This window comes from Exiguobacterium sp. Leaf196 (assembly GCF_001423965.1).
GTDB lineage: Bacteria > Bacillota > Bacilli > Exiguobacteriales > Exiguobacteriaceae > Exiguobacterium_A.
Genome location: NZ_LMPV01000011.1, coordinates 1 through 57,671, shown reverse-complemented (window position 1 = coordinate 57,671; position 57,671 = coordinate 1). Strand labels below are relative to the sequence as shown.

The window sequence follows — 57,671 nt, the reverse complement described above, 5'->3', positions numbered from 1 at the left end:
GTTGTTCCGTATAAGACCGGATGGACCGGCGTGTTTCAATCACTTGTTGGACATGCATCCGTTTCATCTCCTCACTGAGTACTTTTTCACTATAGATGATAACGATTATCATTGTCAATGTTATTTGTCAGAAAACAAAAAGACGATTCCTAAGAAGAAATCATCTTTCGTTGAATTTGTATTAAGAGGCTTTTCGTTCCTCTTCTTGAGCAACAGTCGTTAGTTTCTTTTTCATGAGACGAATCCGGTACAACGCAAATAAATAATGGGCGAAATAAATCGTGAATCCCAGGAAAAGCGTTAATGCTACATGAATCTGAACGCCAGGAACAGCATGAAGCTGAATGAAGAGCAAGACAGCCATTGCCATCGTATAGAGCACCATTTCCACCGATTGTGGCATGACGCGTTGACGTTTTAGGAAAAAGGAACGCATGAGTGGTAGGACGACGAGACTGACGAGACGATCGACCAGACCGATGACGAGCACACTGATCACCATCGCTAAACCATTTTCAAAAGTGATTAATCGTGGAAAAACAAGATATGTGACGAGTAATAGTGGTCCAACTAACAAAAAGATTGAAATCGAGGCACGTGCAAAGACGAAGAGCCCGTTGACACTTGTTAAAAAGGCGCGAAAAATCTTTTGCGACCAAGGCGATGGTCGACCGACTTGCCAAGCAAAACAACAAGCAAAGATAAACGCATAAAATTGCAGAAAGGCAACCATAAAGCATCTCCTTTAGATATGAAACTCATTGTCCCTAGTGTATCGATTTTAAGAGAGAAGTGCAAAGAAGAACTTTTCACGAAGTATAGCAAAAGACCAGCTGATATGACATCAACTGGTCCTTCATGAATCAATCCAGATTTGGTTCTTTTTTTCCGTGCAAGAAGAAGGACAGAATCAATGCGAGCGCAGATAAAACGGTCGCAATCCAGAACGCGTCAGTGATCCCTTGGATCGTTGCTTGTTTTGTCAGCATCGTAAACCAACTCGTTGAAGCAGCTTGTGAGCTACCCAGCTGTTGTCCAAGATCGTTTAAATGTTGCGAAAGCGTCGGGTCGAGCGTCGTGAACTGATTCGCATCGTCTGCCAAGTGAGCCGTCGTTTGACGGGTCATGACGGTGACGAGAATTGCCGTTCCGATGGAGCCGGCGACTTGACGAAGTGTGTTTTGGGTTGCGTTTCCGTGCGGGATCATCTTCATCGGTAAAGCGTTCATACCGGCAGTCATGATCGGCATCATGATGAATGCCATACCGAATGACCGAAGCATGTAGATGCCCATGATGGAATAATACGACGTATCCATGTTTAATTGCGTCAATTCCCATGTCCCGTACGTCATCAACGTCAAACCGAAGATAGCGAGCGGTCGAATACCGAAGCGGTCAAATAAACGACCGGCAATCGGTCCGGTGATTCCCATGATCAGTGATCCGGGCAAAAGGAGAAGACCTGAATCGACCGGTGAAAAACCGCGAATGCTTTGAAGGTAAATCGGTAAAAGCAACATCCCACCGAACAACGCCATCGTGACGATGACATTGATGAAGAGGGTGAACGAAAATTCCGGAACCTTTAACACACGAATATTCAACATCGGATCTTCCATCGACAGCTCACGCATTGCAAAAGCAGCGATTCCAATTAAGCCGATGACGATCGTGCTGATGACGATCGGGCTATCCCAGCCGTCATTCCCGGCTTCACTAAATCCATAAAGGAGACTCCCGAATCCGATCGTACTGAATAAGACGCCCAGTGCGTCGAAAGAAGGTTTCGAGAGTGGCTGCGTCAGGCGGAACCAGGCCGTACCGAGTAACAATGTCACTAATCCAAAGAACGACATCGCATAAAACATGACGTGCCAGTCATAGTTTTGGATGACATATCCTGTGATCGTAGGTCCGACAGCAGGAGCGAGAATCATCGCGATTCCGAGCATTCCCATGGCAGCACCGCGCTTATGCGGTGGGAATAATGTCATGAAGACGTTTGATCCGAGTGGCATCAAGATACCAGCCCCCGCTGCCTGAACGACACGACCAATCATCATGACCGGGAAGTTCATTGCCATCGAACAGATGACCGATCCGAAGAAAAACAGTGTCATTGAAGCGAGGAACAACTGGCGGAACGTATAACTGCGCATTAAAAAAGCACTGATCGGAATCAAGATCCCGTTGACGAGCATGAAACCTGTCGTCAACCACTGGGCAGTGGACGTCGACACGTTGAAGTCATTGATTAGAACCGGTAACGCGACATTAATCAACGTTTGGTTCAAAATAGCAATGAACATACCAATCAGTAAGACCGTCAGTACTTTCGGAATACTGACGTTTTCAGTCGATACTTGTTTTGAAGGTGCTGCGACTGGTGGTGTCACGGTCATCGTCGGTTCCGTCTCGAGGGACTCCTCAAGTGTCGGTCCGTCAGTGGCCAGTGCGATGTCGGATTGACGATTCCGGCGGGCGATCCAGTTGACGCCGATGATGATCAGAATCGTGAACGCACTATATCCGAACAAGAAGGTAGTAGACATGAACGTCCCTCCTTAATCCTTATGAATGCGGACGGTCACATTCATACCAGGTCGAATGTCGAGTGATTTTTCTTGCGAGAGTGATACTTTAACTGGAATGACTTGTGCGACTTTCGTGTAGTTCGCATTTCCGTTTGAAGAAGGCATCATCGAGAACGTCGAAGCTGTCGTCATTCCGATCTGTTCCACTTCACCAGAAAGTGTCGTGTCAGGATAGCTGTCGACATATACGTCAACGGTTTGTCCGACTTTGATTTCATCGATTTCTGTTTCTTCGATGTTCGCTGTGACCCAAAGGTCGTTTAAGTCAAAACCATAGGCAAGTGGTGTACCGGCTGCGACGAAGCCGTTCTTTGTCGCCATCGACTGAACGATCGTTGCCTTCGCAGGCATCGAAACAGAAAGATCTGTTGGTTTTTGTCCAGCTTGCGCAGTCATGATGTGACCAAGTGTTGCACCGCTGTCGAGCGATTCGCCTGTTTTAGCAGACCAGTCCGTTAATTTACCAGCGCTTGGGCTAGCAATCGTTATCATTTTGCCATCGATTTTCGCATTGTCTGTTTTGACATAGCTTGTTGCTTGATCGTAATAGTAGTATCCGACGACCCCACCACCGATCAAAACAATGAGTGTAACGATATTAATGATTAGTAATTTTTTCATACTCATGGGTGTGTTAGCATCCTTTCTTGTGTACAATCGATTCAAAAAAAGTACTCCTCTGGGGGGAGGAGTAATTAATATAGTTAATTATATGGATAGTTAGATAACAAACAACCAACAATTTCCGACAAAATGTTGGAAAAATAAATGATAACGGATTCATTTTTAAAAAGATGATGGAAAAGGAGTGAAATGCAAATGAATGAGAGCCGTGATCCACGACCAAAACGGTCACGTGACCGTATTACGATGGAATTGTTTCGTTTACTGAAGACAAATAGCTTTTCGAGCATCACCGTCAAGATGCTGACGGATGGGGCGGGTGTGAACCGCTCGACCTTTTATGCGCACTACACAGATAAATATGATTTGCTTGACCAAATCGTTGAGGAACAGATGATGGCACTCGAACAAGCGATTCGGATTACAGGTACAGGCACCGTATTTCCGACAGTCGAACAGGTCAGTCGTTATTTTGCTCGTTTGTTCATTCACATTGAAGAAAACGAATTGTTTTACCAAACGATGCTCGTTCAAGGTCCTATCAAAACGTTCATCTCACGTTTTCTTGATACGTTGAAAGAAAATTATCGCCTCGTCTTTCGATCCCAAGTCGCAGAGGATGCGACTTTCGTCGATCGGGATTTGTTACTGAACTATGTCATTGGTGGACAGTTAGGATTATTGATTTCCTGGTTACGAAACGGTCGGCCATATTCATCCGCATATATGGCGGAGCAATTGAGCCGGATGATCGTCTTTGGAACGGTTGAAAGCATCGGTTTTCCGAAAGAAACGGAATAAGGTCATAGAAAAAGACACTCCCGCTAGGAAGTGTCTCATATTCAAGCTTGTCGGAAGGCAAGTTCCTTCGTATAAATCGTACTTCGGTTTCGTCCGCTTTCTTTTGAGTAATACAACGCTTTATCTGCTTGTTGTAATGCTTCAAGAGACGTATGGGAACCACTAGAATGTGCAATCCCAAGCGAAATCGTGATTTGCAGATCAGGTACGTCTGCCGTCGGGAACAGGTTGCGTGCGACTGTCATCCGAGCCAACTCTGCGATTTTTTGAGCTTCTTTAGCTGTAGTGCTTGGTAAAATGATCAAAAACTCTTCACCACCGTACCGTCCGACGAGGTCATCCGGTCGTGTTAAGGAAGCGAGTGTCATGCCGAGTTGACGTAGGACATCATCCCCGGCGTCATGACCATATGTATCATTGACGTGCTTGAAGAAGTCGATATCAATCAAGACAAGTGAATACCCTTGATCCGTTGAACCGACAAGTGACAGTGAATCATCGAGACGGCGCCGATTGGCAAGTCCGGTCAAAGCATCCGTCATCGCTAGTTTTTGTTGATACTGAATGTTTTCGAAGTGACGGCGTAATTCCGTCAGCAGTCGAAAAGCAACAAAGCCAGCTAATAGATTAAAGAAGATATAAGCGATTGAAATTTTAAAGAATGTCGACCAGCTGTTTGTCAGGATATAGATGGCAGGTAACGAATAGAGAACACCAATTGACACCAATAATTGAAAATGGCGTGTCGAGACATGAACGAATCGACGTACGATTCCGATCGTCGTAATGATTAAGACGATAATCAGTGTGGACAGATAAAAACCTTCCATTTGATCGACGGGTGTCAAAAAGTAACGTGTCCCGATGATCATTATACCGGCGACGATGGCGCTCGGGAAACCACCGAATAGCATAGCGATCGCGACTGGGATGATTCGTAAATCCACACGGGCGACATCGATCTGAATGCCATTAAACATCAACAAAACTGCAATCAGACCACAGACAGTTCCCAATATGAGGCGTGTACTCCAGCTGGAATTCAGCGAAATACGTGGTCGATTCCGAAATGGTAAGAATAAGAGAGTAATCGTCGTGAACAGTAGACAAAAGTTAATGATGAATTGATTCATGATGGACAACAAATCCTCCCAACTCCCCCAGCTAACAGATTTCCATATATATACTCCAGTATACTCATCTAGGTAACGGTTAGACAGAGGTAAATGTTTAGATAAAACATAAAAAACGGTAGAAAATCTACCGTTTTTTATGAAGACGAAGTGAGCGTATCCTCATCCATCGTCAGTAAAATCTTATCGAAGACGCGAATCATCGTTTCCAGTTCTTCTGCTGTTAAAGTTCCGAAGCGATCTTGTAAATAGTTTCTTCGGACGACCTCGAGTTCCCGAAAAGCACGCTCTCCGTCATCCGTCAAAGCGAGGACAATCGAGCGACGATCTTCCGTCGAACGCGTCCGTGTGACATATCCTTGTTTATAGAGCTTATCCGTTAAAGCAGTGACTTGACTCGTCGCCAGCTCAAATTGTTCCGCAAGAAGTGTCGGACGCTGAGGACCGTTTTCTGAAAGACTCCGTAAGATGAAAAATTCGCTTCGGGTCGCTGTTCCTTCAAATAGTCGATTAAGTTCACGTCGCAGGGTACGAAGAATGACACGCATTTGTTCCTCGAGTCGGTAAGTCAGCAAATCACGTTCCTGTGGCATGCAAGCAGCATCCTTTCTCTCAGTGGACTTCTATCATTTAGTGTACTAAACATATCGGATTTTTACCATCTACTACCCCAGATTCAAAAAAGGCAATTGACAATTTCGTGGCGGTTTGTGTAATATGGCGTAGTAATAACTAATTTAATTCAGTTCTCACTCAACCAGTGGGATGGAGGTTGCAGTTCTTAAGAGTACGGTTACGGATGTCGTCAAGCGACAAATGAAGTGACCTGAAAGGAAGAATTGCCGAAATCAATCATCGCTTTGAAGATGATCGATTGGGATTAGATCGAATAGGTCTAATACTGTCACAAGTCGGGTATCACTTACTTGTGGAGAGCTATCTTTCACGACGGTAGAATGAGGCGCATTCATTTTATTATGTTGCGTTCTCATCTTCCATCTGGAAGATGAGGGCGCTTTTTGTTTTTTCATTCAAAAAGTGTCCTCTCAAAAAATCTAAACAGAGAGAAGCGAACGAAATGAACAAACTAGATGTGAAACAAACAACAGATTCGACAGCCGAAGGATTAAAACGTGGATTACAAGCCCGTCATATGTCGATGATCGCCATCGGTGGGGCAATCGGAACAGGACTTTTCATCGCGTCCGGTGCTTCCGTTGCAGCAGCAGGACCAGGTGGTGCACTCCTATCGTATGCAATCGTTGGTCTGATGGTCTACTTCCTAATGACGAGTCTTGGCGAAATGGCGGCGTATATGCCTGTCGCCGGATCCTTCTCGACATACGGGACAAAATTCGTCGATCCATCATTCGGCTTTGCACTCGGCTGGAACTACTGGTACAACTGGGCGGTCACGATCGCAGTTGAGCTCGTTGCAGCACAAATCGTTATGACGTATTGGTTCCCGGACGTTCCTGGATTTTACTTCAGTGCCTTATTCCTTTTACTCATGATCGGCTTGAACTACTTCTCCGTTAAAGGTTTTGGGGAAGCGGAATATTGGTTCGCCATGATTAAAGTCGTCACTGTCATCGTCTTCTTAGTCGTCGGTGTTGCGATGATTTTCGGTGTCTTTACATCGGAGCCACCGGTTGGCTTTAAAAACTTTGCTCTCGGGGATGCGCCGTTCGTCGGTGGTATTCCTGCCGTCATCGGGATCATCCTCGTTGCTGGATTCAGTTTCCAAGGAACGGAACTAGTCGGAATTGCCGCAGGTGAATCGGAAAATCCGAAAAAAAACGTTCCAAAAGCAGTCAAACAAGTCTTCTGGCGCATTTTACTCTTCTACATCCTTGCGATTTTCGTCATCGGTATGCTTATTCCGTATACGAGCCCGAACTTGGTTTCCAATGACATCACGGACGTTGCCGTTAGTCCGTTTACGCTCGTCTTTGAAAAAGCAGGTCTTGCGTTCTCGGCAGCACTCATGAACGCCGTCATCTTGACATCTGTTCTATCTGCTGGTAACTCAGGTATGTATGCTTCCACACGGATGCTGTATACACTTGCTCGTCAAGGAGATGCACCAAAGTTCTTTGCAAAAGTGTCGAAAAATGGGGTACCGCGTAACGCCTTGCTTGCAACAGGAGCAATCGGTGCGCTCTGTTTCTTAACATCGATGTTCGGTGGACAAGTCTATCTGTGGTTACTCAATGCTTCAGGTATGACAGGATTCATCGCATGGCTCGGAATTGCGATCAGTCACTATCGTTTCCGTAAAGGATTCCTTGCACAAGGTCATTCGTTGAAAGATTTACCTTACGTGGCACCAGCGTTCCCGTTCGGTCCGCTGTTTGCATTCGGTCTTTGTTTCCTTGTCATCGTTGGTCAAAACTATGCAGCATTCCTTGCTGATCGAATTGATTGGGTCGGGATTGCCGCGACGTATGTCGGAATTCCGTTGTTCCTTGCCTTCTGGTTAGGACACAAATTCAAAAACCGGACGTCGATTGTTCGTTACGAAGAGATGGACTTCCCAGAACATCCACGTCAATCGTAATCAACTAGCCGCCTTCTATTTATAGAAGGTGGTTTTTTGTCCCTAAAAAAGAAAACGTTTTCTAAAATATAGTTTTGAAAAAGTATAAAAAAGGAATCAATGAATACATATTTGAGAATAGGAATTTTGAAAAAGAGAGGGAGGGAGATACATGACTACATCTGAATTATTTTTTACATTAGGTTCTGCAGCATTTTTCATGTTGCTCGTTGCCTACATATCGTACCGGTTGACGCGCGGGAAAACACAAGGTGTTGATGAGTACTTCTTAGCAGGTCGAGGGCTAAGTGGCGTGTTCATTGCCGGCTCGTTACTGCTGACCAATTTATCAGCAGAGCAGTTGATTGGGCTCAATGGGCAATCCTTTATGGGGAACATGTCAAGTATGGCATGGGAAGTCACAGCGGGCTTTGCTGCGATCATCATGGCCATCTATCTACTTCCGAAGTTTCTTGGACTTGGTATCTCGACGTTACCGGAATACTTAAGTCACCGTTATGATGAGACGGTTCGTCGGATGACAGTTTTACTCTTTTTACTCGGATATATGTGTGTCACGATCCCTTCAATGCTGTACTCAGGTGGGATTGCTGTCTTGCAGTTGTTCGATGTCCCTGAGTTGTTCGGTCTCAGCTATACGCAGTCCCTCTGGTTAGTCGTTTGGGTCGTCGGGATCATCGGAGCGATTTATGCGATTTTTGGAGGACTACGTGCGGTGGCTGTCTCCGATACGTTGAATGGGATCGGGCTCGTCTTCGTTGGATTCTTAGTTCCGGTACTTGGCTTTATTGCGCTTGGTGACGGGAATCTCCTTCAAGGGATGAAGACGATTGCAACTGTGCAACCGGAGAAGCTGAACGCAATCGGAAGCTCAACCGATGCCGTTCCGTTCTTCTCGATATTTACGGGAATCTTATTCGCAAATTTATTCTATTGGTCACTAAATCAATATGTCATTCAGCGTGTGCTCGGCGCAAAGGATTTAAAAGAAGGTCAAAAAGGAGTCTTAATGACAGGATTTTTGAAGTTGTTAGTTCCAGTCTTCATGCTGATTCCTGGAATCATTGCTTATCACTTGTATGGAAATACACTGACGAGCGGTGATTTATCATATCCTCGACTGATTACAGAATTGCTGCCAGTCTCGATGATGGGATTTTTCTTAGCTGTCTTACTCGGAGCCGTCTTCAGTTCGTTTAACTCGCTTTTAAACAGTATTGCAACACTTTTCGTACTGGATGTCTATCAGCCAGTGTTTGCGAAAGAGGCAAGTGATGAACATCTGATTCGCGTTAGTAAATGGTTTGGAACGATCGTTGCCTTGATTTCTTTCATCATTGCGCCGTTCTTAATGTATGCACCGGACGGCTTATGGAGTTTAATCCGACAATTCACAGGATTTTTCAACATTCCGATTCTTGTTATCGTATTAATGGGGATTTTCATGAAACGAATCCCGGCGATTGCAGCGAAAATCGTCATCATCTTTCACGTGTTCGCATATTACTTATTCGTCTTCGGTTTCAAACAACTGTTCGGTTGGGATCATGGCATTAGCTATATTCATGGGTACGGTATTCTACTCGTGATTGAAGTATTGTTCATGGTATTCATGGGGTATCGTTACCCAGCAGTCCAGTCAAAAAAGGTCAATCGACGACAGTCTGTCGAGCTCACTCCATGGAAGTTCGCGATTCCGGTCTCAATCTTATTATGCACATCCATCATTTGGACGTACGTCTTGTTTTCAAAAATCGGACTGGCTTCGACAGCAGGCATCGTATCGATTTGGTTCTGGCCGATTACGTTAGGACTTGTCATGGCAACGATCGTATTATGGCGTGTGTCGCTAAACGCTTGGGAAGCGAAGTATCGGACCTATCTCGAAGAAGAGTACCGTCAAGCCGAATAATCCTCTCGCAGAAGGCATGACATATCGGGTAAGATGAAAGAAAAACAGGAGGCGATCTTCGTGAATTACTGGTACCACTTTAAGCGTGCCTTCTTACCGATCGCATTATTGCTTGTGACGCTTGCCTTGTACCAAATGATTTATCGTTTGAATAACATCTGGTACTCGCTTGGAGGACTTCTTCTTGTCTTCGCAGCAATTTACTTCGTCATGCGTCGCCTAAAAACGAACCCAGAGGATTGAATGAGCAGGAAAGTCGAGTCCATTCTCTGAACGCGGTAAAATAGAGACATACAGAGGAGGGGAAGATAGATGGCAAAAGCAATATTTGCAGGTGGTTGTTTCTGGTGCATGGTCAAGCCATTCCATAAATATGATGGGGTAGAGCAGGTCATTTCAGGATATACCGGTGGTCATACAGAGAACCCAACTTATAAAGAGGTCTGTTCGGAAACGACAGGTCACTTGGAGGCGGTTGAAGTCACGTACGATCCGTCCGTCATTACGTACGAAGAATTACTCGATATCTTCTGGCGTCAAATCGATCCGACAGACGGGGGCGGTCAATTCAATGACCGTGGTGAATCATATCAGCCGGCCATTTTTTATGTCGATGAAGCGCAGCGTGAAGCAGCTGAACGTTCGAAAGCAGAGCTTGACGCATCAGGACGTTTCTCGCGTCCGGTCGCGGTAGAAATTCGTCCGGAAAAGCCGTTTTGGCCAGCAGAAGAATATCACCAAGATTATTATAAAAAGAACCCATTCCGCTACCAGATGTATAGCGTCGGCTCCGGTCGTGCGAAATTCGTTAAGGAAGCGTGGAAGGATCATGGTAAGGAAAAAGAATTGAAAGAGCGTCTGACACCGATTCAGTATAAAGTCACACAAGAGAACGGGACAGAACCCGCTTTTCGTAACGAATACTGGGATGAAGAACGTCCAGGTCTTTATGTCGATATCGTCGATGGTACACCACTCTTCACATCAAAAGATAAATTCCAGTCAAACTGTGGTTGGCCGAGCTTCGCTAAACCGATCTCAGAAGACAAGATGGAAGTCGAACTCGACACGAGTCATGGGATGACGCGGACGGAAGTACGTTCTGCGAATGCAGATAGTCATCTTGGTCACATTTTCGATGATGGTCCGACAGAGCTTGGTGGTCTACGCTATTGTATCAACTCAGCAGCGTTACGATTTATTCCGGTAGAAGAGCTTGATTCGGCAGGATACGGGGAATATAAAAAACATTTCGAGTAACATGTAGGGAGCAGTCAAACGATTTCGTTTTGACTGCTCTTTTTTTCAAATGGAAAGGAGAGGATCAGATGTTTCAGTCCGTGTATGAAGAGATTCGACAGATGACGATTGCAAAGGTACTTGATTTCTATGATCATGAAATCCGTCAGCTCGATGAGAAAGCACGTCAGGAAAAGTACGACAAGATGAGTTTGAGTCCATTTCGTTTTTTTCGGGGGAGTTCGCATCTTTTTTATTACGATGTGACCCGGATTCCGCTTGGTTTTGACACACCTCGTGATAAGCCAACTTGGATCCAAGGTGATCTTCACTTTGAGAACTTCGGTGTCCATGGCAATGCAAAAGGAGAAATCATCTACGACGTCAACGACTTTGATGAAGGATACTTAGGATCGTATTTATACGATTTGATTCGCATGGCAGTCTCTGTGCGATTATTCGCTGAAGAGGCAGGATATGATTCAGTCCCTGCAATTCGTAATTATGTTCTTGAATACTTACATGATTTAAAAAAGTATGCACTTGGAAAAGATCCAAGTGATGTTTGTTTTACAAGAGATAATACAAAAGGGCCAATCAAGAAATTAATCAAGAAAGCAGAAAAAAAACGTGAAGAATTAATGGGGGAGCGAACGGAACTGGTAGATGGCGTGAGACGATTTTGTACACTCCCGGATATGGAAGTAGTAGATGATGCGACACGAGCAGCAATTGAGTCTGCCTGGCCTTCCTACATCGAGACAATCGACACCGAGAATCGCCGTGAGGAATCGTTCTATACGATCAAGGATATCGTTCGTAAGCTAGACAGCGGAACAGCATCCATTGGTCTCGAGCGCTATTACATCTTGATTGAGGGCGAAGGGGGAGAAGAAGATTTGATTCTTGAGATGAAACAAGCGCAAACGTCTGTCCCTTCGTTATTCCTGCCCGTTTATCGTCCAGAAGCAGAAACCGTTCATCAAGGGAGACGGGTCATCACGTCGCAAAAGGCGATGCAGGCACATGAAGATCCATATCTTGGTTATCTGACGATTGAAAAAAAGGAATATTATGTACGCGAGCGCTCACCGTACAAGAAAAAACTAAAGGCGAAGCATATAAAAAGTCAGGAAGACCTTGAGAACGTGTTATGTATTCAAGGTCAAATTACCGCGAAAATCCATGCGCGGGCAGATCAAGATGCGGGAATTCAAGAAAAAATATTAACCCATCATGCGGATGTTGAAATCATTCGAGCTATCGGTGTTTCCGATACCGCTTTTTTGGAGCAGATCGAGCGTTGGTCAGAAGCTTATGTCATGCGAACAAAGCTGGATTACCAAGTGTTTTTAGAATGGACGAAGACGTGGAAAACGACTTAAAACCTGGACTGAAAAAGGAGAAAAATATCGGTATGTAACAGATGTTACATGCCGATATTTTTGAAGTGATTTTTATTCTTTAACAGATGAAAGCGTCACGCAAAAAACAAATAGGTATAATGACCTATATCAATTTATCTGAAAACTTCGTAAATTTTTGATTAAGTTCTTACGAACGACTCGCTTCGTAAGACAAATCACAACGGATATAGGGGGAAGTACATCATGAGTTTGACGCGGAAAAAAGATGTTTCCGCTATGATTGCTGCAAGTAAACGCAACAGTGGACTTGCTCGAAATCTTGGCGCGATGGATTTAACGTTTTTAGGAATTGGCGCCATCATCGGTACCGGAATTTTCGTTTTGACGGGAACAGGAGCGTTGACTGCAGGACCAGGACTTATCGTATCATTCATTCTATCTGCCATCGCCTGTGGTCTAGCTGCTCTTGCTTACGCTGAATTTGCATCAACGATTCCGGTCAGTGGATCCGTCTATACGTATACGTATGCAACGATGGGAGAGATCTTCGCTTGGATCATCGGTTGGAACTTGATTCTCGAATATGGACTCGCCTCCAGTGCCGTAGCAGCCGGTTGGTCAGGTTACTTCCAGTCTTTACTCGCAGGATTTAATATCCATGTGCCAACAGCTCTCTCAGCAGCTCCAGGAGCAGTAGAAGGAGCCAAGACATACTTCAACCTTCCAGCCTTCCTGATCCTCTTTGCCATTACGGCATTGTTGTCGATGGGAATCAAGGAAACGAAACGTGTCAACAACATCATGGTCGTCATCAAATTAGCAGTCGTCGTTTTGTTCATCGTCGTCGGTGTTGGCTACGTTGAACCATCAAACTGGACACCATTCACTCCATTTGGTTGGGGAGGCGTCTTCTCGGGTGCTGCGATCGTCTTCTTCGCGTACATCGGTTTTGATGCTGTTACATCAGCAGCGGAAGAAGTCCGTGATCCACAAAAGAACTTACCACGTGGTATCATCGGTTCACTTGCTGTCTGTACAATTCTTTACGTCATCGTCGCAGCCATCATGACAGGGATCGTCCCTTACAAACAATTCGCTGGTATCGATCACCCGGTCTCACTTGCGATTCAAATGGCAGGTCAAAACTGGGTCGCTGGTTTCATCGATCTCGGTGCGATTCTCGGGATCACAACGGTTATTCTCGTCATGACATACGGAATGGTGCGTCTCGCGTTTGCGATCTCGCGTGACGGGATGTTCCCTAAAGTATTCTCCGAAGTGCATCCGAAATACCAAACACCATTCAAGGCGACTTGGATGATCGGACTTGGTAGTTCACTCGTCGCTGGATTCGTTCCACTCGATGTCATCGCGAACCTCGTCAACATGGGTACACTCGCAGCATTCGTCTTAATCTCTGTCGCTGTCTTGATTCTTCGTAAAACACAGCCGGATCTCCCACGTGCATTCAAATGTCCGGGTATGCCATATGTGCCAATCGCAGCAATCGCTGCATGTCTCTTCTTGATGTTCAACTTGAAACTCGAGACATGGATTGCTTTTGGAGTCTGGCTTGCAATCGGTTTAGTACTTTACTTTACGTTTGCGCGTAAGCGTTCGAATCTACACCCAGGAAATATGCCGGTAGCGGAACTTGCTGCTTCAAAAGAAGAAGAGTAACACATCAAAAGACCCGGTCGCCTTCAGGCGATCGGGTCTTCTTGTGTTAGGAAAGTGGAACAGGACCTTTGACGCGAACCGCGTCAAATTCGCGACGAATGCTTTCATTGGCTTTCGCTTCATCTTCTGCCGACCAGCCGAGTTCACTACGCATCAGGGCAAGAACACCGTCTGCGTATTGTTCAGCATGTGGGAAATCAAAGAAGACGGCTGAAGCACGACGGTTCAAGAAGTCACCGGGTTGCATGACGAGCTCTGCTTCTAGACCATACAGAAGGGCACCGAACCAGTGTAACGGTAATTGATAACGAGCGGCTTCGTCACCGCGTGTCCGAATCAATTCGAAGACACGTTCGACATTCGTACCGTAGCGCTGGATGAGCCATGTCGTCTCATTCGGTGACAACCCAAGTGCTTCGCCTTTTGGTTGTTGTTCCTTCATGTAACGCGCGAATCCTTTACTTCCTTGTGGATGACCACCACCAAGCAAGATATCGTGCGTACGGGAAGCAAGATAAATTCGATTTTCTTCTGTCTTGAATTGCTCCGCGACCATATCGATGATTCGTTCCGCCATTTTCCGGTACCCAGTCAACTTACCACCGGCGATTGACATCAGACCGGATTTCGAGACGAAGATTTCGTCTTTTCGGGACAGTTCACTTGGATCTTTTCCATCTTCATGAATGAGTGGACGTAGTCCAGACCACGTTGATTCGACATGCTCAGGTCGTAACTCGACGTTGAACATTTGATTCGTCGCCTCTAGGATGTAATCCTGATCCTCGACGGTGACACCAGGCTCAAGAATATCTCCTTTATAGTTCGTATCCGTTGTTCCGACATACGTTTTCCCTTCACGTGGAATCGCAAAGATCATCCGACCGTCTGGAACATCGAAGTAAACGGCTTGTTGCAACGGGAAATGTACTTGATCGATGACGAGATGAATCCCTTTTGTCAGGTGTAATGACTTTCCGGATTTCGAACCGTCTTTTTCACGCAGTTCATCGACCCACGGACCCGTCGCATTAATGATTTTCTTCGCCCGAATTGTATACGTTTTGCCACTTAAGACGTCACGGACTTCGACACCAACGACTTTTCCATTGTGGTAGACAAGCGATTCCGCTTTCGTATAATTGACGGCACGTCCACCGTAACCGATGGCTGCTTTTAACACTTCGACCGTCAGTCGAGCGTCATCCGTTTTATATTCGACATAACGCCCACCGCCGACTAAATGCTCTGAGCGTAACAGTGGTTCGTAACGTAATGTTTCTTCTTTGCTAAGCATCGTCCGACGTTCATGGCGTTTGACACCAGCGAGTTGGTCATAGACACGTAAGCCGATCGAGGTCGAGAAGCTACCGAATGTACCACCTTCGACAAGTGGAAGCATCATCCACTCCGGTGTCGTCACATGCGGTGCGTTCTCATACACGATGGCACGTTCTTTCCCGACTTCGGCGACGAGTTTGATCTCGAACTGCTTCAGATAACGCAATCCACCATGGACAAGTTTCGTCGATCGGCTCGATGTCCCTTCGGCGAAGTCCTGCATTTCGATCAAGCCTGTCCGCATGCCGCGACTTTGTGCGTCAAGCAGAATACCAGCTCCCGTGATACCGCCCCCGATGACGAGGACGTCTAAAAGTTCTTGTCCCATCTCTTCTAACCATGCTGTCCGTTCTGTACTTGAAAACATCTTGTCTTCCCCCTGTTCGTCTGAAATGGATAGTTAGTCTACTTCTATCCATGTACCCACTTTTGCACTCTTTTGAGCACGATCAATGATTTTCATGACGAGTTCAGCCTGTTTCGCAGAGACAGGTGGTGTGGTTCGCTTACGGATGGCTGGAGCGAGATCCGTATAATAATCCCCAAAATGACCGGAAACAAAAGGGAAGTCTTGCAGAGGTCCATTTGCTTCAGCCAATTGATAGGTCGTCCGTTTTGTATCGACTTCATCAACGAAGTAACTCGCCTGTGTTCCGTGCACCATCAGGGAGGGACCAACAGCTGGAACGATGGAACCGATATGCAAAATAGCGCGTCGCGTGCCAAAGGCTAAAATTAGATGTGTATAGTCATCAACGATCCCATCTTGTCGTTGAATCGTTTGATCACAAAAGACACGGTCTGGAATTTCATCGAAAGCGATGAGTGCTTGATCGATCAAGTGTGAACCAAGGTCGTACAATAGACCGGCACCAGGAATGTTCTGTTCGCGCCAACGATCCTGCACATCGGGACGGTAACGGTCATAATGCGCTTCGAACGTCTGGAGCGTACCGAGTCGTCCAGATTTTAATAAGGTCATCAGCGTCCGAAAGTCCTTCGTGTACCGCCGATTATGATAAACTGTCAGTAACCGACCGTGTGTCCGTGCTAGTTCTGTCAACGTTTTGGCTTCTTCGAGCGTGACGGTGAACGGTTTCTCGACAAGTACATCACAGCCCGAGAGCAAGGCGAGACGCGCGAGTGGATAATGCAGATCGTTTGCCGTCGCGATGACGACTAAATCGATTTGTTCCGCTTCAAGTAATGCTTCAAGTGTCGGATAGACAGGGAGCGTCGCGTCATACGCAGCGACCGCTTCCGGGCGACTCGACTGAACAGCGACTAACTGATAATCAGGTGCGTGTAAATAAGGCGCATGCAAATGTTCACCGGCAAGACCAAAACCAACTAATGCGGTACGAATCATAGAAAACACATCCTTTTCAAGTTCATACCCTCAATCTACCATAAGGAGGAATACAAGATGATTACCGAGCAACACATCATCGAAAAGATGCGCCAAGCGATGCAACGTATTGACCAAACAACAGGAGTTGCGCAAAAAGAACAGATTGCAGCGATGAAGGTTTACTGTGAACTACTGCTCGAATCCGAGGCGACGCCAAGTTCGACAATATCGCTACCTACGTCAACGCCTCAGGCAACCCCAGCAGTCGATCCGATGTTAGCGCGTTTCATGGGTGTTTCGCAGGAAAAAGAAGAAAAAGGCACTTCATTGCTCGATTTTTGAATGAAATGACGCAATTCAGGGAATAACCATCACAGTTAAAATGAGAAAGGGAGATACGTCATGAAAACAGTCATCGTCATTGGAGCAGGACCAGGAAACGGATATGAAATCAGTAAACGATTCGGGCAAGAAGGGTTTCAAGTCGTTTGTGCGGCGCGGACACAAGAAACGCTTGCAGCCGTCATCACGGAACTAAAAGAAGAAGGTGTAGAGGCGGTGGGGGTAGAATGTGATGCTTCTCGAAAAGCCGATATCGCATCACTCATCGAATGGACAGAGGAACAGTATGGACAAATCGATGTCTTAGTCTATAATGCTTCGATTTTACATCAAGCATCTGTCCTTGAAGTCTCGGCAGAACAGATTACGAAAGAGTTCGAGATCGATGTTCTCGGTGCACTGCATGCCGCACAACTCGTTGCTCCTTCGATGCAGGAACGAAAAGACGGCGCCATCCTGATTACAGGAGGTGGCGCTGCGATGCAAGCAATCAAATCGTTACCAGGGCTTTCGATTGGCAAGGCAGGCGTTCGTCAAGTGACGCACATGCTCCATGATACGTTGAAGGAAGACGGTGTCTACGTCGGAACCGTCACGATTGCCGGAGAAGTGAAGCGCGGAACGGCACTTGATCCGAAAAACGTAGCGGAAGCGTTCTATACACTCTATACAAACCGTAACGAAGTAGAGACGGTTCTATCAGCAGACTAACTTATGAACAAGGTGACGTATGCGGGTTCGGACATTGACCGAATCCGTATTTTCATGGAAAGGAGAGAAATAGAAATGAGACGATCTGTATTCATAAGTCTACTTTTTTTATTCGTCCTCATCGGCTGTGCACCAGAAGAAACCGATCTGCTTGGCATCAAGCAACCAGACGATGAAAAGATTACGAAAGCGACGGTGCAACGCGTCATCGATGGGGATACATTAAAAGTGAGGCTAGCAGACGGGAAAACGGAGGATGTTCGTTTGTTGCTCGTCGATACACCGGAAACTGTTAAACCGGATACGCCGGTTCAACCTTATGGAACGGAAGCTTCAGCGTTTACAAAAGAGACATTACCGAGCGGGACAGCTATTCGGTTGGAGCGTGATCATTCCCGGGCTGACCGATACGGACGACTGCTCGCATATGTCTGGTACGGCGATAAAATGTTGAATCAAGAGTTACTCCGAAAAGGTCTTGCGCGTGTGGCGTTCGTCTATGAACCAGACACACGTTATGTCGATATGTTTGAAAAAATCGAACAGGAAGCCAAGCAGGCAAAGAAGAAAATCTGGAAGCACGATGGCTACGTCACGAATCGCGGATTCAATGTTCAAGCGATTACAGAAACGAAATCCTGCGATATCAAAGGTAATATCAATCGGTCAGGTAAAAAAATTTACCATGTCCCGGGTGGTCAGTCTTACAATGAAGTGAAGCCGGAGCAACGATTCTGTACGGAGAAAGAAGCACAAGAAGCCGGATTCGTCCGGGCAACACGCTGATAAACGCAAAAAAAGCCATCGCTAGCGATGGCTTTTATCTATCATACAGGTGGTGGCGGTGGTTGATACTGCTGTACGTTATCATCTTCATCAAAGGAGATCGTGACATCGGTGATCCCTTTGAGGATGCGAATTTGCAATTCGAGTCGATCTTTAATGTCGTCCGCTTGCGCAATTGTCAAGTTGGGATCAACTTCAATCTCCGTTTCGACATGGAAGTGATCTCCTTCCTTGATGACTTCAAGTTTTTCGATGTCCCGAACTGCTTCATCACGTAACAAGATCTCACCGATTTTGGCTGTCAGTACTTCATCAACCTCACCGAGCGCACCGGCAGCATTTTGAATAAAAACATTATAGACGACATAAAACATCATGAGTCCAATCAAGATGGATGCAATGCCTTCTGCTTGATAAAACGACGTATAATGCGAAATCAGGACAGCGATAATGGCGATGACGCCACCAAGAGTTGCGACAAGATCTTCCATGAAGACAAGACGTGTCGCCGGTTTGGCTTGTCCAAGATGGGCGAAGCTTTGACCAACAAGTGCCAGTCCGCTCGATTTGAGTCCCGTCTCATGCGCGATTTCTTTCATCGCTTTATAGAACACTCCGACTTCCAGTACGACACCAATGCCAAGTGCCGTCAGGATGATCCACAAACCACTCGTCTTTTCGCCAGGACCGTGTGTGATATGCAAGATGCCTTCCCGAATCGTCTCGTAAGCAAGCAATGCAACGACGATGATCGCAGCAAGTAAGACGAGATTCACAAGGCGACCAAAACCATTCGGAAACCGTTTCGTTGGTGCTTTTTTACTGAGAGCAGAACCGATGTAGACGAAGAACTGGTTCGCTGCGTCACCGATCGTATGCATCATTTCAGCGAACATCGCTACATTCCCAGTTAAGATATAGGCGACGAACTTGATCGCGGCAATGATCGTATTGACGATGGCGGCAGCAAGGGCTGACTTATTTCCGCGACGGATCAATGAGAAAAAAGTGGTCATGAGCGGTTCTCTCCTTGTCTACTCAAAATAGGTTAACCGCGTCCTGCTTGGAAAGACGGATAAAGTGTCATGCCACCGTCGGCAAAGAGTGTGATCCCTGTGACATAACTTGCTTCGTCAGATGCAAGCCATGCGGCAACGGCAGAAATCTCTTCTGATTTCCCGATGTTGCCCATTGGAATCATGCTCTCGACTTCTTTGCGTTGTTCTGGATCTTCGAATTTTTCAGCGTTAATCGGCGTATTGATCGCACCAGGTCCAATCGCGTTAACCCGGATTCCTTTTGGTGCATACTCCATCGCAAGGGTTTGTGTCATCAATTTGACGCCACCTTTACTCGCGGCGTAGTGGACGAATGTCGGCCACGGAATGATTTCATGCACACTCGACATATTGATGATACTACCTTTGACATCATGTTCGACGAAGTACTTCAGTGCTTCTCGTGCCCCGAGGAAAGCTCCTGTTAAGTTGACGTCGATGACTTTTTGCCAATCTTCGAGCGACATCTCGTGGGATGCTGACGGCATCTCGATTCCCGCGTTATTGACGAAAACATCCAACTGACCAAAGTGAGCCACCGTCTCTTTCACAAGGTTGATCATATCATCTTCCTTTGAGACATCCCCTTGGACGATAAAGGCTTCCCCACCTTTTTCTTGAATCGATTCAGCGATTTTTTTCGCTTCTTCCGGGTGGCTGCGATAGTTGATGACGACACGCATGCCTTCTTCTGCATAACGACGAACGATAGCTTCACCGATTCCCATTGATCCACCTGTTACGACGGCAACTTTTCCTTTTAAACTTTCATACATGATGCTTCACTCCTTCATTTATTGTTTCGTAAATCCAATCATGATTCCACCAGCAACGACTAAAATACAACCGATAATGACGAAGGTCATCTCTTTCTTCGTTTTCGTTTCTTTCAGCAAGAGGACGCCACCAATGGTTGAGATGACGACACCTGTTTGAGAAAGGGAGAAGCTTGTTGCGACTCCAACTTTTGCCGTAGCAAACAGTAAAGCGACGTTCCCGACAGCCCACATGAGTCCGCCGATGGTATTGCCAGCAGTTTTCTTCGTGAAGAGGTCTCCTTCTCGTAAAGAAAGAAGAATTGCGCTGACGACCATCCCGATCGCTTGCGGTAATACGGCTTCCCAGCCATTAATATCAAACCAGCGGGCGATGACGACGTAACCGACATACCCGACAGTCGAGATGAGAAGGAGCGTCAATCCTTTGCCGATATTCTCATCTTCTTTACTCTTATCTTCCTTATAAGACGTGAAAGCTGCTCCGGCAATGATCAATACAAGCGCACTGATTCCGAGAATCAAGGCAGTTGTCGTTGACCACTCTCCAAAAGCAAGAACACCGAACAACGATGTTCCGACGAGTTGCATCCCTGTTGAAATTGGCATCGTTTTTGAGACACCCATTTGACGAAATGCGGCAAATTGATTTTTTTGACCAAGTGCCCAAAAGGCACCAGAAAAGAATCCGGCAACCCAAGCGGTCGTCGACATCTCTGGGCTGACAAAAAAGAAGGTGACGATCGCGAAAAGTAACGCACCCAGAGTCGTACCGATGATTTGTTGCGCCGTTGAACCTCCGATTTTCGAAACGACAAGCGGCAACGATCCCCACATCAATGCGGGAACGATGGCAATTAGAATATCAATCAAGTGTTTCACCTCTCCTTACTATTATCTCTCTACTTGAAGCTGTACCCCGCAAGGCGATAGGAAAAACCTTATGGTGCGAAGATGAATTATTCTGAAATAAAAAACGTCCACCGAGGTGGACGTCTGCTCATGTGTTATTTAACGGAATGGTTCATCGGCGATCCGGACGATTTGTCGTCCGATCCGGCGACCGTTCCATAAAGCGATGATTGCGATCGTCAAGGAAATGCCCATGACGTCGTACTGCGTAAAATAATAGCCGAGATAACTAAAAGGCAGGCTGATGATCCCGACGAGCGAACTCGTCCACTGTCGGATTTTGAGTGACTCGATGTTCGCAACACGAGAGAACTTTTGTTGCTCCATGATCCGCCAACGTGTCGGTTCGCTTAAGGCATCGTTAACAAGACGCGGGAAGGCGAGCAATCGCGCGCCGTAAGAACCAGCAATCTGTAGGTAACGGTTTTGATTTTTCCCTTCGTCATCGAGCCAGCGTCGAACCATTGGTTTAGCGAGTTCCAGCAGGTTGATTTGCGGTGAAAGAATCTGAAGGATTCCAAGAATCGTTGATGCGGCACGTCCAAAGAAAGCAAACTCAGCAGGAAGCTGGATCGGTTCATTTCGGACGAGCAATTCGATATCGGATAAGACCTTCTCGATCAGTTTTGTATCCACGTTTTCCATATCACTTTCGAGATAGAACGTGACTGCTTTTTCAATTGCTTGTCGGATATTTTGCTTATTCGCATTTGGCAATAAGAATCGTAGATCTTCTAAACCATCGACGATTGCATCGTAATCCAATGTGACGAAGGACTGAAGAATCCGCTGGATCGCTCGCATATCATCGGGCGTCGTCGCTCCGATCATCCCAAAATCAAGCAAGACGATTTTGCCATCGGACTGGACGAGGACATTGCCTGGGTGCGGATCGGCGTGGAATTTCCCGCCGAACAATAATTGTTCTCCAGCGTTCAAAAATAAATTACGTGCTAGTTCTTCACGGTCAATCTGATGTTCGGCTAGATAATCAAGATCTGTGATGCGTGTTCCTTCAATCCATTCCATAACAAGCACCCGATTTGTACAATGTTCTTCATAATAGCTCGGGATATAAATGACAGGGTTTGTTTCATACATCTTTTTAAAGTAGAGACCGTTTTTTAATTCGGTACGGTAATTCAATTCATCACCGATTACGAAGACCATTTGGCGATATAAGCTTTGCAAATCAGTCGATTTGTTTAACGACGTCCGGCGCAACATGGCAATGACGATACGCATGGCACGGAAATCGGTTTTGATGATTTGTTCGATATTCGGTCGCTGTACTTTGATCGCGACTTTTTTACCGTTTGATTTTAAGGTTCCGCTGTACACCTCACCAATCGAGGCAGAAGCGACAGGACGGGAACTGATATCCGAGATGATTTCTTCGATTGGCATACCCCAATCCTCTTCGATGATCTTTCGTGACTCTCCAAGTTTACTTGAAGGAACTTTATCAACCAGTTCGGTCAGTTCCATCAAGACGGACGGAGGAAACAGATCGGCTCGAATCGATAAGAATTGACCGAGCTTGATCAATAATCCTTCTAACCGTAATGCTTTTTTCTTATAGTCACGCGCAATCCGGATCATGATGCGCTCAAACTCTTCATTGTTCGTACCTGGCCGGTTTTTCCGGGTGAATCGATAGATCGTAAAGATGTAACGTGCGAACATCGTCACGATGACGACGATGCGATAAAGCGCCCAACGTTTCATACGGTCACCTAGCTTCCTGTACAGTTTGTTTCAGTATAGGTTACTTTACCTAAAAACGTCACTCGCAAACGGTCGAAACGGTGACAGAAAATTAATGCTTTACGGAAACTAAAAAGAGAGTATAGTAAGTATTGGAATTTCTTTGTAGAAAGGTGAAATGTGCGCATGTCCTGGGACTTATTGAATATCATCGGCACGGTCGCTTTTGCGATGAGTGGTGCGATCGTCGCGATGGAAGAAAAATATGATTTATTCGGCGTTTGGTTACTTGCTTTGATCACAGCATTTGGTGGTGGTGCCATTCGTAATCTATTGATTGGTGTACCAGTATCTGCTCTCTGGTCGCAAGGTGGTCTCTTTTTAGTCGCGATTCTCGTTGCGTTGTTGATTTTCATGTTACCTCAGTTATTCTTGCCGCACTGGACACGTTGGGGGGTCCTCGCGGATGCGCTCGGATTGTCTGCGTTTGCGATTCAGGGTGCCCTGATGGCGACAGCAAAAGGACTGCCATTGTCAGCAACAATTTCAGCGGCTGTACTGACCGGTGTTGGTGGTGGTGTGATTCGCGATTTACTCGCTGGTCGGAAACCACTCGTCTTGCATAAAGAGATCTATGCGATGTGGGCTGTCATGGCAGCACTCGTGATTGATCGCTTCCAATTGACGAATCCTCTACATTTGTTCACATTGCTCGGACTCATCACTGTTTTACGTATGCTATCGTATTATTATGAATGGAATTTACCAGCACGACGGTTAGGGGGAGAATAAGCATGAAAGTATTCATTATGATTGGCGCGATCTCGATGATGCTATCGGTCGCACTTGGTGCATTCGGTGCCCACGCCTTAAAAGATATGTTGACGGAACGGATGCTTGCGAACTGGCAGACAGGTGTCTTGTATCAGATGATGCACTCGCTCGGTATCCTAGCACTTGGAGGACTCTTATTAAAAGCATCGATTCCACAATGGTCGTTGGCTGCTTGGCTGATGCTCGCTGGAATCGTCTTCTTCTCCGGTAGTCTGTACGTCATGGCGTTGACGAATGTGACGAAACTGGGAGCTATCACACCGATCGGTGGCGTCTTATTCATCGCGGCCTGGATCTTTGTCGCGATTGGTGCCTACAAAGGATTATGAGGATTGACCGTTTTTCTTCCGTCATGGAGAAGAACGGTCTTTTTTATACGAAAAACGCACACTCGATATCGAGTGGGCGCAGGTATCAAAACGAATTCATCGTTTTGTCGTTTGTGTTTTGTTTAGCTTCGATAATGCTTGCTCATAGCGATCCAGTACACGATCTGCAACCGGTTTCAGCTCTTTTGAAAGCACAGCGAATTGCAATTCACGCGATCGTGTCGATCGGTTCATAGCATTCCCCATGGTAATTCCTCCTTACGTCATTCAACTTACTGTTTTATAGCCGCAAGGAGTATATTCCCATGAGATATTTCAATCAAACGTCATTCAACACATTAAAGTGCAAAATGAGTATCTAATCGTTCACTTTCGAGACGGTTGCCGATAAAGAATTCACCAAACTCACCGTACTTCGCGCTGACTTCATCAAAACGCATTTCATAAACGATTTTCTTGAACTGGAGAATGTCGTCTGAGAAGAGTGTGACGCCCCATTCCCAATCGTCGAATCCAGTTGATCCACCGATGATTTGCTGAATTTTCCCAGCATAACTCCGACCGATCATACCATGACGATACATGAGTTCTTTTCGTTTCTCCATCGAGAGCGTGTACCAGTTGTCGCCATCGCGACGTGACTTGCTCATTGGATAGAAGCAGATGTGCTTCGCTTGTGGCAGGATCGGATAGAGGCGGTCACGCACATATGGATTCTCGTATGGGTTTCCTTCGCCTGAACCACGGTACGTACCAAGTTCGACGACAGAGACATAAGAATATGTTGGAACCAAATAATCATAGAGATCGAGTTTCTGCATCTTGACTTCGACGTCTTGAATTTGTTCCATCGTAGGACGAAGAACCATCAAGACGAGATCTGCTTTTTGACCAATGATCGTATAAAGTGCGTGGCTTCCGTCTTTAGCTTCTTCCACCCCAGAAAGCTCTGCGAGGAAGGCTTGGAACTCTTCAATCATGCGCGCGCGCTCTGTCGCGTCGACTTGTTTTAAGCGTGACCAATCGATCCGGCGAAAATCATGTAATGTATACCAGCCGTCGAGTGTTTCAGCGGCTTGTTGCGTAGCAGTCGGTTCAGATGTTTGGTGTTGCATGGGATGACCTCCTGAGTCTGAAATAAATTGTCTTTTTCCATATCCTATCTTATCACATTCTATATAAAAGGCTTTGTCTTAAAAATTTTTGTCCACGAGATCGTAACACATGAAAAGAGCAGGGAGTGGGTAAAAGGAGAAAGGGACAATATTTTACTTAAAAAAGTCTCTGTACTATTCTTTAAAAGGACTGTAATAGTCAGGGAATATGGCTTCAGTGCTTTTGTTAGATAACTTTTTTGCAAATTGTTTTAACAACGATTGAGAACTGTGTATAATAAACGGTGGAAAAGAAAATGGATCAAATCGACGTCGTCGTGTTTACCTAAAAAAGGAGAGAAACTCATGCAATTATTCGATATGTTAGAACAAAAGATTAAAGCGCACCAACCGAAAATCGTCTTCCCAGAAGGAATTGACGCGCGTGTTCTCGGCGCAGCTGTCCGTTTGAAGAAAGACGGTCTTGTCACACCGGTCGTCATCGGACCGCGTGCACAAATTGAAGAAACAGCAACAGCGAACGGCATCGATGTAACTGGACTTGATACAATCGATCCTGCTTCTTACGCTGGCATTGATGAGCTCGTCGCATCTTTCGTTGAGCGTCGTAAAGGGAAAGCAACAGAAGAACAAGCACGTGCTGTCATCTTAAAAGACGTGAACACGTTTGGTACAATGCTCGTTCACACTGGACAAGCAGAAGGTCTTGTATCGGGTGCGATGCACGCGACAGGTGATACAGTTCGCCCGGCACTTCAAATCATCAAAATGCAAGAAGGCTATAAAAAAACATCTGGCGTCTTCATCATGGTTCGTGACGATGAGCAATACGTCTTCGCAGACTGCGCGATCAACATCGCACCGGATGCGAACGACCTAGCAGAGAACGCGATCGCATCTGCGAAAACAGCGAAAACATTCGGAATCGATCCGAAAGTCGCATTGCTCAGCTTCTCAACAAAAGGTTCAGCAAAATCACCAGAGACAGAGCGTGTCGTTGAAGCAACGCGTATCGCAAAAGAACGCGCACCAGAACTTGCGATCGATGGCGAACTTCAATTTGATGCTGCTTTCGTTCCAAGTGTCGCAAAATCAAAAGCACCAGAATCAGATGTCGCGGGTCAAGCGAACGTCTTCATCTTCCCAAGTCTTGAAGCTGGAAACATTGGCTACAAAATCGCACAACGTCTTGGTGGCTTCGAAGCAATCGGTCCGATCCTTCAAGGTTTGAACAAACCGGTCAACGATCTTTCACGCGGTTGCAACGAAGAAGATGTCTACAAACTCGCGATCATCACGGCGGCACAAGCGGTCGAAGAACGCCAAGCCTAAGCACAGTGTGAAAAAGTCTTTACTTTTTCGCTAAACCCCGTACAATGGTAAACATCACGAAAATCACGAAACGTAAACGTATAGCAACGCTCGTATAATAGTGGGAATTGGCCCACGAGTCTCTACCGGATCGCCGTAACGATCCGACTACGGGTGGTGAGTTACTGCTCTCTTTTTTGGCGTACAGTGGCTGCCCCCGGGTAGCGGCTGTACGTTTTTTCGTTTTTTAAAGAGGAGAATGCATGTATGAAACGTCTACACGACATGATTAATCAAGAGGGAATCGTCTTATCGGATCAAGTATTGAAAGTGGATGCTTTTTTAAATCATCAGGTTGATCCGACGTTGATGTGGGAAATCGCCTATGAGTTCATGGAACGCTTTCAAGATGCTGGTATCACGCGGATTTTGACAATCGAAGCGGGAGGTATTGCCCCGGCAATGATGACAGCACTTCGTCTTGGCGTGCCAATGGTCTATGCTCGTAAGACGAAATCGGTCACATTGAACGAAGGAACGATTTCAGCTGAAGTTTTCTCATTTACGAAACAACAGACGAATACAATCACGGTCGCAGAGAAATACCTGCAACCGGGTGAACGTGTTCTGATCATTGATGACTTCCTCGCAAACGGAGAAGCAGCATTTGGTCTCGCTCGTCTCGTTGAACAGTCAGGGGCAGAAGTCGCTGGATTTGGAATCGTCATTGAAAAGTCGTTCCAACCGGGACGTCAAAAACTGATCGAAGCTGGATTCCGTGTCGAGTCACTCGCGCGTGTTGAGTCATTGAAGGACGGAAAAGCGACATTCGTCGACTCGGTGACCGTATGAGACTATCAAACTTCAAAGCAGCCAGTCTCGGACTTCAGCATGTGCTTGCGATGTACACGGGAGCAGCTGTTGTTCCACTGATCGTCGGGAGTGCGATCGGATTGTCAGGAGAAGAACTTGCTTATTTAGTGGCGATTGATCTTTTCATGTGTGGCGTTGCGACCTTATTACAAGTACTCGTCACGAAATACACAGGTGTTGGTCTTCCAGTCGTACTTGGTTGTACCTTTACAGCAGTCGGTCCAATGATTGCGATTGGAAGTCTTCAAGGCATTACAGCGATTTACGGTGCTTTGATTGCCAGTGGGCTGATCATTCTCGTCATTTCAGGTTGGTTTAGTAAGATCGCGGTCCTGTTCCCACCGGTTGTCCTTGGTTCCGTCGTGACGATCATCGGGATTTCCTTGATTCCGGCTGCGATCAACGATATCGGAGGCGGACAGGGAGCGAAAGACTTTGGTGACTTACGTTACCTCGGACTCGCCGGATTAACGATCGTCTTGATTTTAATCTTGAATCGCTACGGTACGGTCTTCTCAAAAGCGGCAGCTGTCTTAATTGCTGTGATGATCAGTACACTCGTTGCATTTGGCATGGGAATGATCGACTTCAGTCCGGTGGCAGAAGCATCATGGTTCCAAATGGTGACACCATTTTACTTCGGTGTACCGACATTCAATGCAACTGCCATCTTGACAATGACGCTCGTTGGTCTCGTCTCGATGGTTGAATCGACAGGTGTGTTCTTGACACTTGGTGAAATCACGGACCGTCGTTTGACGGATAAGGATCTAGCGCGTGGTTACCGAGCAGAGGGTGTCGCGACGATCGTTGGTGGTATCTTCAATAGTTTCCCTTACACGACCTATAGCCAAAACGTCGGTCTAGTTCAGTTGACTGGCGTAAAGACACGCAAAGTCATTTTATTTGCGGGTGGATTTTTGATCTTGCTCGGTTTCTTACCAAAAGTAGCGACGTTTACGACATTGATTCCAAAACCTGTTCTTGGTGGAGCGATGTTGATCATGTTCGGAACGGTCGCGGCAAGCGGGATCCGTATCCTATCACGGGTCGATTTTTCGAAGAACGAGCACGTCATCACGGTGGCACTCGCGCTCGGAATTGGTCTAGGAATTAGCATGAATCCTGAAATCGTAGCAGGTCTCCCATCACAAATTCGCGTTTTGACGGATAGCCCGATCGTCGCTGGTTCACTAACAGCATTGCTATTGAACGGGATCTTCCGATTGACCGGGAAGTCCGAAACAGCAGATGTGCCACTTGCTAAAGTTGAATAACGATTGTAACTTTCCGAAAGGAGCTATCCTGTATACTACATAGTAACAGGTAGTTCCTTTTTTATACTGCTAACGTAATCAGAATATTCCGAGTATGTGGATTTAGTGAAAAATATACATTGAAAACGTTTACAAAATCGACACATCTTCTTTATACTGACAACGTAGCGGTACGGGGAACTGCTAAGAAACAAACAGAGACTGGAAGGACGTCGTAAAAATGAAACAACAGACAGAGTTGAATCGGGGACTGGAAGAACGTCACATTACACTCATGTCGCTGGGGGCGGCAATCGGTGTTGGACTCTTCCTCGGATCAGCGAAAGCGATCCAATTGGCAGGTCCAGGGATCTTACTTGGTTATCTTATCGGTGGTGTCATCATTTTCATTATCATGCGAGCACTTGGGGAGCTTGCAGTGCGGGAGCCGATCGCTGGTAGTTTTGCGGAGTATGCCCGAAAGTATGTCAGTCCATTAGCTGGTTTTTTAACGGGTTGGAATTATTGGTTACTCTGGATTTTTACGTGTATGGCGGAAATCACAGCAGTCGGTATTTACATGAAAGTATGGTTCCCAGATTCCCAGGGGTGGGTATGGGCACTAGCAGCACTTGTCTTGATGACAAGCATCAACTTCATTGCTGTTAAATTTTATGGTGAATTCGAATTTTGGTTTGCGTTGATTAAAATCGTCGCGATCGTCGCCATGATCATCTTAGGAACTTTGACGATCGTCATTGGTCTTGGAAACGGCGGCACACCGGTTGGGATTTCGAACCTTTGGTCACATGGTGGATTCCTGCCGAACGGATTCGGTGGAGTACTCCTTGCCATGCAGATGGTCATGTTTGCCTTCTTAGGAATTGAAGTGATTGGGGTCACAGCAGGGGAAGCGAAGAACCCGAAAAAAACGATTCGAAAAGCTGTTAACAACGTCTTCCTTCGAATCTTAGTATTCTACATCGGGGCGCTCTTCGTCATTTTATCGATTTATCCATGGGATCAAGTCGGTGCGAACAACAGCAGTCCGTTCGTATTATTATTTGATTCACTTGGTATTCCGGCAGCAGCCGGCATCATTAACTTCGTTGTCTTAACGGCAGCACTCTCGTCATGTAACTCGGGTATCTTCTCTACAGCCCGGATGATGATGAACTTATCCGAGAACAGTGAAGCACCACGTCGTTTCTCGAAAATCTCAAAAAACGGTGTTCCAGCACTTGCAACGATCTTGTCAGGTGTTGCCTTACTCGTTGGTGTCGCTTTGAACTATTTCTTACCGGAAGACGTCTTTGCGATCGTTACGAGTATTGCGACGTTTGGCGCCGTCTGGACGTGGGCAATGATTCTAATCGCTCAGATGCGAGCACGGAAAGTACACGGTTCAGCAGAATTTGGTGTTCCGTTCTTCCCGATTGCGAACTATATCGCCCTCGCGGCGCTTGCCGGTGTCATCGTCTTGATGGCATTTGACGCAAGTACACGGATCGCTCTGGTCGTTGGACCACTGTGGTATGCGATTCTGATTGCTGTCTATTATGCACGGGGAATGCATAAGGAGACACGTCAGTCGACGCGTCAGGCATCAGGAGAATAAGGAAACGAGCGGATCCGGAAACGGATCCGCTTTTTTGACGCTTCGTATCAAACCGTTTCGTTTTGTTTTAATGATAGATTTGCTACACTTACGACAGAACCATACAGGAGGTCATACGAAATGAAAACGATTCATGTAGATGAGTTACAAGAACGATTAGAGGCAGGTGAGGCGTTGCATGTCGTCGACGTCCGTGAGCAGGATGAATACGATGCAGGACATATTCCGAACGTCCGCCTCCTTCCGATGTCTGAGATCGGCGAACGCTATACGGAATTGCAAGAAGGCGAAACCTACTACTTGATCTGTAAAGCGGGTGCGCGGAGCGAAAACGTCGGTCGTTTCCTCGAGCAATATGGATACGACATCGTCAACGTCGAAGGCGGTATGATGAACTGGAAGGGCGATCAAGAAGCATAAGGGTAAGCGTTACTAAGGAAGACGACTCGAACTGAGTCGTCTTTTTTCATGTGAACTAGTACACGTTTATCGATTTTTCTATGAACATTTTTCGTTATTCTTCCGATAGAGAAGGTAGAATAGCGAGTCCTTGCACTCGAGAATGGAGTGACACATGGAACAAAAGATCAAACGAACAATGAGCATCAAACAAAAATTAATCGTGACATCGATTCTACTTTTGATGATTCCTGCATTAGTAATCGGCTTTGTCGCATATGACCTCGCGAAACAAAAGATGACGGAACAGATTCTTCAATCTGCTCATAGTGGAGTCGACCGGATGAATGATGAGATTCAAAACATCATTGATCCGATGCGGCGCGATGTCGCCTTTTTTGCGGACCGAATTGACGGAACGCTCTATCAAAAAGGAAAACAAAATGCTGCGTTAAAGGAAAAAATGACTGAATATCTCGATATGCATCCGCAGGCGGCGAACATCTATTTCGCGACGACGGACGGGGATATGAATATTTTCCCGGAACAGGTCATGCCAGATGATTATGATCCACGGGAACGCTCGTGGTATCAATCGGCAGAAGCAGCAGGTGGTAAGGTCGTCATCACGGATCCGTACGTCGATGCTGCCTCGAACAAGATGATGGTCACGCTCTCGCAGACGACTGGTAACGGAAAAGGTGTCGTGGCGATTGATGTCGATGTCGACCGGATCGCGGAAATCGCGAAAAAGATCAAAATCGGAAAAGAAGGATACGTAATGATTCTTGATTCTACGAAAAAAATCGTTACGCATCCGACATTAAAACCAGGTGAGAAAGCGACAGGCAAATGGGTGTCATCACTTTACGCTAACCCAGCAGGGCAGTTTGGCTATGAGTTTGAAAACAAAGGCAAACAGATGGACTTCATGACGAACGACCTGACGAAGTGGAAGGTTGCCGGAACACTGTACGATCATGAAATCACGGATGCGACATCGAGTATTCTTTGGACGACGCTTGTTGTCATCGGCGGGATGTTGCTCGTCGCAGCCATCTTCATCTACTTCATTCTTCGCTCGATTCTTCGCCCACTCGGTCATTTAACACGTGGAGCAGAACGGATTCAATCTGGTGATTTGACGGAGCCCGTCATCGTTGAATCAAATGATGAGGTCGGTCAAGTCGCCCAAAGCTTTAACGTCATGGTTGACTCACTTCGTTCGATCATCATTAATCTCGATCAGTCGATTACACAAGTAGCTGGCTCTTCTCAGGAATTGATGGCGAACTCTGCCCAAACGACTTCCGCTTCTGAGCAAATCGCGGGATCGATTCAACAGGTCGCAGCAGGGGCGGATCAATCGAAACGTCAACTCGATGCGAATGCTGTTTCGCTCCAATCGATTACAGCAGGCATCATGCGAATCGCTGAGAGCTCAACCGATGTCTCGGAATTGTCACGTTCAACGGCAACAGAAGCCGAGAATGGAACAGTTGCTGTGCTGAAGAACGTTGAGCAGATGAAAGAAATCGATGCCTCCGTTCAAAACTTCGGTGGTGTCATCAGCTCACTCGCCCATCGTTCGAATGAAATCGGAAAAATCGTCGATGTCATCAACGGTATCGCTGAGCAAACCAATTTGTTAGCACTGAACGCAGCAATCGAAGCAGCACGCGCAGGCGAAAATGGAAAAGGATTCGCTGTCGTTGCGAGTGAAGTGCGTAAACTAGCAGAGCAATCACAGGATTCAACGAAACAGATTGCACAGCTGATTCAAAACATTAAACAGGAGACGGATCAGTCGGTCACGATGATGAAGGAAGTCTCAGGACAGACGAAAGCCGGTTTGTCGACGACAGAAGCATCAGCAGAGCGTTTCCAAAAGATTCTCGAACGAACGCAGGAAATGACGCCACGGATCGAAGACGTGACGGCGACGGTCGAAGAAATTGCAGCGAACGTCCAAGAAGTATCTGCGTCAGCGACGGAAATCGCACATATCGCGCAAGAGAATTCGTCCGCTTCGAAACAAGTCGCAGCGACGACGGAAGAACAGTTGAGTGCGATGGAAGAGATTTCGCAATCCGCCAAAGTATTATCCGATATGGCGGAAGAACTACAGGTACTCGTTGCCCGTTTCCGTGTTTAAATGATCAAATCAAAAAAAGGCAAGGAAGCCCGTCTTCCTTGACTTTTTTTGTCTGTCAACATTCGGTGACAAACGGAACAAATAGCTTATAATCCCTGTGAATCTGGGCTTGAGACAGTGTTAAATCGGGAATTTAATTAGTATCTAACACTTCGAAGGAGGTGGGTACGGTGAAGCAGTTTCGTAAAATAAGAGAGTGGCAAGATGCAGGTCTTTTGGATGAAGCAACTGTTGAACGAATTCTGAACTATGAAAATCAACGTTCAACAAAACAACGTCTGCCTTTGTTATTAATCATTGGAGGTACCTTCGTCGTATTGGCTGTATTCAGCTTTTTGGCTGCTAATTGGCAAGCGATGCCAGTCGGCTGGAAAATCGGACTCGTCGTAGTACTCATGTGGAGCTGTTACATCGTGGCAGATCTTTCGGAACGTCGTCATATTCTTCATCCGATTGTCTTTCGAATCGGTGGAATCCTAGCATTTGGTGCCTCAATTCTCGTCGTGGTTCAAAGTTTTCATTTGCCGATGGAAGGATCATTACTCGGTTGGTGTGTGTTTGTCGCCGCGTTAGTACATTATGTACTTTGGCGTCATGAGGCATACGGTGTCGTCGCCTTTCTTTCCGGATGGACGATCTTCACGAGTCTTGGGGGATTTGGTCAGGAGCAGGCGAGTTATCTTGACTGGACGTCCTTTAGTCTTATGATTATACTTTCGTTCAGCTGGTTTTACTTCAGTCAACAGCTGCCGTCGCTTTTATTTAGCTGGCTGTTTCTTTTTTTCAGCGGTCTATCCTTGTTTCTCCTCGTATCATATGACGGATTCCTGTGGCCGATTTGGACGCTATTTTTGCTTGTTCCAGTTCTCTGGCTTGTTCGTGAGGAATCCAATCGCCGTATCGTCGAGATGGTCTATCTGGTCGTCGCTGCTATCAGTTCGATCATCTATTTATCCGTTCGTGCGGAATCAAACGTCGTATTACCCTCCGTGACAGAAGCGGTACTGTTAGCTATCGTCTCCACCGGTCTAGGAATCTTTCTCTATCAAAAATGTCGTGGATTGTTGTTCATCGTACCGCTTGGATTCGTCGGAGTACTCTGGATTGATGAACAGGCAATTCTACTTGCCATTCTCTTTGAATTATCCGCGCTACTGTATCTGTTATATCAAGAACGCCGTCATGCAGTCGTCTGGCCAGCCTTTCTCTATTTCATTCTCGTTCAAATTGCGATATATGTCATATATGCATGGGATCGTTTAAACATGTCCTTATTTTTCCTCATTGGTGCGCTACTCATCTTCTTATTGTCCGGTGTCTTATGGTGGTTACGCCGTAAAGGAGGTGTGACGTCATGAAGCGTTATCTGATACCAATATTGCAGACATGCGCCGTCGGTCTGTTGATCGTCAGCTTTTTTGCGACCTCCTGGTTCGGGACATCGTACCGTTTTCGGGCAGAACCGTTTGATCCGTTTGATCCCGTTTACGGCGAATACGTGATGCTTCAGTACCCAGATTTAAAACCTGGTCCGAGGATTCAAAACGGACGTGTCTATGTCAGCTTCAAAACAAATGCTTCCGGTTATGCTCAAATCGATCGGATTTCGAATGAACGATTCTTCGGAAGTGTCGCCGGCGATTATTACGATCAATATGTATCGATTCCGCAGTTGACGCAGTATTATGTCGAACAGGGAAGCGGAAAACAATACGAAAAAGCAAAAGCACTGGAAGTCCGAGCGGATGTGTCACCATGGGGAACGATCCGGACGACGAATTTAAAGATTTCTGAGTAAAAAACCTTGCGCCAGGAATAAAACGGTTGTACTATTAATTTAAATTTTCAGACAACTGAATCTGCATGTGTAGATGGGAAGAGTAAAGTGATTGGAAATCGATAGAGAGTCTCTGTTGCTGGAAATGAGACGATTTCGATACTTGAAGATGGTCCCGGAGCAGTCGGAAGAACGTGAACCGTGTTCATCAGTAGAACCGACCGGTAGGAAGGATACCGTTAGCATTCCATGGAGTCTCGTACTCCTAGAGGTGGCTGAGCGTGAGTTGAGTCATGAACGAAGGTGGTACCACGTGATCAGACATCACGTCCTGAGAAATAAGGGCGTGGTGTCTTTTTTTGTGGAGACGTTCCCGCAGGAGGAGGATGACGAGATGGCAGAAGCATTGGTATTGCAATCAGACTTTGGTGTGAGTGACGGGGCGGTCAGTGCGATGTATGGGGTTGCCCATAGCATCAATCCGGAGATTCGGATTTTTGATTTAACGCATGACATTCCGCCATTCCACATTTGGGAAGCGTCCTATCGGTTACTACAGACGGTGCCGTACTGGACGGAGCAAACGGTGTTCGTTTCTGTCGTCGATCCGGGTGTCGGGTCGAGGCGAAAGAGTGTCGTCGCGCGAACACGGACCAATCAATACATCATTACACCGGATAATGGGACGTTGACGCATCTTTGGCAAGCCGGATACATTGCGGAAGTGAGACAACTCGATGATCGACGGCATCGTCTGCCTCGGATGGGTGAATCGTATACGTTTCACGGACGAGATATCTTTGCCTTCACGGGTGCGCGATTATCGAGTCACGTCATCACGTTCGAAGAGGTGGGACCGCTTTTACCTACTGAAGAACTCGTCTTACTCGACCGGACATTTGCTTCATCGTCGGACAACGGTGTTACCGGTATCGTCGAGATTCTCGATGTTCGCTTCGGAAACGTCTGGACGAACATCCCGGTCACGCTCGTCCGCCAGGTGGGTCTTGATATCGGCAACCACGTCAAGGTAAGGGTTTCGTACCGAGACCGGATCGTCTACGAACAAACACTGCTCTTCGGTCATTCGTTCGCCGATGTGCCGGTCGGTTCAGGAGTCGTCTACATCAATTCGCTGGATCAGATTGCTCTTGCCTTGAATCAAGGTTCGTTTGCACATGCATTTGAAGTTGGAATCGGAAATGATTGGAGTGTTAGCGTACAACACATTAAAGGAGGAGATCGAACATGAAAGGATTTACGACAAAACAAATCGTCGCAACTGGGATCGGAGCAGCTGTATTCATCATTTTAAGTCGATTCGCTGCGATTCCGACAGGCGTACCGAACACGTCAATCGAGACAGCCTATGCATTTCTCGCATTCATGGCGGTCTTGTTCGGACCGGTTACAGCCGGCTTGATCGGTCTGATCGGTCATGGCTTAAAAGATGCGATTTTATACGGTTCCCCGTGGTGGAGTTGGGTCATCGTCTCCGGGTTCGTCGGGTTTGGTATCGGATTGATTGCTAACCGAATTCGTTTAGAAGAAGGCGGATTGACGACTCGTAAAATCGTTTTATTCAACGCCACACAAGCCATCGTGCAAGCGATTGGTTGGATCATCATCGCACCTGTACTCGATATTTTAATTTACACGGAGCCGGCGAATAAAGTCTTCGTTCAAGGTGCGGTCGCTGCGACATCAAACATCTTGACAGTCGGTGTCATCGGAACGTTATTACTCGTCACGTATGCCAAAACAAGAAGTAAAGCAGGCAGCTTGAAACGCGAAGTTTGACCGAATGAGCTATGATCCTGTGCGAAGAAACGGCAGGGACATAGCTCATTTAGCTTGGGGGGAGAAAGACATGACAAACGTGATTGAATTTCAGGATTTTTCATTTACATATCGGAGTCAGTCGGAACCGACACTCCGGCAGATTCAGTTAACGATTCAAGCAGGCGAACGCATCTTAATTGTTGGACCTTCGGGTTCAGGAAAAAGTACGCTTGCTCAGTGCATCAATGGGTTGATTCCATTCTCGTACCCGGGAACGTGGAAAGGACAGGTTCTGATCAAAGGGCAGGATGCCCGGACGTTATCGTTATTTGATCGTTCGCTGCATATTGGCACGGTGTTACAGGATCCAGATGCGCAGTTCGTTGGTTTATCGGTTGGCGAAGACATTGCCTTTGCGCTCGAGAACAAACAGACAGGGCGACCGGAAATGCACGAGATCGTCGAACGCGTCGCACGGATGACGGACGTCGAGACGCTTTTGCAAGCGCGATTAAATGATTTATCAGGAGGTCAGCGACAACGGGCGGCATTGGCTGGAGTTCTCGTCGAAGATGCGGATATCTTATTGTTTGATGAACCACTCGCAAATCTCGATCCGGTAGCGGGTCAAGAAGCGATGATGTTAATGGATCGACTGCAACGCGATACGAACCGAACACTGATCGTCGTTGAACACCGAATCGAGGATGTACTGGTCATTCCATTTGATCGCATCATCGTCATGGTCGACGGAGAAATTATCGCCGATCATCATCCTGACGTCATCTTAAGTAACGGAAAACTGCAACAAGCAATATTGCGTGAACCCCTCTATGTCAGTGCCGCACGCTGGGCTGGCATGACCGTGGAGTCTGTAGATCAGCCGAGCCGCATCGATCCTTTTTTAGAGCAGTTCAACCAGAAAGACGTGTTAGAACGTTTAGAAGAAGCTCCTCAAAAAGAGGCTGCAATCTCTGATTCATTGCTTGAACTTGAGCAGTTGGCGTTTCATTATCATCAAGGAACGCCAGTGCTTGAAGATGTGACGGCGACTTTTCAAAAAGGAACACTGACAACGATCGTCGGTCAGAATGGTGCAGGGAAATCAACGCTTGCGAAAGTGTTGAGTGGTTATCAACGGTCAACGAGTGGCCGAATCCTACTTAACGGGACCGACATTACGCACCAACCGATCGCCGAGCGGGCAGGGTCAATCGGATTCGTCCTGCAAAATCCGAATCATATGATTTCGAAGCACCTCGTGCAGGAGGAAATTCGCTACGGGATGCAGACACTCGGATTGAGTGAAGCGGAAGAAAACGAGCGTCTCGAGCAGACGTTACGTCGCTGCGGATTATATCCGTTTCGCAATTGGCCGATCCAAGCACTAAGTTTTGGTCAGAAGAAACGGGTGACGATTGCTTCGATTCTCGTTCGACGACCGGATATCTTGATTCTCGATGAACCGACAGCTGGTCAAGATTACCGGCATTATTCGGATATGATGGGCTTTTTAGAAGGATTGAAACAAGAGGGGATGACGTTACTCATCATCACGCATGATATGCATCTCGTCTTAGAGTACAGCGATCAAGTCTGCCTGGTGCAAGCTGGACGCATCCGTTACGCCGGAACGTCATTTGGACTGCTAAATCAAGAACAGTTGCTGCATCATGCCCATTTAAAGCAAACATCGCTCTTTACGATAGCGAAACATCTCGACATCGATGCGGAACGATTCATCGAGTCCGTGATTACGGCGGAGCGAAAGGAGCGGGAACAATGGCTGTAGAAATGCTTGGCTATATTGAAAAAGCGTCACCGATTCATCGATTGACGGGAACGACGAAACTGATCGGATTCTTGTTATTTACGACAGCAACGATGTTTACCTATGATACACGTGTCTTACTTGTTCTTGGTTTAGTCAGCATCGTGTTATTCCGATTGTCACGTATTCAGTTTCGGGAAGTCCGATTCGTTTTGATCTTTACAGCAATATTTGTTCTGATTAATGCACTCGCCGTTTATCTATTCGAACCAGAGCAGGGCGTTGAAATCTACGGTTCGCGTCACGTTTTATTTGAAGGCGTTGGTCGCTTTACGATAACATCAGAACAATTATTTTATTTGTTTAATCTCATCTTAAAATACAGTGTGATCGTTCCGATTGCTGTGTTGTTTCTCGTCACGACCCATCCGACAGAATTCGCGTCCTCGTTGAACCGGATTGGTGTACCGTATAAAATCGCCTTCGCTGTCTCATTAGCGCTCCGTTATATTCCAGACGTACAAGCGGACTTTCGGACGATTGCGAACGCTCAGGAAGCGCGGGGAATTGCCGTCTCGCATGGTTCGCTTTGGCAACGGGCGCGTAATAGCATCCAGATTTTACTTCCGTTGCTGTTTACGAGTCTCGAACGAATTGAAACCGTCAGCAATGCGATGGATCTCCGTGGATTTGGTGCGGGACGAAAGCGGACGTGGTACAACCAACAGACGATGACACGAATTGATTATGTCGCCATCAGTTGTGTAGTACTTTTGACGATCTTCTCGTTTGTCGTCACTTTCCATGATGGCAATCGATTTTATAATCCGTTCTAAGCATGAGATACGAAAAAGGCAGTGGATGCGTCCACTGCCTTTTATCATATAACTAATCCGCTTACGCAGAACGTTTTTGATTTTCCCAACGTGGTGAATTCAATAGTTCAATCCATTTCTTGACGGCTGAGATCGTAATGACGATCGCGAGCAGTCCCATCGTTACGGATAAGACGGTATTCAAGACGCTAAATCCTGGAGAATCTGGATTTGCATAAACGTTTGCGACCATCCAGATATCAGCAAATGTTACTGTGATCAGGAGGTAGACGAGCGGGATGAACGTCGTCAGGGCATAGACTTTTTTATCGGCGATTTTCAAGATGATCGTCGTTCCGATGATCAAGCCGATTGAAGCCATCAGCTGATTTGATACCCCGAATAATGCCCAAATCGAACCGATGTCACCTGAGAACAGGAGATAGCCCCAGAAGAACGTACCGAGTGCTGAAGCAAAGATTGCACCTGGAATCCAGTCGACGCGTTTGAGTGGTTTATAGAATTCACCGAAGAAATCTTGAATCAAGTAACGGGCGACACGTGTTCCTGCGTCGATTGCAGTTAAAATGAAGACCGCTTCGAACAGAATGACGAATTGGAAGAAGAAACCGGCAATTTCTTTGAACCATGGGATGGCGCGGAAGATGAACGTCATACCGACGGCGAGTGAAACGGCACCACCCGTTCGACCTGCAAGGTCGAGTCCGATTTCACGAGATAAATCATCCAAGTAGACCGTGCTCATACCTAGAGTTGCGAATACTTCTGGTGTTGAGTTGATGGCAAAGTAATCACCGACTTCAAGAGATGTCGCAGCAATCAATGCCATGACGGCAACAAGACATTCAACAAGCATGGCACCAAAAGCAACCGGTTTGATGTCACTCCACCGATTAATCATCTTCGGTGTCGTACCAGAACCAACGAAAGCGTGGAAACCAGAGATTGCACCACAGGCAATCGTGATCGAGATGAATGGCCAGACTGGACCAGCGATGATTGGACCACCGCCATCAACGAACTTCGTGAATGCTGGGAATCGAATGTCCGGGTTGATGATGAAGACACCAACGATTAAGGCAAGGAAAACACCGATCTTCATGAAACTTGATAGATAGTCGCGTGGTGCGAGCAAGAGCCATACAGGCAGTGCCGCAGCGAAGAATGCATAAATCGGTAGAGCGATTGCGAGCTGACGAGAGGACAGGTCGAACCAGTCACCGATGAATGTTTCCGTCAACTGAGGACCAAAACCAATCGCAGCTAAGATGAGTAGAAAACCGACTGTTGAAGCAAGGGCTAGGTTACCACCTTTACGTAAGTAAATCCCAACGAGCATCGCGATCGGAATCGTCGAGAAGACAGCGAATGTGCCCCATGGATTATGTTCAAGTGCGTGCAGGACGACCATCGATAGTCCCGCCATCGTAATCGTGATGATGAAGAGCATCGCAAGACCGGCACAAAAACCAGCGACGGGACCTAATTCTTTTTTAGCGACTTCGGACAACGATTGACCATCTTGACGCATCGAGGCAAACAGGACGACCATATCATGGACCGCTCCCCCGATGACGGCACCGATCAAGAGCCACAGTAAGCCGGGTAGGTAGCCGAACTGAGCAGCAAGGACAGGTCCGACGAGTGGACCAGCAGCAGCGATTGCCGCAAAATGGTGTCCGAATGAGACCCATTTGTTCGTTGGAACGTAATCTTTTCCGTCCGCTAGTTTATGAGCAGGCGTTTCGCGATCATCTTTGATTTTTAAGACTTTCGCAGCCATGAATGTACCGTAGAGACGATACGCGATTAATAAGATACAGATGACAGCAATGACGATGGGAGTAGCGCTCATCTAAAATTCCTCCTCTTGAATGAACTATGATGGATTTAGTATACAAGTTGTGGAAGCGCTTTCTTTAATTTTTAGATGAGTTGTCGATTTTGTACGACGAAAGGTTGAAAAAGGACCTTGAATCACAAAAAAGAAGCACTCAAATACCGAGCGCTTCTTTCAATAGTTTGACATACGTCCGACTGACCGGCACATCGATTTGGTGAATCTTTAAGTTGTAAGCCCCGTTAAACCAAGGTTCGATCGCGTCAATCGCTGATAAGTTCACGAGATACGAGCGATGAACCCGTAAAAACCGATGATCTTGAAGCTTTCGTTCAAGTTCGAGTAAGGTCTCGTTTGAAGGATACGCTTCATGTTCCGTTACGATTTTCGTTTTCCCGTTTTCAGCGACGATGTAATCAATATCTTGCGGAGATAAGAGTTTGAGTCGATCTCCCGTTTCGACAGCTAAACGTTCAAGTCGAGGTGCTTTTTTCGGAAGCGGTCGTGCGACTTTTTCGATGGCGCGCACGATCCGTGCCGGATCATACGGTTTCAAGATGTAGTCATAGGCATTGAGTTCAAAGGCTTCAAGTGCATGAGCATCATATGCCGTTACAAACAAAAGAGCCGGAGGACGTGGCATCGACTTCAATCGTTTGGCGACTTCAAGACCGCTTCCGTCCGTCAGCTCGATATCAAGAAAGACTAAGTCGGGTTGAAGGGAGCGGACGAGTCGTTCCGCTTCTTCGACACTACCGGTTTCTCCGACGACTTCAAGACCGGCTGCGGTCACGTGATAACGGAGCTCGTCACGTGCGAGCGGTTCATCTTCAATCAACAAGGTGCGCATGCTGGTTCTCCTTTCTGACTTCAATGGGAAGGCGAATTGTAATCGTCGTTCCGTTTTGACCGTCACTCGTGATCGTAAACTGTCCTTTTTCACCGTACAGGCTTCGAATCCGTTCTGCCGTATTGAATAACGCGGTACCGGTACCAGAAGATGGAACGACTTCTCGACCGAGACGAGCAAGGCGAGAGGCTTCAATCCCGCGTCCGTTATCGACGACTTCGAGGTAAAGTTGATCTGCCTCACACCATGCCGTCACCCCGACATATCCCGTCTGCTCATTTAAAAAAGCATGAAGGAACGCATTCTCGATCAACGGTTGTAAGATAAACGGTGGAACGAGTAAAGACGTCGTCTCTTCCGCTAAATCGATATCGAGGAACGGTCGATTTGGAAAACGAGCAGCTTCAAGAGACGTATACGCTTCGATATGCTCGAGTTCCTTTTGGAGCGGAATTTTCGTCGAGCGTGCTCCTTGGAGGTTACTACGGAAAAACGTTGATAATTCGAGCAACAATGTCCGTGCCTGTTCGACATCCGTTCGGCACAGTGCATAAATCGTATTGATGGCATTGAACAGGAAGTGTGGATGAATTTGTGCTTCGAGTGCCCGGATCTCGGCATCCTTCAGTAAATCAGCTTGGCGCTGTGCGTTCCCGAGTGCCAGTTGTGTAGAAAACAGTTTTGCTAATCCTTCAATGAGTTCGACTTCCACGGCGTCGAGCAGTTCGGCATGCGGATAGTAGACTTTTAACGTTCCAATCGTCGTTTCCTCGACGATGAGTGGAGCGATGATGCCCGCTTGAAGTGGGCAATCCGTTACGGGACAGCCGATATCGAGTCGTTCCGTCACAAGACGAACTTGTCCATCCTGTAAAACATGTTCGGTTGGTTTTGTCGTCCAGTGACTACCTGCTTGATGGTGATCACTTCCGATACCGAGGTGAGCAAGGATAACGGATTGATCCGTCAAGGAGACGGCTTCGGCTCGTGTTTGCTGCAACAGAATTTCCGCGACAGCTTCTGCCGTATGGATATGTAGACCACGCGTCAGGTGCGGAAGCGTCAAATCGGCGATATGCAACGACCGTTCTGCTTCTCGTGCACGGACAGTTTCTTCTTCTCGCGCAGCAAGACGGATGATCGATAAAAATAACCAGACGCCAAGGACGTTGATGAGTGTCATCGGCAAGAAGATAAACTGGACGAGTTCAACAGCCGCGTCAAAGGGGCGGGCGAACAGTAAAATCAATGACATTTCAAATAGCATCAAAAAAGCGGTCAGACAAACAGGTAACAACGCTTGGCTGCCGAGTCGGTCACGCCAGTAAGGGCGAAGTAATCCACTGACACCACCGGCAATGACGGTCGAAAGCGTACAAGCAAATGCTGTGAACCCGCCGAGGGAATACCGATGAATCCCGACGATCAGTCCAGTCATCAATCCACCAAGCGGACCAGCGAGTAACCCACTGATGACAACGATCATCGTTCGTGTATTCGCGATTGCCGATGTTCCGTCGACCTCTTCGAGCCAAGCATGGGGCAAGAATTCTGCTAAGTCGACTTTGACCCCTGTATAGTTACTTAAGATCCCATACGTCGCAAAAAACAGGACGAGGACACGGAATTGCCAACCTGCTTCCGGTTGACGCAACAAGCGTCGCGTTGGTCCCCACTGGGCGAGGATGAACGCTAAGATGATCATGATACCAAGTCGCTCGAGTAAAAAAGGAATCAGTTCCAACATATGTATTCCTCCATTCGAGTTAAGTGTAAACGCTCGCAAAACGAAGGGCAATGCCGATAAACAAAAAAGCCGTACTCCCTCTAGTGGAGAGGAAATACGGCGAGCTTGCTTATTGTGCGTCTTTATCGAACGTGATGCGTGCGATTGCATCATGTTGGTGAATCGTTTCTTCGTTGCGACATTCGACGTAGAACGAAGCAATTGGATCCATTTCGTATAGGTCAGCAGCAATCAAGCGCACCATGTCTTCTACGAAACGTGGATTTTCGTATGCCATCTCTGTCACGCGTTTTTCATCCGGACGTTTGAGTACCGGGTGAAGTGGGGCAGAAGCATTTGATTCAGCCGCATCAAGCAATGATTGTTTCCAGTCAAAGTCTTCTGCTTCATCACGTAACGAAGCTTCCATCGTGACGTAGCCACGTTGGTTGTGGGCACTGTACTCGCTGATTTCTTTCGAACATGGGCAAAGTGTCGTGACGTTGATCGTCAAGCCGACAGATAATGTCGCTTCATTCGTTTCCGTGTTGACGCTGACCGTTTGCCATACTTCGGCATTCATCAACCCACTAAGTCCCGTTGCAGGTGCTTTACGTGTAAAGAACCATGGGTAACGGATCGTCAATTGACCTTCTGTTTGTTCCATACGGTCCGCTAAATCACGCGCGAATTGAATAAGTGATTCATTCGTGACTGTCCAACCTTCGTTGTGATATTGATCAAGTTGTTCCGTTAAGCGACTCATGTTGATCCCTTTACGGTCTTGTACGAGTGACGTCGACAACTCGAACGTTGCGACTGTCGCTTGTGTTTTGTCCCCGTCTTGGATGACGACAGGATGTTTAACGTTTGAGATTCCAACAGCGTCAAGTGCGAACAGGAAGTTCTTCGGTGTATTTTGCAAGTCGACCATTTTATCTTTTTCAGTCGGTTTTGTTCCTTTGATTGGTGGTACCGAACCGAACAGCTTATGGCGCTCTTCTTTCGTTGGTAACGTAATCGGGTAGGTAGACATATTTATGGGCCCCTTTGTCCTTTTGTAGTGTTTCAATAGTAATAACATGACAGGAATGCTAGAGACGAGCAAGTCTGATGATTCCGCAAATGTGTTTCATCGTTTCATTACTAGAAGTGTTGTCTTGAATTTTATCACGAACGTTCGATAAACGAAACTCGCACGACTTAAAATCGACACATTCCATAGCCGGAGGAATAACATGCTTGCAATCGGGTATATTATCCTATAGTATATGTTCAGGTGAACGTGTAATTATTGTTTTTGTCATAGTCATACAATGTATTTTTGATTTTACAGATAGTCAGAGAAAGGGATGACAGAGATGGATTGGCAGTTATTACTTCAATATGCTTGGGTCGTACTCGTCTTGATCGCGCTTGAAGGATTACTTTCGGCAGATAATGCACTCGTACTCGCGGTCATGGTTAAGCACTTACCAGGAGAACAACAAAAGAAAGCACTTTTTTATGGATTAGCTGGAGCATTCGTTTTACGGTTCGCGGCACTGTTCGCGATTTCATTCCTCGTCGATATTTGGCAAATCCAAGCACTTGGAGCAGCGTACTTGCTCATCATGGGATTACGGCATATTTATAAGACCGCTAAGGCAAGGAAACTTGGTGAGAATCATGGCGCCGAAAATGAACTCGATGCAGAGCCGAAGTCGGAAGAGCCAGTTTCTAAAGGTGAATTCTGGCGGACAGTCGCGAAGATTGAATTCGCTGACTTAGCATTTGCTGTCGATTCGATTCTTGCTGCAGTTGCTTTAGCAGTCGCACTTCCGAACTGGGGATCGGGCGAAATCGGTGGTTTGAACACCGGTCACTTCATCGTCATCTTAACGGGTGGTTTAATGGGTGTCGTTCTCATGCGTTTCGCGGCCCGTGTCTTCGTGAAATTACTTGCAGAACGTCCAGGTCTTGAAACAGCAGCCTTTGCAATCGTTGCCTGGGTCGGTGTGAAGCTAGCTGTTCTTGCGCTCGAACATCCGAAATACCATGCATCAATCGAAGGAACAGTCTTCGAAGCCTTAAAACTTCCGGAAGGATTTGCTCACAGTACACCGTGGCAGGCATTCTTCTGGACGGTCATGGTCGGTCTTGCCCTTTGGGGTTGGTTCTCTTCACCAAAAACGAAAGCAAATCCAGATGCGGAAAAGAAAGTTGATCAAAACTTATAAGAAGTGGAACGATCCGTCGATGACGGGTCGTTTTTTGGTGTTAGGTTTTCTTAAACAATGGGAATAAAACACAAGGTTAAGTACTTCAGTCGAGCTTTCATCTTTTTCTTTCCGATCGACCGGCATATAATGAATAGACTGAACAAAAAAGGGGATTCGTTAGTATGGATATTGGATTAATTACACAGTATGCGACCGTCGGGCTCGTACTGATTATTTTGCAAGGGTTATTATCTGCCGACAATGCGATGGTCATGGCTGTCCTAGTCCGACCGTTACCAGACGATCAGCGCAAAAAAGCACTTTTCTATGGTCTCGTCGGGGCACTCGTCTTACGTTTCGTCGCAATCTTCTTTGCCTCGTACCTAGCGACGATTTGGGAGCTTCAGGCACTCGGAGCGATATACCTCTTTTACGTGGCGTTTAAAGGAATCGTTGAGGCACGATCGAATAAACACCAAGTACCGGACTCGATTGCTTCACAAAAAGCCTCACCGAATTTTTGGTGGACGGTTGTTAAAGTCGAATTCTCTGATTTAGCGTTCGCTGTCGACTCGACACTTGCCGCTGTCGCCATGGCAACGACACTACCGATGATCGGAGGAACGATTGGTGGTCTGAATACAGGTCAATTCTGGGTCGTCTTCTTCAGTGGGATCATTGGTCTCGTCATTATGCGTTACTTTGCGAGTTGGTTCGTTGTCTTGCTCCAAAAGCGACCAGGTATCGAAGAAGCAGCGTTTTGGCTTGTCGCTTGGGTTGGCGTAAAACTCGTCGTCATGACACTTGCGCATCCGTCAATCGACGTCTTGCCGCATGAGTTTCCAGAGAGTACACTATGGCAAACGATCTTCTGGGTCGTACTTGCCCTGATTTTAATCATTGGTTGGTTCCGTAGCGGAAGTAGTTCAACCAAATCAGCAAAATAATACAATGGCGGGCAGGGTACTCTCTGTCCGTCTTTCGTTAGGAGAGATTTTATGCAAAACGGTAATTTCATTCGGATGCTGACGCGGATGCAAAACGTTCCACGGTGGGATGAATATGCACCACGTTTTCCGGATAACGCAGCCAGTCATAGCTTTCGTGTTGCCTTATTCAGTTTGATGGCAAGCTATTTAGAAGAAGCAGAAGGACAAACACCAGTCGACCGCCTGAGATTGCTCGGAAAAGCCCTATTCCATGACATGAACGAGGTCATCACCGGACCAATCAAACACCGGACGAAAAAAGAGCCGACGTTACATGCACACATTCAGGCAATGGAACAACAGGCGAGTGAACAGCTCGTCGCCTTACTCTCGAAGTCGCTTCAACCAGCCTTTACGACGTATCTTGTTCATGCAGAGGATGATTCACCGGAAGGACGAATCGTTGAAGCCATCGATACGTTTGATGCGATGTTATATGCACGCAGGGAAGCACGGATGACAGAGTCCGTCTTTTTCGAACAAAAAGCAGCGGAATTACAGGCTGTTCTGGAACGACACCCACTCGCTTCAATCCGTCGCTTGACACAGTCGGTCATGGAAGAGGACGAGATGTCTCATTTTATCGAAAACGTCTTGATGATGGATACGATTCGGCGCTGGAAAGGACGTTTTAATACGATTGATGATAACGACGCGACACATGCGTTTCGTGCAGCTTCGCTTGGTATCTTCAATGGATTGATTGAATCAGAAAAATACGGCGTCACGATCGACATTGAAGAAGTCGTCTCTCGTCTCTTGTGCCATGATCTCGTTGAAGGAACGACAGGAGATGTTCTTGGACCTGTCAAACATGCGACGCCGGTCACGGCAGCAGCCTTCGAAGCTTATGAACGGGCAGAAGGAGAGACGTTGATCAACAATTTACCAGAAGACATCCGAGCACCGTTCCGTCGGTTCGTCGTTGAAGCAAAAGACGAGACGTACGAAGGGCAAATGGTCGATGTGATCGATAAACTCGATGCGTTGATCAAAATGAACATGGAACGAAAGTTAAATGGTGTCGAGTATGAGACCGGTTATCGGGCCCAACTTAAAAAGGTACAGATGACATATGAAAATCCATCGGTCGTCTTTTTCCTCGCTTATGTCTTGCATGATTTGGATTACGTGACGTCATGACAAAGACGACGATGACACCAGGCCGCTTGACGTTGATCTTGATCCTCGGTTCACTCGCTGCACTCGGACCGCTCTCGATCGACATGTATCTACCTGCTTTTCCGGATATGTCACGCTCGTTTGATGCGAGTGCGTCACTGATCCAATTGAGTTTGACGGCTTGTATGCTCGGAATGGCGCTCGGACAATTGATCGTTGGTCCGCTCAGTGATGTTCGTGGACGTAAGCGTCCGTTAATGATTGCTTTACTTGCGTATCTGCTCGCTTCTCTTGCGTGTGCGATGGCACCAACGATTGAAGTGTTGATTGCGCTGCGCTTCATCCAAGGGGCAGCCGGAGCGTCAGGAATTGTCATTTCCCGGGCAATCGTTCGTGATCTATTCGAAGGACCGGAATTAACGCGGTTCTTTGCTGCCTTGTCCCTCGTCAACGGAACGGCACCGATTCTCGCACCCGTCATCGGGGGACAGTTGCTTCGGTTCGGTGACTGGCATTTTGTCTTTTACTTGCTGGCGATTTTAAGTACGTTGATGTTGCTCGCTGTTGCACTGCGTTTGCCGGAAACACTTCCACTCGAAAGACGCGTTGAAGGGAATTTGACGACGACGTTAAAGACATTCGGACGTTTGTTGACGGACCGTGTCTTCATCGGCTATGCGTTCGCGCAAGCATTCGTCATGGGCGCGATGTTTGCCTACATCTCCGGTTCACCGTTCGTCTTACAGAATATTTATGGCGCTTCGCCGCAACAGTTCAGTTTTTTGTTCGGCTTAAACGGAATCGGAATCATTTTAGCGGCTCAAATCGCTGGACGTCTTGCTGGTCGAGTTGATTCAGAACGTCTGATGCGAATCAGCTTGACGGTTGTTGCGAGTGCAAGTATCTTATTGTTCTTCGCTTTAACGTTAACGGACCAATTGATTTTCGTCATGATTCCACTTTTCTTCGTCGTCTCAAGCGTTGGTTTGATCTCAACGCTCGGTTTTACCTTAGCGATGCAAAACTACGGAGCAACGGCTGGAAGTGCCTCGGCACTTCTTGGTTTACTCCCGATGCTCGTCGGTTCGCTCGTGTCACCACTCGTCGGCATCATGGGGGAGCAATCGGCCGTTCCGATGGGGCTGATTATCATGACGCTTGATTGTTTGGCACTCGTCCTTTATTACGGACTAATCGTCCGACGTCCCGACCGCTCATAAATACTTGTTAGTCAAAAACGTTTGTCCTATTTATGGGACGAACGTTTTTTTATTTAATGAAAGGAAAAGAAATGGAATTCATTTTGAAACATTTTCTAGATGGTTTGCGTAGAAGAGGGAGAAAGCCAGTACTTCAGAAAGGAGTGGAGCGATGAAACAGGAGTTGCCGCGTGAACGAGAACCGTCGATTGAGGCAAGATTAGCACGTCATTTTGCCGCGCAAAAAAAATACTTACGTCGTCAAGAAGAGGCGATTGATCAGCGAGACAAAGAGTTGGCTCGTTTATTGTATGAAGAAAACCGGACTGCGTATCAGCGGGCTTATCACGAACTGTATGGTTCACATCCTTACATCGAGGTGAACGAAAATGGACGTTAGTACACTTTATTTATATGCGTTAGCGGCCGCTGCTTGTGGTGTGTTTGTGTCCATCCTATTCTCAGACGTCATTCCGGGTGTCGATCAAATTTTCCATCCTACGTTGATCTTATCTTTCGTCATCATCACGTCAGCGATCGGCTTCGGACTCGAACAACTGAGTCCGCTTGGTTCAATTTTGATTTTGATCATCAGCAGTGTCATCGCGTTGTTGGTGACGACGCTGATGCATATTTTTTTGTTCGTTCCGATGGCACAAGCCGAACAGTCGCTTGGATTTTCGGAACAGATGCTAGAAGGGCGTAGCGCAACCGTCATCGTGCCGATTCCGACTGAAGGATATGGTGAAATTTTACTTGATGACGTCTCAGGACGTGTATCGAAGTCAGCCGTCCTGTTTGAAGGTCCTGCCTTACCACAAGGAACAAAGGTACTTGTTATCGAGATTAAACAAGGCGTCGCGTCTGTCGTGACGTACCCCCAACAATGGAAAAAGGAGATGTTTACATGAATCCAGTATTAATCGTATCGATCGTTGCAGTCGCATTGATCGTTGCATTGATTGTCCTATTCATCACGAAGTACCGAACGGTTGGTCCGGAAGAAGCATTAATCGTATCCGGTAGTTATCTTGGAGGACGCAACGTTAATACCGATGAGTCCGGCAACCGGGTGAAGATTATTCGCGGCGGCGGAACATTCGTGTTACCTGTCTTCCAACAAGCAACACCACTTAGCTTGTTATCGAGTAAACTCGAAGTCACAACACCAGAAGTGTACACGGAGCAGGGTGTACCGGTCATGGCTGATGGAACGGCGATCATCAAGATCGGCAGTTCGATTTCTGAGATTGCAACAGCAGCAGAGCAGTTCCTCGGAAAATCAAAAGAAGAGCGTGAAGGGGAAGCGCGTGAAGTTCTTGAAGGGCATTTGCGTTCGATCCTCGGTTCGATGACAGTCGAAGAAATTTATAAGAACCGCGATAAGTTCTCGCAAGAAGTCCAGCGGGTCGCATCACAAGATCTGGCGAAGATGGGGCTCGTCATCGTTTCGTTTACGATCAAAGACGTCCGAGATAAAAATGGATACTTAGAATCACTCGGGAAACCACGGATTGCACAGGTGCGCCGGGATGCGGACATCGCAACGGCAGACGCGGAAAAAGAGACACGCATCAAACGAGCGGAAGCTTCAAAGGATGCGAAAAAAGCAGAACTCGAACGTGCAACGGAAATCGCTGAAGCGGAAAAAGAAAATCAGTTGAAGATGGCAGACTACCGCCGCGAACAAGATATCGCGAAGGCGAAAGCCGACCAAGCGTATGATCTTGAGAATGCACGTGCACAACAAGAAGTCACCGAGCAACAGATGCAAATCAAAATCATTGAGCGTCAAAAACAAATCGAGCTCGAAGAACGAGAAATCCTCCGTCGTGAGAAACAATACGATGCGGAAGTCAAAAAACGTGCCGATGCCGATCGTTACTCGATTGAGCAAGCTGCCCAAGCGGACCGTGCGAAGCAATATGCGGAAGCAGATGCAACGAAATACCGGATTGAAGCATCGGCAAAAGCGGATGCAGAACGAATTCGTCTGGATGGTCTTGCGAAAGCGGACGCTGAGCGAGCACAAGGGGAAACAGAAGCAGACATCATTCGTTTGAAAGGTCTTGCCGAAGCGGAAGCGAAAGAAAAAATCGCGCAGGCGTTCGAACAATTCGGACAAGCAGCAATCCTTGACATGGTCATTCGGATGATGCCAGAATACGCGAAAGAGATTGCAGCACCACTCGGTAACATCGATAAGATCACGGTCGTCGATACAGGTAGTGGTGAAGGTGGCGGTGCGAACCGTGTCACAGGGTACGCAACGGATTTGATGGCGTCACTGCAAGAGACGTTAAAAGCGTCGTCAGGATTAGATGTCAAAGAGTTGATCGAGAACTTCTCTGGTAAAGGAACAGCAAAGCCGTTAACGGTCAACTTGAATTCTCATGATGCGGTGGCAGCGTCGAAAACAGAAGACTGATATCATTACTATGTACTAGTAGAAGTAGTTTCTGAAAGGATATCTCATCATGGATGGTTTAGCGTTACTGCAAGAGCGTTGGATGTTGTTGCTCCCGTTCGTTGTCGTCTTCTTGATCAACGTCGGGTTATTGACAGCCCTTCTAAAGAAGCGACGTGATTTACCGAAGATGCTGGTCTTCGGAATGGGTGGGATGGCGATCGTGTTCATCGTCTCCTCGCTCGGCTTAAGCGTAGCACTGCTATTCTTCGGCTATAATTCCTAAAAAAAACGGGACAGACTCGATTAAGAGTCTGTCCCGTTTTAAATGAAGTAAGAATGAATGCTGTTAACGTGGAAGGTCGTAACCAATGACGACGAGTCCCGGTCCAGTATGTGAACCGATGGCTGCGCCGGCGATCGTCAAGATGACTTCGCTTGGTGAGAATTGTGCTTCAATCGATTGTTTTAACTGTTCTGCCCGTTCGATCGAATCCCCGTGACCAATCATGATTCGGTGTCCGTCAATCGCAGGACGTGCTTCTTCCATCCACTCGACGATCCGGTTCATGACCTTTTTCTGACCTCGGATTTTTTCTTTCGGAATCAGCTTCCCATCTTCGACGGTCAACAGTGGCAAGATCGATAGGAGACCACCAATGAAGGCGCTAGCTCGCGAAACGCGTCCACCGCGCATCAAATATTCGAGTGATTCGACTGTAAACAGATGACGAATCGTATTCACCTTGGCTTCAGCGTAGACCACTGTTTCTTCAAACGAATGCGTTTGTGCATACTCTGCAACGTCGAGAACGAATAGTCCTTGTCCCGTTGAAGCGGTTTTCGTATCGAGCACGAGATAGGGGACGTTCGGATATTTTTCGGCGAGTTCATCTGCGAGCATCTTCGCGGTTTGGTATGTTCCAGATAACTCACTTGAAAAAGCGAGATAGAGGAAGGGATCACCTTGTTCGAAGTGACGCGTGAACACCTCGACCATCCGGCTGACTTCTACTTGGAATGTCTTTGGTGCTGCGCCATCGCGCATCTTATCATACAGTTGTTTTGGAGATATCGATTCTCCGTCGAAGAACGTGTCTTCGTCGATCAATACGCCGAACGGCATGATCGTAAAATCATAAGCATCTAACATGTCTTTTGGTGCATCAGCACCACTGTCTGTGATCAATCGGATCATCACGTTCTCTCCTTTCTTAACCTAGGGCTTTTTCATTTCGATCAAGCATTCGACTCAAGTTGACACAGAACCGCTCGTTCTCGAGTTCCGTCAAAGTCGCTGGTGTTAAATCAGCGCCGAGCGCAAGTAATGCCTCATAGGCACGACGTAAACATTCCTCAATCGTCAATGAGGTACCGAGTAATTCTTCAAGCGAAGCCATCGTTTCCGGGACGATGGTTGGATAGACGAATTTCGTCGCCTCGCCTTGAAGCGCTGCCGCGTAAAAGTCGCGGACTAAAGCGGCGCGCTGACTCCCGCTTCCGTTAACACAGAGGTAGATTTGAACGGCAACTCCGCCACGGACACGACGCTGGGAGATACCAGCGAATTTTTTACCGGCGATCGATAAGTCATAAGAACCGGGACAATACGATCCAACGACTTCACCGGCGACGATCGCGTCCGTTTCTTGAGCGAACATGCCACGGACGAGCGCAAGCATCGCTTCGTAACCACTGTCGATATCGATGCCGCCACGTTCGGGTAGGACTAACGAAATATTCAAGACACCGGCGTCAAGGACGACAGCAAGACCGCCTGAGTTACGGACGACGGGCGAAAAACCATGTTCGTGCAAAACAGCTACGCCGTCAGCAAGGTGAGGAAGGCGGGCATCCTGGATGCCGAGGACGACAGTTTCGTGGTGAATCCAAGAGCGGAGTGCAGCTCCTTCTGTTGCAACGGAAGCGCATAATGTGTCGTCCATCGCAAACGATTGTGTCGCATGAAAAGCAGTTCCGAGTGACGTTTGATCAAAAATACGATAATGTTCTTGTTTTAAGAGTTCGATTCCCATAGGCTCGTTCCTTTATTGTAGATTTGCGACATCATTATAGCACAGGGTGTATAAAGTTTCTGTGCGAAGCGCCGCAGGAGACAGGAATCCTTGGAGACAAAACCGAACAACAACGACATAGACACGATTTAAAGGAGAGAAACATATGTATCAATCATTAGGTCAATTAAAGGAAACGAAGGTCTTCAAAGATCCTGTTCATCGGTATATCTATGTCAGTGATCAGTTGATTTGGCAATTGATCGGTACACGTGAGTTTCAACGACTACGTCGAATCAAACAACTGGGAACATCCTTTTTGACGTTTCATGGGGCGGAACACACGCGATTCCATCATTCACTCGGCGTCTATGAGATCACGCGCCAACTGATCGACGTCTTTAACGGTCGCGCCGATTGGGATGATCAGTACCGGGAGTTGACGCTGGCTGCGGCACTCTTACACGATGTTGGTCATGGTCCGTTTTCGCACGCGTTCGAGAATGTCTTCGGTGTCAACCATGAAACGTGGACAGAGCGAATCATCCTCGGGGATACGGAAATCAAGAAAGTTCTCGACCAAGTGGGAGAGGGATTCGCGGAAGAAGTGGCGTCGATCATCAATAAAACGCACCCGAATCAACTGCTCGTCACGATGATCAGCTCTCAACTCGACGTTGATCGAATGGATTATTTATTACGCGATGCGCACTTTGCTGGCGTCAGCTACGGAAAATTTGATCTTGAGCGGATGCTTCGGGTATTGCGTCCGGCGCCGAATCAAATGGTCGTCAAGCAGTCCGGGATGCATTCGATTGAAGACTACATCATGCGTCGGTATCAGATGTATTGGCAAGTCTACCTGCATCCGGTGACACGATCGAGTGATTACCTATTAAAAGCCATTCTCGAACGAGCACAGGAGCTATACCTTTCCGGTTATCCGTTTGTGATTGCACCGATTCATTTAATGCCGCTGTTTGATCAGAAGATGGAGTTGCGTGATTTCCTTGGACTCGATGAGACGATCGTCTACTTCTATTTTCAGCAGTGGGCGAACGAACAGGATCCGATCCTTTCTGATCTATCAGAAAGATTCGTTGACCGGAAGTTGTTCAAGTATGTCGATTACCCGGCTGAAAAACGTGAACTCGTCCATGAAAAATTATGCGAGCTGTTTGAAGCGATCGGTTTGAATCCGACGTATTATCTGCTAGAAGATAAACTCAGTCGTCTTCCTTACGATTTATATGGAGATAATGGTGAAATCAGCAAACAACCGATCATGCTACAGATGAAGGATGGGCAGATGAAAGAGATCTCGCAAGTTTCACCGCTCGTTCAAGCCATCGCGACGTCACGCCAGACGGATGAGAAGCTGTTCTTCCCGCAAGAAATTTTGCACGACTTGCGCGAACATGCGAATGAGAAGATGCAAATCGACCAGTTATTGATTGGTAGTGTGACATCATGATATCGTCCACTGTCCTTACGAAAATCTTGCAACAGCTTGGACAGGAGGGAGGAGAGGTCGAAGTCTTAAAAGGCGCGACATCCTCCCTTGTTTTTCGGGTCGGTGAGGGAATTCTTCGCGTCCATACGAATCAGGACTGGCTACATGAGGAGCCTGATCTTGTCTTGCACGAGGTGTTTGCGTTACGAGCAGCAGGTGACTTAGCACCAGATGTGTTGGACTATCAAACAGATGTTAGGGACGAAATACCGCCTTGGTTATATATGACGCGTTCACCGGGAGAGATCCGGCTTGATCAGGTGGATGAGCAATATGTCGAACGACTAGCACAGATGCTTGCGGCAATCCATACGCTGCCCGTACCAGAATCTCTTTATGTCTATCAGCCGTATGCGACGGAACGTTACGTTCCGACGTGGACGCAGCATCCGGAGAGATGGCGTCAGCTACTGGCGGTCGAACCGATCGAAAGTCAAACAATCCGATTTATTCATCGGGATTTCCATCCGGTCAATGTGTTATACGAAATGGACAGAACGTGTCATACGATTGATTGGATTAATGCATGTGTAGGTCCCATTGAAGTCGACCTTGCGCATTGTCGTTTGAATCTTGCCTTGCTCGAATCCGTCGAGATGGCGGATCATTTTTTAAAAAGTTACCTTAAACAGACGAACCGTTTGTACGATCACGCGTGGGATATTCGGGCTGTTTTTGATTTTGGACCTGAAACAATTGACGTCTATTCGGGGTGGAAAGCATATGGAAGGCAAAACCTTAGTCAGGACAATGTTCGGGAACGCTTGGAAAAGTTTGTCTTGAAAGTCTATGAAAATAACGAAAGCGGTTACTAAATGAACTTTTTCTCTTGTAGTTCTTCGAAATATTGATTATTCTATTACTTGGAAAGAGATTAAACGTCAGACATCGTACGAATGTACAACTGATAAACAACTAATAGATAGAGGGGTACTTCATGAAATATCTTATCGCACTACTCGGACTGGCTATCGTTTTCGGCTTGGCACTCCTTGTCAGCAGCAATCGTAAAGGCATCAAATTGAAACCGCTTGCGGTCATGCTAGTTCTTCAGCTCGTACTTGGGTTCATTTTACTCAATACATCGTTCGGATATATCGTCATTCGTGGCGTCGCGAAAGTCTTTGAAAAACTGCTGAGTTATGCGGCAATCGGGATTGATTTCGTCTTTGGTGGACTAGCGAACGAAGGTGCACAACCGTTCTTCATTAACGTCTTGCTACCAATCGTTTTCATCTCTGCCTTGATCGGAATTTTGCAATTCACAAAGATTTTACCGATCTTGATGCGTGGGATTGGTTTCGTCTTGTCGAAAATCAACGGGATGGGGCGTCTCGAGTCTTACAACGCGGTTGCTTCAGCTGCGATCGGACAATCAGAAGTATTCATCACAGTAAAAAAACAAATTGGTCAATTACCAGCAAACCGTCTTTACACATTGTGTGCATCAGCAATGTCGACGGTTTCGATGTCAATCGTCGGTGCGTACATGACGATGGTAGAACCAAAATATGTCGTTACAGCAATCGTCTTGAACTTGTTCGGTGGTTTCATGATCGTCTCAATCATCAACCCATACACGGTTGACCCGGAAGAAGATATTCTTGAAATCGTCGAAGAGAAGCAAACGTTCTTCGAAATGCTCGGCGAATACATCATGGATGGATTCAAAGTCGCAATCATCGTTGGTGCGATGTTGATCGGTTACAATGCTTTGATCGGAATGGTCAACGATATCTTCCTGATGGTTCTCGGTATCTCGTTCCAAGAAATTCTCGGATACATCTTTGCACCATTCGCATTCATCATGGGTGTTCCATGGGCGGAAGCCGTCAGTGCCGGTAGTGTCATGGCAACGAAATTGATCACGAATGAATTTGTCGCGATGTTAAGCCTTCCTGAGTACACGAAAGAGTTCTCGGAACGTACACTCGGAATCGTTTCTGTCTTCTTGATCTCGTTCGCGAACTTCTCGTCGATCGGAATCATCGCTGGTGCGGTTAAAGGATTGAATGATCGCCAAGGAAGCGTTGCAGCTAGTTTTGGTTTGAAATTACTGTATGGTGCAACTCTCGTCAGCGTCTTGACGTCAATCGTCGTCAGCGTCTTGCTGTAATCGTTACACATGTAAAAGAGCAATAGATCAGCAGATCCATTGCTCTCAGACTGAAGACAAAGTGCAATTTTTCTCTGACGAGAAGGATTGCGCTTTTTTGTTCGTCTCGAATCGTTTTCCTGGGACAAGCATCGCGCCGCTTCNTCAGACTGAAGACAAAGTGCAATTTTTCTCTGACGAGAAGGATTGCGCTTTTTTGTTCGTCTCGAATCGTTTTCCTGGGACAAGCATCGCGCCGCTTCGCTTCGCTGCAGGGTCGCTCTTGCTTGTTTTTCCCTAGGAAGCGATTTCGAGTGAACAAAACGCTTCTCCGATCCTTCTTCCGGGTATAAAAAAGTAAAAAAGAAGAAGGAGGACTTCCTATGATGGGTAAGAGAGATCACCATCATCGCTCAGAGAATATCACTATCACATTGGAACAACTGGTCCCTCAGGACCATCTCGTCCGAAAAATAGATGCAGTCATCGATGTCGACTTCATCTATAGTGCCGTAGAGAACTTGTATAGCGAAAACACAGGCAGACCAAGTGTCGATCCCGTTCTGTTAATCAAGATGGCGCTTCTTCAATATGTATTCGGTATTCCCTCTATGCGGCGTACCATCAAAGAGATTGAAACCAACGTGGCATATCGTTGGTTTTTAGGTCTTGGTCTGGATGAGAAGGTGCCGCACTTCTCTACATTCGGCAAAAACTAMTCAGCGATGTTTACATCGGATTCATCCGTTCATGCGATTCTC

The 57,671-nt window shown here is 46.8% G+C and carries 56 protein-coding genes and 2 riboswitches (1 of these 58 running past the window's edge); of the genes, 36 read left to right on the top strand and 20 right to left on the bottom strand.

All coding sequences use genetic code 11. From position 1 onward, the window contains the following. From ASG02_RS13965 to ASG02_RS13950, 4 genes are all read right to left on the bottom strand, one after another. Positions 1-58, bottom strand: the start of a protein-coding gene (locus ASG02_RS13965; protein ID WP_035411506.1) for a nitroreductase. 500 nt of this gene lie to the left of the window's left edge; only the first 58 of its 558 coding nucleotides appear in the window; it begins with the start codon at positions 56-58; its stop codon lies beyond the left edge, outside the window. Positions 59-181: 123 nt separating this feature from the next. Further along, positions 182-733 carry a hypothetical protein gene (locus tag ASG02_RS13960; RefSeq protein WP_035411503.1) on the bottom strand — a complete coding sequence of 184 codons (552 nt, stop codon included), beginning with the start codon at positions 731-733 and terminating at the stop codon, positions 182-184. Between the two features lie 130 nt (positions 734-863). After that, entirely contained in the window at positions 864-2,555 is a 1,692-nt protein-coding gene (locus ASG02_RS13955; RefSeq protein ID WP_056064486.1) for a DHA2 family efflux MFS transporter permease subunit, read from the bottom strand. A gap of 12 nt (positions 2,556-2,567) precedes the next feature. Then, positions 2,568-3,224 (bottom strand): HlyD family secretion protein, encoded by a 657-nt coding sequence (locus ASG02_RS13950; RefSeq protein WP_056064483.1) that lies wholly within the window; start codon positions 3,222-3,224, stop codon positions 2,568-2,570. Between the two features lie 192 nt (positions 3,225-3,416). On the opposite strand from ASG02_RS13950, the gene ASG02_RS13945 reads away from it, so the two are divergent. Next, positions 3,417-4,022: a TetR/AcrR family transcriptional regulator gene (locus ASG02_RS13945; protein ID WP_056064480.1), complete on the top strand. Its 606-nt coding sequence runs from the start codon at positions 3,417-3,419 to the stop codon at positions 4,020-4,022. Positions 4,023-4,063: 41 nt separating this feature from the next. On the opposite strand, the gene ASG02_RS13940 is transcribed toward ASG02_RS13945, so the two are convergent. Beyond that, the gene (locus ASG02_RS13940; RefSeq protein ID WP_235514047.1) at positions 4,064-5,155 is read right to left on the bottom strand and encodes a diguanylate cyclase; all 1,092 of its coding nucleotides are present in this window, start codon (positions 5,153-5,155) and stop codon (positions 4,064-4,066) included. 137 nt (positions 5,156-5,292) lie between these two features. Continuing rightward, entirely contained in the window at positions 5,293-5,748 is a 456-nt protein-coding gene (locus ASG02_RS13935) for a MarR family winged helix-turn-helix transcriptional regulator (protein WP_056064474.1), read from the bottom strand. A gap of 165 nt (positions 5,749-5,913) precedes the next feature. After that, a riboswitch (Lysine riboswitch) is annotated at positions 5,914-6,102 on the top strand. 131 nt (positions 6,103-6,233) lie between these two features. On the opposite strand from ASG02_RS13935, the gene ASG02_RS13930 reads away from it, so the two are divergent. The 6 genes from ASG02_RS13930 to ASG02_RS13905 all read left to right on the top strand — a co-directional run bounded on the left by ASG02_RS13930 (position 6,234) and on the right by ASG02_RS13905 (position 13,913). Next, complete coding sequence (locus ASG02_RS13930) at positions 6,234-7,715, top strand: amino acid permease (RefSeq protein WP_056064471.1); 1,482 nt, start codon at positions 6,234-6,236, stop codon at positions 7,713-7,715. Between the two features lie 151 nt (positions 7,716-7,866). Continuing rightward, entirely contained in the window at positions 7,867-9,627 is a 1,761-nt protein-coding gene (locus tag ASG02_RS13925) for a solute:sodium symporter family transporter (RefSeq protein ID WP_056064468.1), read from the top strand. Positions 9,628-9,687: 60 nt separating this feature from the next. Continuing rightward, entirely contained in the window at positions 9,688-9,870 is a 183-nt protein-coding gene (locus ASG02_RS13920) for a hypothetical protein (protein ID WP_035411695.1), read from the top strand. A gap of 69 nt (positions 9,871-9,939) precedes the next feature. Further along, on the top strand, positions 9,940-10,887 hold the full coding sequence (gene msrA, locus ASG02_RS13915; protein ID WP_056064465.1) for a peptide-methionine (S)-S-oxide reductase MsrA: 948 nt from the start codon (positions 9,940-9,942) through the stop codon (positions 10,885-10,887). Positions 10,888-10,955: 68 nt separating this feature from the next. Further along, positions 10,956-12,251 (top strand): DUF2252 domain-containing protein, encoded by a 1,296-nt coding sequence (locus ASG02_RS13910; protein WP_056064461.1) that lies wholly within the window; start codon positions 10,956-10,958, stop codon positions 12,249-12,251. Between the two features lie 225 nt (positions 12,252-12,476). Then, the gene (locus ASG02_RS13905; RefSeq protein WP_056064458.1) at positions 12,477-13,913 is read left to right on the top strand and encodes an amino acid permease; all 1,437 of its coding nucleotides are present in this window, start codon (positions 12,477-12,479) and stop codon (positions 13,911-13,913) included. A 46-nt stretch (positions 13,914-13,959) separates the two neighbouring features. On the opposite strand, the gene ASG02_RS13900 is transcribed toward ASG02_RS13905, so the two are convergent. Further along, positions 13,960-15,621 carry a glycerol-3-phosphate dehydrogenase/oxidase gene (locus tag ASG02_RS13900; RefSeq protein ID WP_035411477.1) on the bottom strand — a complete coding sequence of 554 codons (1,662 nt, stop codon included), beginning with the start codon at positions 15,619-15,621 and terminating at the stop codon, positions 13,960-13,962. 33 nt (positions 15,622-15,654) lie between these two features. Beyond that, positions 15,655-16,623, bottom strand: a complete 969-nt coding sequence (locus ASG02_RS13895) for a Gfo/Idh/MocA family oxidoreductase (protein WP_056064455.1) — start codon at positions 16,621-16,623, stop codon at positions 15,655-15,657. A 57-nt stretch (positions 16,624-16,680) separates the two neighbouring features. Here ASG02_RS13895 and ASG02_RS13890 point away from each other — a divergent pair, with 57 nt between their 5' ends. The 3 genes from ASG02_RS13890 (at position 16,681) to ASG02_RS13880 (ending at position 18,444) form a co-directional block, all read left to right on the top strand. Then, the gene (locus ASG02_RS13890; protein WP_056064453.1) at positions 16,681-16,947 is read left to right on the top strand and encodes a DUF5327 family protein; all 267 of its coding nucleotides are present in this window, start codon (positions 16,681-16,683) and stop codon (positions 16,945-16,947) included. A gap of 60 nt (positions 16,948-17,007) precedes the next feature. Then, the gene (locus ASG02_RS13885; protein WP_035411468.1) at positions 17,008-17,658 is read left to right on the top strand and encodes an SDR family oxidoreductase; all 651 of its coding nucleotides are present in this window, start codon (positions 17,008-17,010) and stop codon (positions 17,656-17,658) included. A gap of 75 nt (positions 17,659-17,733) precedes the next feature. After that, positions 17,734-18,444 (top strand): thermonuclease family protein, encoded by a 711-nt coding sequence (locus tag ASG02_RS13880; protein WP_056064450.1) that lies wholly within the window; start codon positions 17,734-17,736, stop codon positions 18,442-18,444. Between the two features lie 41 nt (positions 18,445-18,485). Here ASG02_RS13880 and ASG02_RS13875 read toward each other — a convergent pair whose 3' ends face one another. The 4 genes from ASG02_RS13875 to ASG02_RS13860 form a co-directional block, all read right to left on the bottom strand. Continuing rightward, the gene (locus ASG02_RS13875) at positions 18,486-19,460 is read right to left on the bottom strand and encodes a cation diffusion facilitator family transporter (RefSeq protein WP_056064446.1); all 975 of its coding nucleotides are present in this window, start codon (positions 19,458-19,460) and stop codon (positions 18,486-18,488) included. Between the two features lie 32 nt (positions 19,461-19,492). Next, positions 19,493-20,278 (bottom strand): SDR family oxidoreductase, encoded by a 786-nt coding sequence (locus ASG02_RS13870; RefSeq protein WP_056064443.1) that lies wholly within the window; start codon positions 20,276-20,278, stop codon positions 19,493-19,495. An 18-nt stretch (positions 20,279-20,296) separates the two neighbouring features. Beyond that, the gene (locus ASG02_RS13865) at positions 20,297-21,148 is read right to left on the bottom strand and encodes a GRP family sugar transporter (RefSeq protein ID WP_197026242.1); all 852 of its coding nucleotides are present in this window, start codon (positions 21,146-21,148) and stop codon (positions 20,297-20,299) included. 141 nt (positions 21,149-21,289) lie between these two features. Next, on the bottom strand, positions 21,290-22,918 hold the full coding sequence (locus ASG02_RS13860; protein WP_056064440.1) for an AarF/ABC1/UbiB kinase family protein: 1,629 nt from the start codon (positions 22,916-22,918) through the stop codon (positions 21,290-21,292). A gap of 165 nt (positions 22,919-23,083) precedes the next feature. Between ASG02_RS13860 and ASG02_RS13855 the strand changes: the two genes are divergently transcribed. Both ASG02_RS13855 and ASG02_RS13850 read left to right on the top strand, forming a co-directional pair. Beyond that, positions 23,084-23,689 carry a trimeric intracellular cation channel family protein gene (locus ASG02_RS13855; protein ID WP_023466752.1) on the top strand — a complete coding sequence of 202 codons (606 nt, stop codon included), beginning with the start codon at positions 23,084-23,086 and terminating at the stop codon, positions 23,687-23,689. 2 nt (positions 23,690-23,691) lie between these two features. Then, positions 23,692-24,060, top strand: a complete 369-nt coding sequence (locus ASG02_RS13850; protein ID WP_056064438.1) for a DUF423 domain-containing protein — start codon at positions 23,692-23,694, stop codon at positions 24,058-24,060. 96 nt (positions 24,061-24,156) lie between these two features. Here ASG02_RS13850 and ASG02_RS15740 read toward each other — a convergent pair whose 3' ends face one another. Both ASG02_RS15740 and hemQ read right to left on the bottom strand, forming a co-directional pair. Then, the gene (locus ASG02_RS15740; protein WP_023466754.1) at positions 24,157-24,306 is read right to left on the bottom strand and encodes a hypothetical protein; all 150 of its coding nucleotides are present in this window, start codon (positions 24,304-24,306) and stop codon (positions 24,157-24,159) included. 92 nt (positions 24,307-24,398) lie between these two features. Beyond that, on the bottom strand, positions 24,399-25,175 hold the full coding sequence (hemQ, locus tag ASG02_RS13845) for a hydrogen peroxide-dependent heme synthase (protein WP_056064435.1): 777 nt from the start codon (positions 25,173-25,175) through the stop codon (positions 24,399-24,401). A gap of 345 nt (positions 25,176-25,520) precedes the next feature. Here hemQ and pta point away from each other — a divergent pair, with 345 nt between their 5' ends. The 12 genes from pta (at position 25,521) to ASG02_RS13785 (ending at position 38,953) form a co-directional block, all read left to right on the top strand. Beyond that, positions 25,521-26,507: a phosphate acetyltransferase gene (pta, locus tag ASG02_RS13840; RefSeq protein ID WP_056064431.1), complete on the top strand. Its 987-nt coding sequence runs from the start codon at positions 25,521-25,523 to the stop codon at positions 26,505-26,507. A 70-nt stretch (positions 26,508-26,577) separates the two neighbouring features. Beyond that, positions 26,578-26,677, top strand: a riboswitch (purine riboswitch). Between the two features lie 76 nt (positions 26,678-26,753). After that, positions 26,754-27,338 carry a xanthine phosphoribosyltransferase gene (locus ASG02_RS13835; protein ID WP_056064428.1) on the top strand — a complete coding sequence of 195 codons (585 nt, stop codon included), beginning with the start codon at positions 26,754-26,756 and terminating at the stop codon, positions 27,336-27,338. After that, positions 27,335-28,636 carry a nucleobase:cation symporter-2 family protein gene (locus ASG02_RS13830; protein ID WP_056064425.1) on the top strand — a complete coding sequence of 434 codons (1,302 nt, stop codon included), beginning with the start codon at positions 27,335-27,337 and terminating at the stop codon, positions 28,634-28,636. Before ASG02_RS13835 ends, ASG02_RS13830 begins: the two co-directional genes overlap by 4 nt. Positions 28,637-28,856: 220 nt before the next feature. Then, entirely contained in the window at positions 28,857-30,233 is a 1,377-nt protein-coding gene (locus ASG02_RS13825; RefSeq protein ID WP_056064422.1) for an amino acid permease, read from the top strand. A 120-nt stretch (positions 30,234-30,353) separates the two neighbouring features. Beyond that, positions 30,354-30,653 carry a rhodanese-like domain-containing protein gene (locus tag ASG02_RS13820; protein WP_035411426.1) on the top strand — a complete coding sequence of 100 codons (300 nt, stop codon included), beginning with the start codon at positions 30,354-30,356 and terminating at the stop codon, positions 30,651-30,653. Positions 30,654-30,807: 154 nt separating this feature from the next. Then, positions 30,808-32,787, top strand: coding sequence for a methyl-accepting chemotaxis protein (locus ASG02_RS13815; RefSeq protein ID WP_035411423.1), 1,980 nt, complete (start codon positions 30,808-30,810; stop codon positions 32,785-32,787). Positions 32,788-32,957: 170 nt separating this feature from the next. After that, on the top strand, positions 32,958-34,145 hold the full coding sequence (locus tag ASG02_RS13810) for a DUF2157 domain-containing protein (RefSeq protein ID WP_056064419.1): 1,188 nt from the start codon (positions 32,958-32,960) through the stop codon (positions 34,143-34,145). Next, the gene (locus ASG02_RS13805) at positions 34,142-34,585 is read left to right on the top strand and encodes a GDYXXLXY domain-containing protein (protein ID WP_056064416.1); all 444 of its coding nucleotides are present in this window, start codon (positions 34,142-34,144) and stop codon (positions 34,583-34,585) included. The genes ASG02_RS13810 and ASG02_RS13805 overlap by 4 nt, the downstream gene beginning before the upstream one ends. 373 nt (positions 34,586-34,958) lie before the next feature. Next, positions 34,959-35,816: an S-adenosyl-l-methionine hydroxide adenosyltransferase family protein gene (locus ASG02_RS13800; protein WP_056064413.1), complete on the top strand. Its 858-nt coding sequence runs from the start codon at positions 34,959-34,961 to the stop codon at positions 35,814-35,816. Then, the gene (locus ASG02_RS13795; protein WP_056064409.1) at positions 35,813-36,364 is read left to right on the top strand and encodes an ECF-type riboflavin transporter substrate-binding protein; all 552 of its coding nucleotides are present in this window, start codon (positions 35,813-35,815) and stop codon (positions 36,362-36,364) included. The genes ASG02_RS13800 and ASG02_RS13795 overlap by 4 nt, the downstream gene beginning before the upstream one ends. A 70-nt stretch (positions 36,365-36,434) precedes the next feature. Further along, on the top strand, positions 36,435-38,138 hold the full coding sequence (locus ASG02_RS13790) for a DUF3744 domain-containing protein (RefSeq protein WP_056064406.1): 1,704 nt from the start codon (positions 36,435-36,437) through the stop codon (positions 38,136-38,138). Then, on the top strand, positions 38,129-38,953 hold the full coding sequence (locus tag ASG02_RS13785) for an energy-coupling factor transporter transmembrane protein EcfT (protein WP_056064403.1): 825 nt from the start codon (positions 38,129-38,131) through the stop codon (positions 38,951-38,953). The genes ASG02_RS13790 and ASG02_RS13785 overlap by 10 nt, the downstream gene beginning before the upstream one ends. 61 nt (positions 38,954-39,014) lie before the next feature. Here ASG02_RS13785 and ASG02_RS13780 read toward each other — a convergent pair whose 3' ends face one another. From ASG02_RS13780 to folE2, 4 genes are all read right to left on the bottom strand, one after another. Beyond that, a complete protein-coding gene (locus ASG02_RS13780; RefSeq protein ID WP_035411402.1) occupies positions 39,015-40,808 on the bottom strand; it encodes a carbon starvation protein A in 1,794 nt (597 codons plus the stop codon). 139 nt (positions 40,809-40,947) lie between these two features. After that, positions 40,948-41,643, bottom strand: coding sequence for a LytTR family DNA-binding domain-containing protein (locus ASG02_RS13775; protein WP_035411399.1), 696 nt, complete (start codon positions 41,641-41,643; stop codon positions 40,948-40,950). Continuing rightward, positions 41,624-43,390 (bottom strand): LytS/YhcK type 5TM receptor domain-containing protein, encoded by a 1,767-nt coding sequence (locus ASG02_RS13770; protein WP_056064400.1) that lies wholly within the window; start codon positions 43,388-43,390, stop codon positions 41,624-41,626. Before ASG02_RS13770 ends, ASG02_RS13775 begins: the two co-directional genes overlap by 20 nt. A 109-nt stretch (positions 43,391-43,499) precedes the next feature. Continuing rightward, a complete protein-coding gene (gene folE2 / locus ASG02_RS13765; RefSeq protein WP_035411393.1) occupies positions 43,500-44,405 on the bottom strand; it encodes a GTP cyclohydrolase FolE2 in 906 nt (301 codons plus the stop codon). Between the two features lie 325 nt (positions 44,406-44,730). Between folE2 and ASG02_RS13760 the strand changes: the two genes are divergently transcribed. The 8 genes from ASG02_RS13760 to ASG02_RS13725 all read left to right on the top strand — a co-directional run bounded on the left by ASG02_RS13760 (position 44,731) and on the right by ASG02_RS13725 (position 51,573). Next, positions 44,731-45,588: a TerC family protein gene (locus ASG02_RS13760; protein WP_035411391.1), complete on the top strand. Its 858-nt coding sequence runs from the start codon at positions 44,731-44,733 to the stop codon at positions 45,586-45,588. Between the two features lie 164 nt (positions 45,589-45,752). After that, a complete protein-coding gene (locus tag ASG02_RS13755; protein ID WP_035411388.1) occupies positions 45,753-46,517 on the top strand; it encodes a TerC family protein in 765 nt (254 codons plus the stop codon). Positions 46,518-46,568: 51 nt separating this feature from the next. Then, entirely contained in the window at positions 46,569-47,702 is a 1,134-nt protein-coding gene (locus tag ASG02_RS13750) for a YfbR-like 5'-deoxynucleotidase (RefSeq protein WP_056064397.1), read from the top strand. After that, positions 47,699-48,901 carry a multidrug effflux MFS transporter gene (locus ASG02_RS13745; RefSeq protein ID WP_056064394.1) on the top strand — a complete coding sequence of 401 codons (1,203 nt, stop codon included), beginning with the start codon at positions 47,699-47,701 and terminating at the stop codon, positions 48,899-48,901. Before ASG02_RS13750 ends, ASG02_RS13745 begins: the two co-directional genes overlap by 4 nt. Positions 48,902-49,052: 151 nt before the next feature. Next, positions 49,053-49,280 carry a hypothetical protein gene (locus ASG02_RS13740; protein WP_035411379.1) on the top strand — a complete coding sequence of 76 codons (228 nt, stop codon included), beginning with the start codon at positions 49,053-49,055 and terminating at the stop codon, positions 49,278-49,280. After that, positions 49,270-49,791, top strand: a complete 522-nt coding sequence (locus tag ASG02_RS13735; RefSeq protein WP_035411376.1) for a hypothetical protein — start codon at positions 49,270-49,272, stop codon at positions 49,789-49,791. Before ASG02_RS13740 ends, ASG02_RS13735 begins: the two co-directional genes overlap by 11 nt. Further along, entirely contained in the window at positions 49,788-51,308 is a 1,521-nt protein-coding gene (locus ASG02_RS13730; RefSeq protein WP_029343201.1) for a flotillin family protein, read from the top strand. Before ASG02_RS13735 ends, ASG02_RS13730 begins: the two co-directional genes overlap by 4 nt. Before the next feature lie 49 nt (positions 51,309-51,357). Beyond that, positions 51,358-51,573: a hypothetical protein gene (locus ASG02_RS13725; protein WP_035411372.1), complete on the top strand. Its 216-nt coding sequence runs from the start codon at positions 51,358-51,360 to the stop codon at positions 51,571-51,573. A gap of 63 nt (positions 51,574-51,636) precedes the next feature. Here the strand turns inward: ASG02_RS13725 and ASG02_RS13720 are convergent, their stop codons facing one another. Both ASG02_RS13720 and ASG02_RS13715 read right to left on the bottom strand, forming a co-directional pair. Continuing rightward, complete coding sequence (locus tag ASG02_RS13720; protein ID WP_056064391.1) at positions 51,637-52,485, bottom strand: DegV family protein; 849 nt, start codon at positions 52,483-52,485, stop codon at positions 51,637-51,639. Positions 52,486-52,501: 16 nt separating this feature from the next. After that, complete coding sequence (locus ASG02_RS13715) at positions 52,502-53,323, bottom strand: biotin/lipoate A/B protein ligase family protein (protein WP_056064387.1); 822 nt, start codon at positions 53,321-53,323, stop codon at positions 52,502-52,504. Between the two features lie 145 nt (positions 53,324-53,468). Between ASG02_RS13715 and ASG02_RS13710 the strand changes: the two genes are divergently transcribed. The 4 genes from ASG02_RS13710 to ASG02_RS13690 all read left to right on the top strand — a co-directional run. After that, positions 53,469-54,776, top strand: coding sequence for an HD domain-containing protein (locus ASG02_RS13710; protein WP_056064384.1), 1,308 nt, complete (start codon positions 53,469-53,471; stop codon positions 54,774-54,776). Further along, positions 54,773-55,630 carry a phosphotransferase family protein gene (locus ASG02_RS13705; RefSeq protein ID WP_056064379.1) on the top strand — a complete coding sequence of 286 codons (858 nt, stop codon included), beginning with the start codon at positions 54,773-54,775 and terminating at the stop codon, positions 55,628-55,630. Before ASG02_RS13710 ends, ASG02_RS13705 begins: the two co-directional genes overlap by 4 nt. Before the next feature lie 122 nt (positions 55,631-55,752). Further along, positions 55,753-56,931 (top strand): NupC/NupG family nucleoside CNT transporter, encoded by a 1,179-nt coding sequence (locus tag ASG02_RS13700; protein WP_056064376.1) that lies wholly within the window; start codon positions 55,753-55,755, stop codon positions 56,929-56,931. A 362-nt stretch (positions 56,932-57,293) separates the two neighbouring features. Further along, positions 57,294-57,671 (top strand): transposase (locus ASG02_RS13690; protein ID WP_162236138.1); only part of this gene is annotated, 378 nt, incomplete at its 3' end.

Excerpts from the sequence above, each read along its gene's own strand:
- ASG02_RS13815 (WP_035411423.1), top strand. The coding sequence starts at position 30,808 with ATGGAACAAAAGATCAAACGAACAATGAGCATCAAACAAAAATTAATC.
- pta (WP_056064431.1), top strand. The coding sequence starts at position 25,521 with ATGCAATTATTCGATATGTTAGAACAAAAGATTAAAGCGCACCAACCG.
- ASG02_RS13935 (WP_056064474.1), bottom strand. The coding sequence starts at position 5,748 with ATGCCACAGGAACGTGATTTGCTGACTTACCGACTCGAGGAACAAATG.
- ASG02_RS13880 (WP_056064450.1), top strand. The coding sequence starts at position 17,734 with ATGAGACGATCTGTATTCATAAGTCTACTTTTTTTATTCGTCCTCATC.
- ASG02_RS13960 (WP_035411503.1), bottom strand. The coding sequence starts at position 733 with ATGGTTGCCTTTCTGCAATTTTATGCGTTTATCTTTGCTTGTTGTTTT.
- ASG02_RS15740 (WP_023466754.1), bottom strand. The coding sequence starts at position 24,306 with ATGGGGAATGCTATGAACCGATCGACACGATCGCGTGAATTGCAATTC.
- ASG02_RS13855 (WP_023466752.1), top strand. The coding sequence starts at position 23,084 with ATGTCCTGGGACTTATTGAATATCATCGGCACGGTCGCTTTTGCGATG.
- ASG02_RS13755 (WP_035411388.1), top strand. The coding sequence starts at position 45,753 with ATGGATATTGGATTAATTACACAGTATGCGACCGTCGGGCTCGTACTG.
- ASG02_RS13735 (WP_035411376.1), top strand. The coding sequence starts at position 49,270 with ATGGACGTTAGTACACTTTATTTATATGCGTTAGCGGCCGCTGCTTGT.
- ASG02_RS13930 (WP_056064471.1), top strand. The coding sequence starts at position 6,234 with ATGAACAAACTAGATGTGAAACAAACAACAGATTCGACAGCCGAAGGA.
- ASG02_RS13910 (WP_056064461.1), top strand. The coding sequence starts at position 10,956 with ATGTTTCAGTCCGTGTATGAAGAGATTCGACAGATGACGATTGCAAAG.
- ASG02_RS13740 (WP_035411379.1), top strand. The coding sequence starts at position 49,053 with ATGAAACAGGAGTTGCCGCGTGAACGAGAACCGTCGATTGAGGCAAGA.
- ASG02_RS13745 (WP_056064394.1), top strand. The coding sequence starts at position 47,699 with ATGACAAAGACGACGATGACACCAGGCCGCTTGACGTTGATCTTGATC.
- ASG02_RS13780 (WP_035411402.1), bottom strand. The coding sequence starts at position 40,808 with ATGAGCGCTACTCCCATCGTCATTGCTGTCATCTGTATCTTATTAATC.
- ASG02_RS13905 (WP_056064458.1), top strand. The coding sequence starts at position 12,477 with ATGAGTTTGACGCGGAAAAAAGATGTTTCCGCTATGATTGCTGCAAGT.
- ASG02_RS13820 (WP_035411426.1), top strand. The coding sequence starts at position 30,354 with ATGAAAACGATTCATGTAGATGAGTTACAAGAACGATTAGAGGCAGGT.
- ASG02_RS13940 (WP_235514047.1), bottom strand. The coding sequence starts at position 5,155 with ATGAATCAATTCATCATTAACTTTTGTCTACTGTTCACGACGATTACT.
- ASG02_RS13850 (WP_056064438.1), top strand. The coding sequence starts at position 23,692 with ATGAAAGTATTCATTATGATTGGCGCGATCTCGATGATGCTATCGGTC.
- hemQ (WP_056064435.1), bottom strand. The coding sequence starts at position 25,175 with ATGCAACACCAAACATCTGAACCGACTGCTACGCAACAAGCCGCTGAA.
- ASG02_RS13715 (WP_056064387.1), bottom strand. The coding sequence starts at position 53,323 with ATGGGAATCGAACTCTTAAAACAAGAACATTATCGTATTTTTGATCAA.
- ASG02_RS13835 (WP_056064428.1), top strand. The coding sequence starts at position 26,754 with ATGAAACGTCTACACGACATGATTAATCAAGAGGGAATCGTCTTATCG.
- ASG02_RS13950 (WP_056064483.1), bottom strand. The coding sequence starts at position 3,224 with ATGAGTATGAAAAAATTACTAATCATTAATATCGTTACACTCATTGTT.
- ASG02_RS13825 (WP_056064422.1), top strand. The coding sequence starts at position 28,857 with ATGAAACAACAGACAGAGTTGAATCGGGGACTGGAAGAACGTCACATT.
- ASG02_RS13705 (WP_056064379.1), top strand. The coding sequence starts at position 54,773 with ATGATATCGTCCACTGTCCTTACGAAAATCTTGCAACAGCTTGGACAG.
- folE2 (WP_035411393.1), bottom strand. The coding sequence starts at position 44,405 with ATGTCTACCTACCCGATTACGTTACCAACGAAAGAAGAGCGCCATAAG.
- ASG02_RS13885 (WP_035411468.1), top strand. The coding sequence starts at position 17,008 with ATGAAAACAGTCATCGTCATTGGAGCAGGACCAGGAAACGGATATGAA.
- ASG02_RS13895 (WP_056064455.1), bottom strand. The coding sequence starts at position 16,623 with ATGATTCGTACCGCATTAGTTGGTTTTGGTCTTGCCGGTGAACATTTG.
- ASG02_RS13890 (WP_056064453.1), top strand. The coding sequence starts at position 16,681 with ATGATTACCGAGCAACACATCATCGAAAAGATGCGCCAAGCGATGCAA.
- ASG02_RS13870 (WP_056064443.1), bottom strand. The coding sequence starts at position 20,278 with ATGTATGAAAGTTTAAAAGGAAAAGTTGCCGTCGTAACAGGTGGATCA.
- ASG02_RS13875 (WP_056064446.1), bottom strand. The coding sequence starts at position 19,460 with ATGACCACTTTTTTCTCATTGATCCGTCGCGGAAATAAGTCAGCCCTT.
- ASG02_RS13795 (WP_056064409.1), top strand. The coding sequence starts at position 35,813 with ATGAAAGGATTTACGACAAAACAAATCGTCGCAACTGGGATCGGAGCA.
- ASG02_RS13945 (WP_056064480.1), top strand. The coding sequence starts at position 3,417 with ATGAATGAGAGCCGTGATCCACGACCAAAACGGTCACGTGACCGTATT.
- ASG02_RS13700 (WP_056064376.1), top strand. The coding sequence starts at position 55,753 with ATGAAATATCTTATCGCACTACTCGGACTGGCTATCGTTTTCGGCTTG.
- ASG02_RS13770 (WP_056064400.1), bottom strand. The coding sequence starts at position 43,390 with ATGTTGGAACTGATTCCTTTTTTACTCGAGCGACTTGGTATCATGATC.
- msrA (WP_056064465.1), top strand. The coding sequence starts at position 9,940 with ATGGCAAAAGCAATATTTGCAGGTGGTTGTTTCTGGTGCATGGTCAAG.
- ASG02_RS13775 (WP_035411399.1), bottom strand. The coding sequence starts at position 41,643 with ATGCGCACCTTGTTGATTGAAGATGAACCGCTCGCACGTGACGAGCTC.
- ASG02_RS13830 (WP_056064425.1), top strand. The coding sequence starts at position 27,335 with ATGAGACTATCAAACTTCAAAGCAGCCAGTCTCGGACTTCAGCATGTG.
- ASG02_RS13790 (WP_056064406.1), top strand. The coding sequence starts at position 36,435 with ATGACAAACGTGATTGAATTTCAGGATTTTTCATTTACATATCGGAGT.
- ASG02_RS13725 (WP_035411372.1), top strand. The coding sequence starts at position 51,358 with ATGGATGGTTTAGCGTTACTGCAAGAGCGTTGGATGTTGTTGCTCCCG.
- ASG02_RS13760 (WP_035411391.1), top strand. The coding sequence starts at position 44,731 with ATGGATTGGCAGTTATTACTTCAATATGCTTGGGTCGTACTCGTCTTG.
- ASG02_RS13730 (WP_029343201.1), top strand. The coding sequence starts at position 49,788 with ATGAATCCAGTATTAATCGTATCGATCGTTGCAGTCGCATTGATCGTT.
- ASG02_RS13925 (WP_056064468.1), top strand. The coding sequence starts at position 7,867 with ATGACTACATCTGAATTATTTTTTACATTAGGTTCTGCAGCATTTTTC.
- ASG02_RS13955 (WP_056064486.1), bottom strand. The coding sequence starts at position 2,555 with ATGTCTACTACCTTCTTGTTCGGATATAGTGCGTTCACGATTCTGATC.
- ASG02_RS13860 (WP_056064440.1), bottom strand. The coding sequence starts at position 22,918 with ATGAAACGTTGGGCGCTTTATCGCATCGTCGTCATCGTGACGATGTTC.
- ASG02_RS13805 (WP_056064416.1), top strand. The coding sequence starts at position 34,142 with ATGAAGCGTTATCTGATACCAATATTGCAGACATGCGCCGTCGGTCTG.
- ASG02_RS13720 (WP_056064391.1), bottom strand. The coding sequence starts at position 52,485 with ATGATCCGATTGATCACAGACAGTGGTGCTGATGCACCAAAAGACATG.
- ASG02_RS13800 (WP_056064413.1), top strand. The coding sequence starts at position 34,959 with ATGGCAGAAGCATTGGTATTGCAATCAGACTTTGGTGTGAGTGACGGG.
- ASG02_RS13900 (WP_035411477.1), bottom strand. The coding sequence starts at position 15,621 with ATGTTTTCAAGTACAGAACGGACAGCATGGTTAGAAGAGATGGGACAA.
- ASG02_RS13710 (WP_056064384.1), top strand. The coding sequence starts at position 53,469 with ATGTATCAATCATTAGGTCAATTAAAGGAAACGAAGGTCTTCAAAGAT.
- ASG02_RS13785 (WP_056064403.1), top strand. The coding sequence starts at position 38,129 with ATGGCTGTAGAAATGCTTGGCTATATTGAAAAAGCGTCACCGATTCAT.
- ASG02_RS13750 (WP_056064397.1), top strand. The coding sequence starts at position 46,569 with ATGCAAAACGGTAATTTCATTCGGATGCTGACGCGGATGCAAAACGTT.